This is a genomic window from Paenibacillus tabacirhizosphaerae, assembly GCF_040812395.1.
Lineage (GTDB): Bacteria > Bacillota > Bacilli > Paenibacillales > NBRC-103111 > Paenibacillus_E.
Genome location: NZ_JBFNXH010000006.1, coordinates 338,272 through 381,489 on the forward strand (window position 1 = coordinate 338,272; position 43,218 = coordinate 381,489).

33 protein-coding genes, 3 tRNA genes, 1 rRNA gene and 1 riboswitch (1 of these 38 only partly in view) are annotated in these 43,218 nt (G+C 49.2%); of the genes, 10 read left to right on the plus strand and 27 right to left on the minus strand.

The annotated features are described in order from the left end of the window. From ABRS97_RS14045 to nagZ, 7 genes are all read right to left on the minus strand, one after another. Nucleotides 1-923: the 5' portion of a CgeB family protein gene (locus ABRS97_RS14045; protein WP_367814820.1), read on the minus strand. Its footprint begins 220 nt before the window's first position; 923 of the gene's 1,143 nt are visible here — the first part of the coding sequence; it begins with the start codon at nt 921-923; the stop codon falls past the left edge of the window. 14 nt (nt 924-937) lie between these two features. Next, entirely contained in the window at nt 938-2,032 is a 1,095-nt protein-coding gene (locus ABRS97_RS14050; RefSeq protein ID WP_367814822.1) for a CgeB family protein, read from the minus strand. A gap of 1 nt (nt 2,033) precedes the next feature. After that, on the minus strand, nt 2,034-2,906 hold the full coding sequence (gene rfbD / locus ABRS97_RS14055; RefSeq protein WP_367814824.1) for a dTDP-4-dehydrorhamnose reductase: 873 nt from the start codon (nt 2,904-2,906) through the stop codon (nt 2,034-2,036). Then, on the minus strand, nt 2,903-3,907 hold the full coding sequence (gene rfbB, locus ABRS97_RS14060) for a dTDP-glucose 4,6-dehydratase (protein WP_367814826.1): 1,005 nt from the start codon (nt 3,905-3,907) through the stop codon (nt 2,903-2,905). Before rfbB ends, rfbD begins: the two co-directional genes overlap by 4 nt. Continuing rightward, nucleotides 3,907-4,626 (minus strand): sugar phosphate nucleotidyltransferase, encoded by a 720-nt coding sequence (locus ABRS97_RS14065; protein WP_367814895.1) that lies wholly within the window; start codon nt 4,624-4,626, stop codon nt 3,907-3,909. The genes rfbB and ABRS97_RS14065 overlap by 1 nt, the downstream gene beginning before the upstream one ends. 226 nt (nt 4,627-4,852) lie before the next feature. Next, nucleotides 4,853-10,240, minus strand: a complete 5,388-nt coding sequence (locus tag ABRS97_RS14070) for a WIAG-tail domain (protein ID WP_367814828.1) — start codon at nt 10,238-10,240, stop codon at nt 4,853-4,855. A gap of 148 nt (nt 10,241-10,388) precedes the next feature. Then, nucleotides 10,389-11,648: a beta-N-acetylhexosaminidase gene (gene nagZ, locus ABRS97_RS14075; RefSeq protein WP_367814830.1), complete on the minus strand. Its 1,260-nt coding sequence runs from the start codon at nt 11,646-11,648 to the stop codon at nt 10,389-10,391. A 130-nt stretch (nt 11,649-11,778) separates the two neighbouring features. Then, nucleotides 11,779-11,873: riboswitch (cyclic di-GMP riboswitch) on the plus strand. A gap of 501 nt (nt 11,874-12,374) precedes the next feature. On the opposite strand from nagZ, the gene asd reads away from it, so the two are divergent. From asd to ABRS97_RS14095, 4 genes are all read left to right on the plus strand, one after another. Continuing rightward, a complete protein-coding gene (gene asd, locus ABRS97_RS14080; protein WP_367814832.1) occupies nt 12,375-13,163 on the plus strand; it encodes an archaetidylserine decarboxylase in 789 nt (262 codons plus the stop codon). 30 nt (nt 13,164-13,193) lie between these two features. Then, a complete protein-coding gene (locus tag ABRS97_RS14085) occupies nt 13,194-14,456 on the plus strand; it encodes an MFS transporter (RefSeq protein WP_367814834.1) in 1,263 nt (420 codons plus the stop codon). 183 nt (nt 14,457-14,639) lie between these two features. Next, complete coding sequence (locus ABRS97_RS14090) at nt 14,640-14,861, plus strand: hypothetical protein (RefSeq protein ID WP_367814836.1); 222 nt, start codon at nt 14,640-14,642, stop codon at nt 14,859-14,861. A gap of 2 nt (nt 14,862-14,863) precedes the next feature. Continuing rightward, nucleotides 14,864-16,060 carry an MFS transporter gene (locus ABRS97_RS14095; RefSeq protein ID WP_367814838.1) on the plus strand — a complete coding sequence of 399 codons (1,197 nt, stop codon included), beginning with the start codon at nt 14,864-14,866 and terminating at the stop codon, nt 16,058-16,060. A 439-nt stretch (nt 16,061-16,499) separates the two neighbouring features. Here the strand turns inward: ABRS97_RS14095 and ABRS97_RS14100 are convergent, their stop codons facing one another. From ABRS97_RS14100 to pdxR, 4 genes are all read right to left on the minus strand, one after another. Next, nucleotides 16,500-17,297: a helix-turn-helix domain-containing protein gene (locus ABRS97_RS14100; protein WP_367814840.1), complete on the minus strand. Its 798-nt coding sequence runs from the start codon at nt 17,295-17,297 to the stop codon at nt 16,500-16,502. Nucleotides 17,298-17,445: 148 nt separating this feature from the next. Continuing rightward, entirely contained in the window at nt 17,446-18,885 is a 1,440-nt protein-coding gene (locus ABRS97_RS14105) for an NAD-dependent malic enzyme (RefSeq protein WP_367814842.1), read from the minus strand. A 588-nt stretch (nt 18,886-19,473) separates the two neighbouring features. Continuing rightward, nucleotides 19,474-21,072, minus strand: coding sequence for a hypothetical protein (locus ABRS97_RS14110; protein WP_367814844.1), 1,599 nt, complete (start codon nt 21,070-21,072; stop codon nt 19,474-19,476). A gap of 77 nt (nt 21,073-21,149) precedes the next feature. Then, entirely contained in the window at nt 21,150-22,835 is a 1,686-nt protein-coding gene (pdxR, locus tag ABRS97_RS14115) for a MocR-like pyridoxine biosynthesis transcription factor PdxR (RefSeq protein ID WP_367814846.1), read from the minus strand. 235 nt (nt 22,836-23,070) lie between these two features. Here pdxR and ABRS97_RS14120 point away from each other — a divergent pair, with 235 nt between their 5' ends. After that, nucleotides 23,071-23,664: a GNAT family N-acetyltransferase gene (locus ABRS97_RS14120; protein WP_367814848.1), complete on the plus strand. Its 594-nt coding sequence runs from the start codon at nt 23,071-23,073 to the stop codon at nt 23,662-23,664. A 103-nt stretch (nt 23,665-23,767) separates the two neighbouring features. Continuing rightward, the gene (locus tag ABRS97_RS14125) at nt 23,768-25,075 is read left to right on the plus strand and encodes an aminotransferase class I/II-fold pyridoxal phosphate-dependent enzyme (RefSeq protein ID WP_367814850.1); all 1,308 of its coding nucleotides are present in this window, start codon (nt 23,768-23,770) and stop codon (nt 25,073-25,075) included. A gap of 815 nt (nt 25,076-25,890) precedes the next feature. Here ABRS97_RS14125 and ABRS97_RS14130 read toward each other — a convergent pair. Genes ABRS97_RS14130 through ABRS97_RS14170 form a run of 9 tightly spaced genes read right to left on the minus strand, consistent with a single transcriptional unit; the run spans nt 25,891 to nt 33,592 of the window. Then, nucleotides 25,891-26,040 carry a hypothetical protein gene (locus tag ABRS97_RS14130; RefSeq protein ID WP_367814852.1) on the minus strand — a complete coding sequence of 50 codons (150 nt, stop codon included), beginning with the start codon at nt 26,038-26,040 and terminating at the stop codon, nt 25,891-25,893. A 45-nt stretch (nt 26,041-26,085) separates the two neighbouring features. Continuing rightward, nucleotides 26,086-26,763 carry an LbetaH domain-containing protein gene (locus tag ABRS97_RS14135; protein WP_367814854.1) on the minus strand — a complete coding sequence of 226 codons (678 nt, stop codon included), beginning with the start codon at nt 26,761-26,763 and terminating at the stop codon, nt 26,086-26,088. Next, nucleotides 26,753-27,607, minus strand: a complete 855-nt coding sequence (locus tag ABRS97_RS14140) for an NAD-dependent epimerase/dehydratase family protein (RefSeq protein ID WP_367814855.1) — start codon at nt 27,605-27,607, stop codon at nt 26,753-26,755. Before ABRS97_RS14140 ends, ABRS97_RS14135 begins: the two co-directional genes overlap by 11 nt. Next, a complete protein-coding gene (locus ABRS97_RS14145; RefSeq protein ID WP_367814896.1) occupies nt 27,604-28,086 on the minus strand; it encodes an acyltransferase in 483 nt (160 codons plus the stop codon). Before ABRS97_RS14145 ends, ABRS97_RS14140 begins: the two co-directional genes overlap by 4 nt. Before the next feature lie 11 nt (nt 28,087-28,097). Next, a complete protein-coding gene (gene rfbC / locus ABRS97_RS14150; protein WP_367814857.1) occupies nt 28,098-28,637 on the minus strand; it encodes a dTDP-4-dehydrorhamnose 3,5-epimerase in 540 nt (179 codons plus the stop codon). Then, nucleotides 28,637-29,887: a methyltransferase domain-containing protein gene (locus tag ABRS97_RS14155; RefSeq protein WP_367814859.1), complete on the minus strand. Its 1,251-nt coding sequence runs from the start codon at nt 29,885-29,887 to the stop codon at nt 28,637-28,639. The genes rfbC and ABRS97_RS14155 overlap by 1 nt, the downstream gene beginning before the upstream one ends. 53 nt (nt 29,888-29,940) lie before the next feature. Then, on the minus strand, nt 29,941-31,023 hold the full coding sequence (rfbG, locus tag ABRS97_RS14160) for a CDP-glucose 4,6-dehydratase (protein WP_367814898.1): 1,083 nt from the start codon (nt 31,021-31,023) through the stop codon (nt 29,941-29,943). After that, nucleotides 31,017-31,784 carry a glucose-1-phosphate cytidylyltransferase gene (gene rfbF, locus ABRS97_RS14165; RefSeq protein WP_367814861.1) on the minus strand — a complete coding sequence of 256 codons (768 nt, stop codon included), beginning with the start codon at nt 31,782-31,784 and terminating at the stop codon, nt 31,017-31,019. The genes rfbG and rfbF overlap by 7 nt, the downstream gene beginning before the upstream one ends. A gap of 38 nt (nt 31,785-31,822) precedes the next feature. Next, nucleotides 31,823-33,592 (minus strand): glycosyltransferase, encoded by a 1,770-nt coding sequence (locus tag ABRS97_RS14170; RefSeq protein WP_367814863.1) that lies wholly within the window; start codon nt 33,590-33,592, stop codon nt 31,823-31,825. A gap of 217 nt (nt 33,593-33,809) precedes the next feature. On the opposite strand from ABRS97_RS14170, the gene ABRS97_RS14175 reads away from it, so the two are divergent. The 4 genes from ABRS97_RS14175 to ABRS97_RS14190 all read left to right on the plus strand — a co-directional run bounded on the left by ABRS97_RS14175 (nt 33,810) and on the right by ABRS97_RS14190 (nt 40,162). Next, the gene (locus tag ABRS97_RS14175) at nt 33,810-34,799 is read left to right on the plus strand and encodes a DUF6385 domain-containing protein (protein WP_367814865.1); all 990 of its coding nucleotides are present in this window, start codon (nt 33,810-33,812) and stop codon (nt 34,797-34,799) included. 86 nt (nt 34,800-34,885) lie between these two features. After that, the gene (locus tag ABRS97_RS14180) at nt 34,886-36,436 is read left to right on the plus strand and encodes a tetratricopeptide repeat protein (RefSeq protein ID WP_367814867.1); all 1,551 of its coding nucleotides are present in this window, start codon (nt 34,886-34,888) and stop codon (nt 36,434-36,436) included. Further along, nucleotides 36,429-38,321 (plus strand): tetratricopeptide repeat-containing glycosyltransferase family 2 protein, encoded by a 1,893-nt coding sequence (locus ABRS97_RS14185; RefSeq protein WP_367814869.1) that lies wholly within the window; start codon nt 36,429-36,431, stop codon nt 38,319-38,321. The genes ABRS97_RS14180 and ABRS97_RS14185 overlap by 8 nt, the downstream gene beginning before the upstream one ends. A 2-nt stretch (nt 38,322-38,323) precedes the next feature. Then, a complete protein-coding gene (locus tag ABRS97_RS14190; protein ID WP_367814871.1) occupies nt 38,324-40,162 on the plus strand; it encodes a glycosyltransferase in 1,839 nt (612 codons plus the stop codon). Nucleotides 40,163-40,191: 29 nt separating this feature from the next. On the opposite strand, the gene ABRS97_RS14195 is transcribed toward ABRS97_RS14190, so the two are convergent. The 7 genes from ABRS97_RS14195 to ABRS97_RS14225 form a co-directional block, all read right to left on the minus strand. Continuing rightward, the gene (locus ABRS97_RS14195) at nt 40,192-40,719 is read right to left on the minus strand and encodes a DUF6385 domain-containing protein (RefSeq protein ID WP_367814873.1); all 528 of its coding nucleotides are present in this window, start codon (nt 40,717-40,719) and stop codon (nt 40,192-40,194) included. Between the two features lie 448 nt (nt 40,720-41,167). Next, the gene (locus tag ABRS97_RS14200) at nt 41,168-42,046 is read right to left on the minus strand and encodes an NAD(P)-dependent oxidoreductase (protein ID WP_367814875.1); all 879 of its coding nucleotides are present in this window, start codon (nt 42,044-42,046) and stop codon (nt 41,168-41,170) included. Then, the gene (locus ABRS97_RS14205) at nt 42,043-42,423 is read right to left on the minus strand and encodes a MerR family transcriptional regulator (RefSeq protein WP_367814877.1); all 381 of its coding nucleotides are present in this window, start codon (nt 42,421-42,423) and stop codon (nt 42,043-42,045) included. Before ABRS97_RS14205 ends, ABRS97_RS14200 begins: the two co-directional genes overlap by 4 nt. 288 nt (nt 42,424-42,711) lie before the next feature. After that, nucleotides 42,712-42,793: transfer RNA gene (locus tag ABRS97_RS14210), tRNA-Leu, on the minus strand. 16 nt (nt 42,794-42,809) lie between these two features. Then, nucleotides 42,810-42,881 (minus strand) — tRNA-Gln (locus ABRS97_RS14215). A gap of 16 nt (nt 42,882-42,897) precedes the next feature. Continuing rightward, nucleotides 42,898-42,970 (minus strand) — tRNA-His (locus ABRS97_RS14220). 139 nt (nt 42,971-43,109) lie between these two features. After that, nucleotides 43,110-43,218: ribosomal RNA gene (locus ABRS97_RS14225) — 23S ribosomal RNA — on the minus strand; the annotation flags it as partial.

Below are 43,218 nucleotides of genomic sequence, written 5' to 3' on the forward strand. Positions count from 1 at the left end.
TGAAGCGCACCGCAACCTGAAATCTCGAAAGTTCGCGGATTAGGCGAAGCTCCCAGTATTTTGCGGCTGTTATAATTATAAGCTTGGTCATCGTAAGCCCTGTGCATATTGATCACGATTTTGGCCCCATTATACGCGTTCGACGTATCTTCAGGTCCCAACCAGGTGTTCAATTGAATCTGCGGCGCCAGCAGGCTGTATTGCTTCAATCGCTCCCACCATATCCCCGAGATGAAAATATGTTTGTTTGCTAAATAGGGAGCAATTTGATCAAACATGGCTACACGATTCCAATACGCCGAGCCAATAAAGCAAATATCTCGTCTCTGCCCAATGGAGACAGCCTTCGGGCGGAACAAATCCGGTTGAAACGCTAGCGGTAAATAATGAACTTGCGGGCAGCCGATTTCCTGATACAACGATAGGCAGTTCTTTTCCAAAGTAAATATAAAATCGTAATGAGGGACCATTGTAATGGTAAAATCGGTGTAATACGGATCGTCCGTGAGCCAGATTGCCGTACGGACCCCCCTGCTTCGTATGCGATCTACGACTTCCACTTGCAGATTCATTCCATCCAGCACGAGCATCAGATCAGGCTGGTGGATGGCGGCGAGCTTTTCCAAGCTTGCCTCCGGCGCCCCGATACGGATGGGGTCGTTGTCACAGTTGCCGATGATCAATTCGCGTACTAATGGACGCAAACTGTTAATAATCGCGTGATCAAGCGGCTCGTAAGGAAAACCTTTCCCTGACGTTACATACATAATGCGTACATCCCAGAATCGCCTCGGGGCTCGATCCTTTATCGCTTTTTGCAAGACAGCCTCACATTGTCCCAGGCGTATCCCGCTGGAATAACCAGCCTCATAACCATCCGCATATCCACGCCGACGAGTTTTCTTCTTTTCCGTTACAGCCATGCTGTCTCTCCTTTCTAGGCGAGTGCAATATCCAACAGTTTCGACAGCCTAGTTGCGAATGTATGTTCCTTGATGGATCTGCGCAAGCCCTTCGTGACGATGCGCATCCTGTCCTCTTCATGCGTCAAATAATATTGCATTTTCTGAACAAGTTCATCCGGGGTATCAAAGGTTTCGATATCCTGACCGGGGGTGTAGTATTGATCGAGATCGTGGCGATGATCCGTAATTTGCAAAGTCCCGCATGCCGAGATTTCATACGTTCTCGGATTAATCGAGAAACCGGGAAGGTTCCTGCTATTTTTATTGTAGATTTCATCAAAGGTAAGACGGTGTATATTAATAACAATTTTGGCCCCATTGTAATACTTCACCGATTCTTCGATCGGAACCCAGTGCAGCTTGATCCCCGCCTGGAGAAGAGCGTACTGATTGAGTCGGTCCCAGAGCGCTCCGGCCAGCATCACCTTTTTGTCCGCTAGAAAGGGCGTGATACGGTCAAAGAGAGCAATCCGATTCGGAAACCCATTGCCGATAAAGCAAATATCGCTTTGGTAGGCAGGACCGACGTGCATCGGTTTAAACACATCCGTATTGACAGCAAGAGGCAAATAGTGAACCTGCCCGCAGCCAAGTTCCCGATAGAATGCAATGCAGCTCAATTCATGCGTGAACACATAATCATAATGAGGAGCAAGCGAGGCTGTATGGTCCGTAAAATACGGATCGTCCGCAAACCAAATAGCTGTCTTGATCCCCATATTCCTTACCTGGTCGATATGATTGGCGTGATCTTCCGGAAATACATGCAATCCGTTCATGACTAGCACAAGATGGGGGCGAAGCTCTCCGGCCAAGCGCAGCATCTCAGCCGCAGTGGCCGTGTGAGCCTCGAGCACCGTCTTCTGCAGCCCAGCCGTAATGCCCCCGTCAATCGCATCGAAGCCTTGGACGATGAATAAAACCTTTGCCTCCTTCAGCGGCACTGGAGCAGGTTTTACAATATCAAGAATCGCTTGACATCGTCCTACACGAAGTCCGTGCTCTCTGCCAGCTTGAAGCCCGCGCTCCCTGCCCTCCGCAGAAACAGCTGCAATTGCCTTGCTCATTTCACGCCCTTCTTTCTGTCGTAGACGGGTAGTTGTAATCAACGTGCAGGAAATAATGAAGCGCCTCTTTCCAATCCCGCATAGGTGTAAATCCGTTGCCGAGGATCGCTTTATGGGCAAATGCCGAATTCATCGGCCGCGGAGCCGGCAGTGGAAATAGATCCGATTGGACGGGCACTAAAGGAACATGATCCAAATGAGCGTACTTCAATATTTCCGCTGCAAATTCATACCGGGAGCACGATCCCTGGTTGGATGCATGATAAATGCCGAACCTGTCGGTCTCAATTAGTTCCTGGATGAACACAGCTAAATCCAGACAATACGTCGGTGAACCAAACTGATCGTCAACCATAGAGAGCGGACCGCCCGCCTGTGCCTTTTCCAACACTTTAGTCACAAAATTATTGCCTTTGGTGCCATACAACCACGAGGTCCGAACAATAAAATGCCGGGTACACGTCATACTCACGAATTTCTCGCCTAACAGCTTGGAACGGCCGTACACGTTATTCGGGTTCGTCGTATCTATTTCATCATAGGGGGAGCCTTTGGCCCCATCGAAAACATAGTCTGTGCTGACGTAGACGAGCTTGGCGCCAATCTGTTCGCACGCCTTCGCCATATGCAAAGACCCTATGGCATTGATTTGATAAGCAAGCTCCGTCTCTGACTCCGCCTTATCCACATTCGTATAGGCTGCCGCATGGATGACCACATCCGGTTTCTCAGCTGCAAGGAGCGCTGCCACCTGCTTGTCATCACTTACGTCCAACTGCTCTCTGGTCCATGCGGTTACTTCATGCAGAGGGGCTAACACGCGCGTAAGATCGTAGCCTAATTGTCCTCCAGCTCCGGTAATGGAAATTTTCATGGGGCGTCAACTCTCTTACTTCCGTGATAAGAACCATCGGCAATTCGTGCCAGCCATGCCTGCTCTCGTAAATACCAATCTATCGTTTTCTCTAATCCGGTTTCGAATGTGTGGGAAGGCGTCCATCCCAGTACCCGGTGAATCTTCGCCGTATCCATCGCATATCGACGATCATGTCCGAGTCGGTCCGGTACATATTGGATCAACTCCTCTGATTTGCCAAGCTTGCTTAAGATGCACCGCACAATGTCGATGTTCGTCCATTCGTTTCGGCCGCCGATATTATAGACTTCGCCGGGGACGCCATCTTCAATGACCCGTCCGATAGCTGCGCAGTGATCTTCTACATACAACCAATCCCGCACATGCAAGCCATCGCCGTATACGGGAATGGACTCATCGTGAAGCGCCCTTGCAATAATGAGCGGAATCAGCTTTTCCGGAAACTGTCTAGGGCCGTAGTTATTGGAACAACGGGTGATGACTGCTGGAAAGCCATACGTTTCAAAATAAGCTCTGACCAGCAGATCAGAACCAGCTTTGCTTGCCGAGTAAGGACTGTTTGGAGCCAGTGGCGTCGTTTCGGTAAAAGCCCCCTCCAGACCAAGTGTTCCATATACTTCATCCGTGGATATATGAATGAATTTCTTCACCTGATGCTGCCGCGCCGCCTCCAACAAGGTTTGCGTGCCAAGCACATTCGTAAGTACAAAAATACCAGGGTTATGAATGCTTCGATCCACATGCGACTCCGCCGCAAAGTGAACAACGACATCGACGCCTTTCCCCAAAAGCTCATTCAGAAGTGCCGTGTCACCGATATTTCCGTGCACAAATTCATAGCCAGGCTGCTCATCCAGCGCTGTAACGTTGTCCGGATTTCCTGCATACGTTAGCCAATCCAAGTTAATCAACCGATCTTGCGGATGGTGCTCTTTCCAATAATGAAGGAAGTTGCTGCCTATAAACCCCATGCCGCCAGTTACTAGAATCACCGACATTAGCTATCCTCCTTTCGTAGAAAAAGAGTGGCCTGGAAGAGCGATTCATGCGTACCTGCATCAATCCACCAGCCGGATAAGACCTGATGCTTAAGCAAGCCTACAGCGGCATAGGCATTATTCACATCCGTAATCTCCAGTTCTCCCCGATCCGAGGGAGCCAGTGTTTTAATGATGTCAAATACAGTGGAATCGAAAAAGTAAATACCTGTAACCGCAAACGATGATTTGGGATGCTTGGGCTTTTCCGCAATGCTTTTAATAATGCCCCCCTTAATCTCAGGAACGCCATATCGCCTGGGATCATCTACCTGCTTTAAAACGACCATTGCTCCCTCTTCCTGGGATGCATAGGCATTTATGAAAACCTCTAAAGAATCCTCGAATAAATTGTCGCCAAGAATAACGACAAACTTTTCGCCGGTGTGCACATACTCTTCAGCAAGTCCAAGCGCCTGCGCGATTCCTCCTGCTTTATCTTGAAGCTTGTAAGTAAGACGAACACCGAATTTCTCGCCACTTCCCAAATAATCCAAGTACAAACCTGCGGATTGCTTACCTGTGATCAGCAGTATATCTTGTATGCCAGCTTTGCTTAATTTCTCGACAGCATATTGGATCATCGGGAGATTACCGACCGGAAGCAAATGTTTATTGATGATGTTCGTCAGAGGACGCAAACGGCTGCCGGTTCCTCCTGCCAGTACAACACCCTTCACAAGGCATACCCCTTTCCAAGCAATATCATCGTACATGTGGACACATCCACTTCTTTAATCATATGCTCTCGTGATAGTTGGAAATTGGACGAATACCGCCGAATCGAAAATTGGTTGTTCAACTATGCGAAATAATGGCAAGCCCCCCTATTTATAACGCAAAATAACGGCAAGGCCGCAAAATCAGCGGGCACATGCCGTTTTCTATATCCAAGCGAAGCACTTTTTAATTTTTATGACCAATGGCAATCCAGTTTACAATGCCTTGCTGATCCTGCGAGTACTTCGCACGTACAACCGAGATCAACGCGGAATCGACTGATTTGTGTTTTATAGACACATAGCAGGCAGGATGATTCGTCATTGCCGTTAACACGTAACATTCATCCGCAAATTTCTCTTCGAAGATCAGCGTAACTTCGATGCTTTCATCCTGGATTTTCATTTCAAAAGGCGAAAGCCCGAACTGCTGCAGCGCATTCTTTTGCGACGAGGTGGTTTGAAGAACATTGCCGGCTAACTTCGTCAGCGTGAGCGCTCCGTCTACCACGTGCTCATTGCCCACGCTTCCTGAGCTCAGCTTCGTTCCGTGAATGCTGCCGGACACCAGCTTCGCTCCATCCACGGCCCCATCTGCGATATGATAGCTGCTGATGATGCCAGGCGCCAGCTTGCTCCCATCAATACTGGCAGCTGCCAGCTTCGAGCCAAACAGCGCACTGTCAGCCACATGGATGCTGGAGATTGAGCCCGGCGAAAGTTTGCTGCCATCGATACTGCTTGCTGCAAGCTTCGTACCATCCACAGCGCCTTCGGCCAAGTGACCGCTGCTCACAGCTCCCGCCGTCAGCTTGCTGCCGTCCACGCTGCCTTCGGCCAGCTTCGCTCCATCCACGGCCCCGTCGACCAAATGGCCGGTGTTCACCGCTCCCTCCATCAACCTGTTGCCGTCCACACTATTCGCCGCAAGATGATAGCTGCCAATAGCCCCAAACACCAGTTTACTGCCATCCACACTGCCTGGTGCGAGCTTCGTGCCGAACAGCGCACCTTCAGCTAGATGTTCACTGCTTACCGATCCTGGCGCCAATTTACGGCCGTCTACACTGCCTGCAGCCAGCTTGCTGCCGTCTACGCTGCCATCGGCCAGTTTGGCTCCTTCCACAGACCCATCGGCGAGGTGATCTCTGCTTACCGCTCCTTCCGCCAGCTTAGTTCCGTCCACACTGCCTTCGGCCAGCTTGGATCCCTCTACAGCGCTATCTGCGAGATGGCTGCTGCTTACTGATCCTCTTGCCAGTTTGCTGCCATCAACACTGCCTGGCGCCAACTTCACTCCTTCTACGGCCCCGTCGGCGAGATGCTTACTGGACACAGCCCCTGCACTCAGCTTACTTCCGTCTACACTGCCTACCGCCAGTTTCGCTCCGCCCACAGCTCCGTCGACAAGATGAGCTTTGTCTACAGCCCCGGGTGCCAGCCTGCTGCCATCCACGCTGTCTACGGCCAGTTTCGCTCCATTCACGGCACCGTCGACAAGATGAATGCTGCCCACAGACCCGACTGTCAGCTTGCTGCTATCCACACTGCCTGCGGCAAGCTTCGCACCGTCCACAGCACCGTCTGCCAAGTGAGCGCTGTTCACAGCTCCCGCGGTCAGCTTGGTGCCGTCCACGCTGCCTTCGGCCAGCTTCGAGCTATTCACTGCACCGTCAGTCAAATGGTCGGTACTCACGGCTCCGGCAGTCAATTTGCTGCCATTTACACTGCCAGCCGCCAGCTTCGGCCCAACCACTGCACTCTCAGCGAGATGATCACTAATCACAGCGCCAAATATCAACTTACTGCTATCCACACTGCCAGCCGACAAATGATAACTGCTTATAGCTCCCGACGCCAGCTTGGTGCCGTCAATGCTGCCTGCAGCCAGTTTTGCACCGAACAACGTGCCATCCGCGAGGTGATCGCCGCTCACCGCACCAGCTGTAAGCTTGCTGCCATCCACACTGCCTGCAGCAAGCTTCGCTCCATCTACCGCACCGTCTACGAGATGGCCGTTGCCTACCGAGCCATGTGTCAGCTTGGTGCCATCCACGCTGCCTGCTGCTAGTTTCGAGCTATCGACGACACTATCTGCGAGATGAAAGCTGCTAATCGCGCCAGCCACAAGTTTACTGCCATCTACGCTGCCGGATGCTAATTTCTCGCTAGTGACGGCACCCGCAGCCAGATGCTCACTGGTAACCGCACCTTCGACAAGTTTACTGCTATCTACACTGCCTGGTGCCAACTTCGCTCCATTGATGGCACCGATAGCAATATGATCGCTGTTTACAGAGCCCGTCACCAGCTTGCTGCTGTCAATGCTTCCCCTTGCCAGCTTCCCGCCGTTAACCGCACCGTCTATAATATGGTCACTCGTAACAGAACCATGTGCCAACTTGCTGCTATCCACGCTGCTCTCTGCAAGCTTATGACCGTCTACCGCTCCCGGGGCTAGATGTCCCCCGCTCACAGCGCCTTCAGCCAACTTCGTTCCGTCCACCGCACTGTCTGTCAAATGTTCACGGCTGACTGCGTTAACGGCAAGCTTGCTGCCATCTACACTGCCTGTGGATAACTTTGCTCCCGTTACCGCACTGTCAGTGAGATGCTCATTACTGACTGCGCCTGCAGTCAACTTCGTGCCATCCACACTGCCCGTCGCTAACTTCGCCCCATAGACGGAGCTATCGGCCAGATGATAATTGCTTACCGCACCAATTGAAAGCTTGCTGCCATCCACCGCATTCACAGCAAGCTTATCGTTGTCTACAGCTCCAGAAGCAAGGTGGTCGCTGCTCACAGCGCCCTGCGCCAGCTTATCGCCATTCACGCTGCCTACAGCTAGATGATCGCTCGTGATTATGCCCGCTTTCAGCTTTGTTCCATCTATGCTGTCCTTCGCTAATTTCTCACTATTCACGGCACCATCCGCAAGGTTCTCGCTGCTTACCGTACGTGCTGCCAGTTTCGAACCCGTGACAGCGCCATCGGCCAAGTGACGCGCACTGAACGCCCCTGCAACCAGCTTGCTGCCGTGAATACTTTCGTTAGCTAACTTTGCCGCTGTAATCGCTCCATCAGCGATATGTTCGCTGTTTACAGCTTTCCCTGATATTTTGCGGCTTGTAACACTGGCATCAGCCAATTTAGCCTCTGTGACGGCATCAGCATCTAATTTCCCTGTCGTGACCGAATGATTCTGAAGAATCCAGGCAGACACCGATCCAGCTTGCAGGTGATGCGTTCCGACAGCTCCGTTTGCCAGCTTCTCTTCCGTTACCGCTCCTTGGGCGATCGTCTCTGCTGTAATGGATCGTTCTACGAGTTTGCTGCCTTCCAAGCTGCGGTCGGCGAAAATGCCAAGTGTGATCGAGCCTTGAGCCAAGTGATCTGAAGTAATCACGCCCGGCTTTATATGAACGCTATCAATAATGCTCTCTTGAAGATGACGGCTTTCGACTGTCATCGAGGCAATTTTAGAGCTGGTCACAGCTTCTTCGGCGATTTTACTCGTCGTGATCGTCTGGTCCTGCATGTGTTTAGTCGTAATCGCTTCCTCAGCAATGTGTTCGCGATGAACCGCAGACCAATCAATCTGCTCCTCCCCGATAGCACGGTCTGCCACATGTTCAGAACGGATAACACCCGTTCCCAGTTTTTCTCCGGTAACAACACCATTTTGAAGATGTTCTGTTTGTATAGCCCCCAGAGAAATATGCGATCCTGAAACCGCTCCTTCCAATAAGTGGCTGCTTCCAACAATGCCTTCTTGCAAATGCGCCATTGTGATCGCATCAGGTGCGATTTTATCTGAAGTGACACTTTCTTCCTTCAGCTTCGGCGTGTCGACACTCCCGTCCGCTAAATTCAGATTCGTGACAGCCCCCGCTTCAAGCTTTGCGCTGGATATAGCGCCGTCGGAAAGATGCGCATTTTGGATCGCTTCCTGCTCAATATGCCGCGTCTTAATGGCGCTTTCAGCCAATTTAGTCGAAGTTATGGATTCATCCTGAAGCTTCGAGGTCGAGATGATATTGTCTGCAAGATGCCAATTCTGAATGGCTCCTTGACGAATATGTCTTTCCTCGATAATGCTTTCACTTAATTTAGTTGTCGTTATGGATTCATCTAGAAGCTTTGAAGTAGAGATGATGTTGTCAGCAAGGTGCGCGTTCTCAATTGCTCCGAGGCGAATGTGTTTTTCCTCGATGATATTTTCAGCTAATTTGACCGAAGTAATCAATCCGTCCTGGAGCTTGGCACTTGAAATGATCCCATCTGCAAGATGCGGAGTCTGGATCGCATGCTTGTTAATATGCTTACTTTCTACAATGTTTCCTGCTAATTTAGCAGAAGTAATCGATTCGTCTTGAAGAAGAGCCGTATAAATAGCGCCATCTACAATATGTTCGGAGTTAATCGTATGCGCAGCAATGTGTTGACTGGTAATTGCGCCATTCGCGATATGTTCATTTTGAATAGAAGCTTGCTGCAGGTGTCTCGGCGCAATGGATAGCGAAGCAATTTTCTGACTTGTTACCGCTTGATTGGCCAACTGATCCTCATGTACAGCTTGCGGTGCCAACTTGGCCGTCGTTATCGCCTCGTCCTGCACATGAAAACTCTCCACTGTGCTGCCAGCTAGGTGTGCCGCTACTATTTGGTTTGGCGCAATGTTTCGGCTTTGCACACTTCCATCTGCCAAATGTTCATTGCCTACACTTTCCGCTTGGATATGCACCGAGGCAATACTGGCATTGGCGATTTTTCCTTCCGTCACAGCCTGATCCTTAATTTTATCCGAGGTGACGGATGCATCCGTTAATTTAGCGGTATCGATACTATAATTGGATAGATGCTTCGCTTGCACCGCGCCGCTATGGATTTTATCGGAAGTAATCGCCTGATTGTCGATAAGCTCGCTGGTGATCACCATTTCAGATAAATGCTGCGAGAGAATGGAGCCGTCAGCTAATTTAGAAGAATCGATCGTCTGATCAGCTAGCTTCTCAGAGGTTATGCTGTTAATGAGCAGCTTGCTTCCCGTGATAGAGTGATCTTGTATTTTGTCACCAGAAATGCTCTGCGACGCAATATGCTCGTCATGTATGGCATTGATCGCGATCTTGTCTCCAGTTACACTGGCCGGAGCCAGCTTGGATTGTTCGATGGCGTAGTCCTTAATCGCCCTGGAACCGATACTCATCGGTTTAATTTTACTTTCATCCACCGAACGATTGGCAATCTTTTCCGAGGTGACCGCTTCTTCTACAATATCGTCGGTATATACAACAGGGTTGACGAATTTACCGGTTTTACGCTCCGATAACAGCAGAAGCGGCGGAGCGGGTGTCGCTGTATTTAAAACATTAATGCGCTGAACGGGTTTACCTGACTGAATCGTCTCTGATGGAAGGGAATTGCTTGTTCCTTTCGGCTGCGAGAATGTCTCCGTTTTTTCCTGATTAGCTGAGGCAGGTGTAGGATCACTCTCATCGAGCCATCTCAGCTCATTCGTTTTGGTGCTCACCTTTTGCATATAAGACCTACTGCTCTTACGCTTAGTCATAGGCTCCTCTCCTATTCTCCACGAATTAGTCATTTGCAATATATTCACGCTTGGAGGGAGATGTACGTTAGCCCTTGAAAATGTGCGCTCACCTAGATAAAATGGTCGATTTCCTATCCTGACTAACTGACTCGTGGTACTTGCTCGTTTATTTATGAAGATATGTATGGACGAGCCGCCGCACGGCATCATTCAACAATTCGCTATCAGGTGCGGGGACAGCATCATCCTTTAATTGGTATTTCATCTTCAGCTGCATAATACGTTCCACGCTTTGGTCAATTGTATCCATCGGTATCCGCTTGTCTTGGACAGCTTTCCGAAGCGCCCCAATGACGGTTACGGCTTTGTCATAATCATGACCGACCAGCACGACGTCCGCTCCGGCAAGCACGGCTGTAACCGACGCTTCACCAAGCTCGTTATGCGTGGTGATAGCTCCCATCGTCATGTCGTCGGTGATGATCAATCCCTGAAACCCCATCTCCTGCCGCAGCAAATCCGTCATGATCTTCTTCGACATCGAGGACGGATGCTGGGCATCTACTGTCGGCAGCAAAATATGAGCCACCATCACGGCTTCCGCCTGATTCTTGATCGCTTCCGCGAAAGGAACCAGTTCCAGCTTGCGCAGCCGGGTTACATCATGCTGCACAATCGGAAGCCCGACATGCGAATCAACCGATGTATCGCCATGACCGGGGAAATGCTTCACAACCGGCATCACATGCTGGTCTCGCAGCCCTTTCATCGTCTGAATTCCCATCCTGCTCACGATCGAAGCGTTCGCACCATAAGAACGCTCCCCAATGACGGGGTTTTTCGGATTGCTGTTAATATCCAGCACGGGGGCGAAATCAACGTTTAGTCCGTAGGCGCTCAACTCTTTCCCCAGCATAGAACCTACACCGTAAGCAAATTCCGTGCTGCCCATCCTACCGATCTCTTTGTTCGACGGTGTTTTCTCGATATCATCAGGAAGACGCGTTACTTTGCCCCCTTCTTCATCGACGCCTAGCCATAGTGGAAGTTTGTTCCCTATATTCGTATGTTTCAACCCATCTGCCAGCGAGGCGAGCTGAATCGTGTTTTTCACATTGCTTTTGTACAAAATAATGCCGCCAACATGATAGGTTTCAATCAGCTCACGTGTATGCAGGTTCATGTCTGTCCCGTCAATGCCTGCGAAGATGAGCTGACCGATCTTCTCTTCAGCAGACATTGCCTGAAGTTTAGCTTGGATGGCATCCGCTGCAGGAGCAGAAGCAGCAATTGGCGAGGTTGGCCGCTCCGATGCCTGAAGTGAAGATCGGCTGCTGGCTGCTCCGCCAAAACATCCCGTTAACAGCAACATACTAACGCTGCTCCATAAACTCCACTTGGTCAATATGTGCGCAAATCGGCGCATGGCTTTCACCTTCCTCATTCCATTCGATAAGATAAGCATTGACGGTTTGTGGATGGAAAATACGACATCCTCCTAATGACAGCTCAGGGATAGATATGATATGATAGTTTGCAAGAATAAAGCGTTTTCATTTGGAAAAAAGCAACCCCGTTCGAAAGTCGGGTACGCAAAACCGCGGGTCTACGGCGCTGTTGACGAACGCGCTAGGATAGCCGGGTTACCCTAATCAGTTGCGAATAGTCGCCTGCTTAGGGCGGCTTTTTTGCTTGGTTCGGCCCACATTCATGAACAGGAAAAGAGGTCCGTCTATGAGAAAACCTATGTCCAGGCTATTCACAGATGTACGGCCGCGTCAGAATGAAAGCTTGATCTCCGTTCTGAACCATTCACTGCCCTTGATCGCCGCTCTTGAGCAAATCGCTCGCTGTAAGCACTGTACGAGTATTTCCGAGCCAGCTTCGAGAACACCTGTTCAATGTACCAAGTTCGCCGGGTCCCAAGTTCCGATCTCCGTCAACCTCGCCGCCTGCCATAGATGCGGGGAATATAAGTCTAATTAGAAAATTTTCTCCTAAACAGCCGCTAGGCTGTTTTTTTCTTTCGTTCGCGTCCATCCCCTGCCCCAATCGACAATTGATTCTTTTATCTTTCTGTGGCAAGATTAGCGAAGTAGATCAAAGTCTTTCATAAAAAACCCATGAGTGTATGAACAGGAGTTACTTACCTATGTCCAAACCGTTTTTTCGATTGCTAACCGAACTGTCTTCACGGAAGTGGGTATCGCAGTTGACGGGCGCTTTTGCGAAATCCAGAGCAAGCCGTCTTTTTATTTCCCGTTTTGCTAAATCCTACGGCATACGCATCGAGGATGCGGAGAAACATATCAAGGATTACGCGTCCTTGAACGACTTTTTTACCCGCCGGCTTAAGCCGGGCTTACGTCCGATTCATGAGGATATCAGCCGCGTCGTTAGCCCTGTTGACGCAGCCATTACTGGCATCGGCGATATTAAAGACGGATTGATTTTAAATGTCAAAGGACAGGACTATACGATCGACGAATTGCTCAACCGTTCGCCTCGCACCGTTAATTATAAGAATGGATTCTATTTCGTCTTGTATTTAAGTCCTACCGACTATCACCGCATACATTCACCGATCACAGGCGATGTCTTGGAAAAAGAACACGTTCCTGGGAAAGTGTACCCCGTGAACGAATTCGGGCTTCGTCATATGCGCAGAGTGCTTAGCCGCAACGAACGGTTAATTACGTTCATGCAGCATGAAGCCGGTGAAGTTGCCGTTGTCAAAGTCGGAGCGCTGAATGTAAGCAGCATCCAGTACGTTACCCCATTACCGAACCATCTGGAACGCGGGCAAGAGCTGGCTTACTTTGAATTTGGCTCGACCGTTGTCCTGCTTTTTGAGGATGAGATGTTTATGCCGCGCTCAGACTTGCAGCTAGGCTCCAAAGTGAAAATGGGAGAAGAACTCGGCAGTTTTACAGAAAAATAAGAGAGACCGAGCTCCCGGAGGGAGAGTTCCATGGCTACGACATCTACCACATCTCCGAAACCTAGCTCACACGGTTTGCAAGGAACCGGAGATATCAAGCCGACCGTTTACCGTATTCTTTTTGCCATTAGCCTTGTCCATTTGCTCAATGATTCGATCCAATCGGTCATTCCCGCTATTTTTCCTATTCTGAAAAGTGAAATGGGGCTCAGCTACACGCAAGTCGGCTGGGTGCAGTTCGCCATTAACTTTACGGCATCCATTATGCAGCCTGTGGTTGGTTTATATACGGACCGCAAACCGTCGCCGTACATACTGCCAATCGGAATGTTCTCCACCTTAATCGGGATGCTGCTGCTTGCCTTCGCCCCAACGTACTGGGTCGTTCTGCTGTCCGTATGCTTCGTGGGCCTCGGGTCTGCCGCCTTCCATCCTGAAGGGTCGCGCGTCTCGCATATGGCGGCGGGCGGACGCAAAGGGCTTGCGCAATCGATTTTCCAAGTCGGCGGCAACGCCGGCCAATCGCTCGCCCCGATTATGACCAAATGGATCTTCATCCCGCTTGGGCTCTTTGGCTCCATTTGGTTCACAGGCGTTGCCGCGTTAGCCATCTTGGTCCAATTGTATATCGCGAAATGGTACAAAGGCGTCCTGCAAACAACGCCTGTGAGAGCCAAGGCAAGCATACAGCGCGCAATCAACCCGCAGCGCCGCAAACAATTGCTGTTCGCGATTTCTATGCTCATTTTCCTGGTCTTCGTCAGATCTTGGTACGGAGCCGCGATGAGCGGATATTTCGCCTTCTTTTTACAGGACAAATACGGCTTATCGATCGACAGCGCACAGGATTTCATCTTCCTCTTTCTGGCTGCCGGCGCGGTTGGCACCTTTTTCGGCGGTCCGCTAGCTGACCGCTTCGGCCGCAGAAACGTGATCTTTTTTTCGATGCTGGGATCAGCGCCTTTCGCACTGCTGCTGCCGCATGTGAATTTCACCTGGGCTTACATCCTTCTCGTCATCATTGGAGTCGTTCTCTTATCCAGCTTCTCCGTCACTGTCGTTTACGCTCAGATGCTGTTCCCGGGCAAAGTAGGCACGGTATCCGGCCTCATAACCGGGCTCGCCTTCGGGTTGGGCGGTATCGGCAGCGTCGTGCTTGGGAATCTATGCGATGTCATCGGCACGACCCGTGTGATGGAATTGTGCGCATTCCTTCCTTTGCTGGGTCTGCTCACCTTCTTGCTCCCTTCGGATCGTAAGCTGAAGAAGTGGGCGGAAGAAAGCAATGCGTAGATCTGCTCGTTAATGAACGATTCTGATACAGACCTTTACACGCAAAAGAACCGTCAGGGAAACATTCTGACGGTTCTTTTGCGTGTAAAAAAAAGGTACGCTGATTTCGGAATCTTGCTATTACATTCGCAAATGCGTACAAATTGCCATCGGCAGGGTTATACTGTGGCGGGAGGTGATCAAATGGAGCCAATTGGAAATCGGTTGAATACGTTCAACGAACGAGAATGGCCAAAGCGATGGAATATTGGACTCGCCTTAAATCAAAGAGGGCTGGATTATACGGGGGGCGAGTTTCTGCTGGTGGAGCAGCAGCATGGCGTCAGTACGATCCATTCGGGAACACGAGGTATAGTCTGGGCATTATTTGCCATGACGCAACATAAGGCGAAAAGAGGTAATTAGAGATGAATAATTATGTTTGGAAAATTTATTTGCTTGCATTTGGAGGCTTTTTGGCCGGGACATCGGAGTTCGTCATTGCCGGCATTCTGGAAGTCATCGCGAACGATTTGAAAATCACATTGTCCGCCGCAGGACAACTGGTTACCGTTTTCTCACTTGTATTTGCATTCGGTACCCCCTTATTGGTTGCAGCCACTTCGCGAATCGAACGGAAAACATTGTTAATGATTACGCTTTTGGTCTTTGCTGTCGGTAACTTTTTGCCCGCCTTGGACCATAGGGTCGGAGTCCTGCTGGTGTCACGCGTTATCTTAGCTGTTTGTTCGGGCGTCTTTACGGTGGCCGCCTTAACTCTCGCATCTCACCTAGCGCCACCGGAAAAAAGAGGTAGTGCCATTGCATCCATCATTATGGGGTTCAGTTCGTCGCTAGTTATCGGCGTCCCACTCGGAAGGGTGATAGCGAATTTTTTCGACTGGCACGATTTGTTTATCGGCATCGGTATAGGCGGCATTATGATTATGCTCGGGATCTCCAAGTGGATTCCTAGGCTGGACGGGCAAAAAGCCACTCCGTTAAGCATACAGTTGTCTGTACTTAAAGATCGGAGAGTTAGCAGCGCACTGCTGGTCACCTTTTTCTGGATTATGGGGTATTCGATCGTTTATACGTATATATCCCCCTACCTGCTTACACATGCTCACATGGACCCAGCATGGGTTAGCGCCGGGTTATTCGCATTTGGGATCTTCAGTTTGATAGGCTCTCGAATAGGGGGGTACGGCGCTGATAAATGGGGAGCACCAACTACGCTGATCACGAGTCTTTTGCTTCATGTTCTCGTTTTGGTACTATTTGCTTTTGTGCAACCACCGCTTGCCTTAGTTCTGACGATCATGATGCTGTGGTCCGCCTCCGCTTGGGCGACGGCTCCCGTGCAGCAATTTCGTTTGATTACCTTGGCACCTGGGGCTTCAGAAATTGTACTTAGCCTTAATACTTCCATTCTGCAGGCCGGCATGGCTGCCGGAGCTGCCGTCGGAGGGGCGATTGTGAATAGTTTATCAGTGATATATGTTGGCTGGGCCGGTGCGATAAGTGTACTTGTTGCCTGCTTAACTGCACTTTATTCACTGCGAATAGGGACCAAGTCCAATCCACAGTTGGTCTACGATGCTACGGAAGAACGCGTAATTTGAATTTATTAGAGACGAACGAGCTGTCGAAAATGATTAGCGGTTTTCTCCTTTTTTAACATTCCTGCCAGCGGAGCGAGGCTGCCGATCTTTCCCGCGGCAGCCTTTTGTGATTGTACTATCGTGCCCGTTATTCTACGACGGTATCTTCAAAATCATTTCTATTCAGAATCCAATACTCGCCTTGTTTAGATGTGTAACATAGATTATTTTCTTAAATATTCTTTTCTTCTTAACATAAGCCTAAACCCATTTAATTCCATTACGCCTAAAATATTCATAAGTTTTACCAATTACCATTTTACCATTGGACTTGAACGGAATCACAGACATGTGAATAAACCCCCATATTTGTTTTTCAGCGTTATCGGCGCTCCTCAAGGGAGCGGCGCGAGTTATCGCTGCTTTTCTGTCTCAAGCAGATCACAAAAACCCTTCGCCGTTACTTGAACGTCGAAGGATTTTTACCTGTGTATTGTTTAAACTGGCGGCTGAAGAAGAACACATCCCGATACCCGAGCGCATCCGCGACCTCCGTTACGCTCATCCCCGCGTACTGCAGCAAATGCTCAGCGCGTTCAATCCGCGCGCGAATGATATAAGACTGCACCGATTGTCCAATGAATTCCTTGAACTTCAGCGAGAAATAGCGCGGAGACAAGTTCGCGCGACCTGCCAGCTCCTCCATCGTATGGGGTTTGGCGGCATGCTGGCGCACGTAATTCGCAATCTCGCGAATCGTCTCCGAAAGCCGGTGACCGCCATCTTGGCGAACTTCACGTTCTTCCTCCCGCTCCTCCCGCAGAAGATGAATCATCAACTGCTTGAGCAGCAGCCTGGCTTCCTCGGCCGCACCGAAAAGGCCGGATAACCGCAGCCGTACATAACTCACCAGCAGCGCTTCAAAAGAAAGCTTGTCCCCGACCACCCGGTAAGGAACCGGCAGCAAACCCGGATGCGCTTCATCGGAAAGCGCAAAATGAATATACGTGAGCACAAGTGGCTTCTGCGGATTATGGGTAGCACTTGTATGATGGCCTGGACGAAACAAGAAACAGCTTCCGCTCTGTACGTCGTAAGGCGTATCATCCAGCCACACTTCCCCTTCGCCGCTCCATACATAAAACAAATCATAATTGCTCATCGGATGATCCCGCTTCGCCCATTTCCAGCCAGGCTCACACGTAATCTTGGCAAAGGCTGGCAGCAAACCGAACCGTTCCGGAGATAAGTTCAACATCGCGCTCACCTCATCTATGTCATCTCTTTATTATTACAGGAATGAGCAAACAAGTTCAATATATCCGAGTAAAAAAGAAGCAAGCAACCCGGCTCTCCATCCCATGGATGCGACTGAGTTGCTTGATGTTTAAGATTCATTTCTTATCTTAATCCTGCTGTGTATCCTGAAGCTCGCGTGGGCTTCTGCGTCTTGCAACGCCTGTTTCATAAGCGGCTTCCATAACAGCCTCGCGAACCTTCTCGACGACGGAGTGATTGAAGACACTCGGAATGATGTAGTATTCATTGAGTTCATCGCTACTAACGACAGAGGCAATCGCTTTGGCAGCAGCCAGCTTCATTTCTTGCGTAATGCGAGAAGCACGGCAATCCAGGACGCCTCGAAATATGCCCGGGAAGCACAAAACATTATTAATCTGATTCGGATAATCCGAACGCCCCGTTGCCATCACCCGGACATAAGGCTCCGCTTCCTCCGGCGTGATCTCCGGAGTCGGATTCGCCATCGCAAATACGATCGGATCGGCGGCCATGCTCTTTACATCATCCACTTTTAAGACACCTGGCCCGGAAAGTCCGATAAAAATGTCCGCGCCAACGATGACATCACCCAGCTTGCCCTTTTGCAGAAATGGATTCGTATTGGCCGCATACCATTCCCATGCCGGGTTCGTGTAGCTTTCTCCTTGGACAATCGCGCCTTGCCGGTCAACACCGATTACATTCGTCACCCCGGCAGCGAGGAGCATTTTCGTGCATGCAATGCCTGCTGCCCCGATGCCTGTAATTACCACTTTGCACGATTCCAGCGATTTGCCTACGAGTTTAACCGCGTTAAGCAGCCCCGCGAGGATAACGACCGCAGTCCCATGCTGATCATCATGAAACACAGGAATATCGAGCTCTGCAATCAACCGTTCCTCAATTTCAAAACATCGCGGCGACGAAATATCCTCAAGGTTAATCCCGCCGAATGCAGGCGCAATCGCCTTCACAGTGCGGATAATTTCTTCCGTGTCCTGCGTGTTCAGACAAATAGGGAATGCATCCACGCCTGCCATCTGTTTGAACAACATCGCTTTTCCTTCCATGACCGGCATCGCGGCTTCCGGCCCGATATTGCCTAGTCCAAGCACCGCGGTACCGTCGGACACGACAGCAACTGTATTCCGCTTGATCGTAAGCGAATGCGCCTTGAGTGGATCTTCATGAATGGCCATACAAACCCGGGCGACTCCAGGTGTATATACACGGGACAAATCATCCCGATTTTTAATCGGCATCTTTGGCGTTACTTCAATTTTTCCGCCCAAATGCATCAAAAACGTTTGGTCCGAAACATTGATTAGCCGCACGCCGGGAATCCCGTTTAACGCCGAAACAATCGCTTCCGTATGCTCAGGATCACTGACCTTGACAGTAATATCCCGTGTTGTTGTCGTTTTGCTCGCACGCGTCACGTCAATCGCGACAATATCACCACCGGCATCTCCAATCGCTGTAGCGATTTTACCGAATGTTACTTGCTCTTTATGCATTTCCAAACGCACAATGACACTGGTGCCTCCACCGTTCAACCCTGCCATATCAAGGATCACTCCTAAAGGAAAAATTAATTGACCACATGTTGATAATAGCATAGAAAGGGAATGCTGCCAAAATGAGCATGCGAATGGGGATAAGAAAACGTGTGACATCCGCCATGCGGCGGCGACACAATGCGCGCCCGAGGAGGTGCCGCCGGACCGCCAATTCCCCATGCCCATCGATATCTACGGAACTACGATGCCTTATTCCACGGTGACGCACCTTTTTTCCCCCTGAAGAGGAACTAGGGTGCGTTAAATGTGCCTGAAACCCTCCTAAAGCCCAGCATTTCCTGCTCATAACGCACGGTAGTTCCGCGAAATGTCCCTACAACCGAAAATGCTGCCTCTTAACGCACCTACGTTCCGCTCACCCGTGCAAAAAGACGATCTATCGCAGGACGATCTATCGCAGATCGAGGCGGTATGGGGTGATCCAAGCAGCTGTGACGCTTCCGGATCTTCTACGTCCATCCTCTAATGCTCGTGCCACACGATGCGTGCGGAATCTCTCCGTTCTGCGAGCTCGTTATAATCTATAAGAAAGAGACTGCTCGACAATCGAACAGTCCCTCATGTACTTTATACCTATAGAATTGGCACTGGGATAACAGCAGCCTGATGCGGCTCAATGAGCTTGAGCAAATTTTTAACTTGATTTTTCGTCAAGGACTTGCCTTGTCTTTCATATTGCAATAATGCGGTTAAAATATCGTTAATCGAAGTATAGGTGCCGCTTTTTACGATTGCGGGGAAATCAGCTGGGATTGCATCGGGATTCGGATTTTCTGCATCAGGATCTGTGATCTGATAGGGGTCGTCCTCAGTCCCCGAGCCTCCGCTAATGGCTAATCCACTTTTTAAATGAACAACGGGCCGCACATCAATTGACATCGGAAAAAAGAAAATACGTTTCGTTCTATCAAAAATCGCTGCTATATAAGCATAGTCGTAATTTCCCACATGTACATGCGTAGGGTTCATTAAATACCAGGGAATCAAACTCTCCGAATAGTTAAAAGGAATGTCATGTTGCTTCAATTCATTATACCGTTCATAGGTCAGGAGTCCGACTTTGGTTGAGACATAAGAGTGGCTATTATTTTCGTATGCAGGGTCATATTTCGCATAACCATAGGACTCCGCACCTTCATCCTCGTCTTCATCCTCAAACTCATACGTTAAAGGCGTGTTGTCAAAACTTCCTGTTGTGATCCATTCTTTATGATCCAGACCATTATAAAAGTCATGATTTAAATAATAGGCCAAACTCCCGGAAACATCTTGCTTATAAGTTAATAGCTCTCCGACACTATTCCATTGATACACAGCATCTCCAACATTATTTTTTTCCCATGGCCTTACCCCTAATCCCTCATTTAAAAGCAATTCGCTGCTTTCCGAATCCGTCAAAGTCCAGTCGTGACCGGCAAATCTTACAATAGACCCCCGCTCTGCCTGGTTTAGATACTCTGGGGCAGGTTCTGGTTCTGGAGCTGTATCCGAGAGGATATAGCCGCCGTCGTGATCGGAGAGAGCATACATGGCCGGGTCGACATAAATGACAGGTCGTACGGATCTTTCCACACTCCATGAAATCTGCGGATCAAAGCCGATGGTACCATTCGTGTTTACGTAGTAAACATTTTCGGTAACAGAGTTCGAGGACATTAAGTACCAGCTGTTGGAATACGGAATATACTCATTATTGAATATATGTGCTCTGTTCTCTGCATTCATATATTCCGCTAACGTCAGGAGCCCAACTCGTCCCGTATAAATTTTAGTAGAGTTCTCCGTATCAATCTCCCAGTCTTTCTCTTCAATCCAGCCCGTATTGCCGCCATTTTGAGCAAGGCGTTCAAGAAATTCGTGGTTCAAATAATAGCCTATGGAGCTAGCGTGATCCGCCCCCTGCGTATATGCTAAAGAATCGCCCCAAGCATGCGTTAACGAGGAGTTGACACCGTAATACAGCAATTTGCCATTTGCCGCATCAAGAACTTTCCAGTTTTTCCCGGCATAAGCAATTCTGGCTCCGATGGAGAGTTCAGATACCCTCTTTGCAGGTTCCTCTTCATCCCCCCACGAATTCGCAGCTGATGAATGAAGCGGTCGGATAGTTAAAATCAGCGCCAGTATACTTAGATATAAGACTGCTCTAAACAGATTCCTTTTAAAAATCATCGCAAACTCTCCTATTCTAGTTAATAAGCTATTAACTAGAATTATACACGAAAAACGACAACTTTTGACAACTTGCGCTAAATTTTCATCTGATTTTCTTTCCATACTTGCCACATACGCGCAACCCCGTCGCGCATCTCCTCATCAGTCAGATGCGCAAACCCAAAGCATGCGCCCTCCTGCCCAGCAGGAAGGCCATAACTCCCGGCCTTGCTCCACACAACGCCGGCTTTGCGGCATGCTGCTGCATAGCCGGCGTAGGTGCGGGAGTCCCCCCGCCACCAGCCGAACACATGCAGCCCTGCGTCACTCTCCACCCACTCGAAGAGGGTGGAGAGGCGCTCCTGCAGCAGCGCCTGCAGGAGCAAGAACTTGCTCGCGTACACCCGCCGCATGCGGCGCAGGTGTCGCTCATAGCCGCCGCTCTGCATGAAAGCGGCTAGCGATCTTTGTTCGAGCAGCCCCGAAGGGTGCGGCTCGAACAGCCGCTTCGCGGCCACAAAAGCGGCGTGCAGCGCATCCGGCAGCACGACATAGCCGATGCGCAGGTCCTGCAGCATCGTTTTTGAAAAAGTGCCGATGTAGACCACTCGGCCCTCCTGGTCCAGCACCTTGAGCGGCTCAATCGGCCGCCCGCGGTGCCTGAACTCGCTGTCATAATCGTCTTCGACGATGACAGCGCCTTGCTCTGCCGCCCAGCGCAACAGCTGGCGGCGGCGCTCCAAGCCCAGTACCGCCCCCGTGGGAAACTGGCGGCTGGGCGTCACGAACAGCAGCCGCGCGTTCCACGGCTGCGGTACAAGACCTTGCCCGTCCACGATTCCCGGGACGGGGACTCCGCCAGCCGCCAGCACAGCGCGGCTGATACCGCCATAGCCCGGGCGCTCCATAATAACCGGGTCGCCCTCGTTCACAAGCACTTGGGTCAGCAGCGCGATCGCCTGCATCGACCCATTGACGATGACGATGCGCTCGGGGCGCGCCTCGATTCCGCGCATCCGCCTCAGGTGCTTTGCGATCGCTTCGCGAAGCGCATAATGCCCCTCGGCGACATGGGCTTCCTCTAGCGGCGACTCTGTCATTCGCCGCACCTGCTCATACATGCAGCGGTTCCACAGCTCCCTCGGGAAATCATCCATCTGCGGGTGACCAATCGTAAAGGACACCATTTTTCCTTGACGCTCTTGCTCTTGCTCTTGCACTTGCTCCTGCTCCTGATCTTGCCCTTTCTCCTGCTCCTGCTCTCGCTCTCGCTCTCGCTCTCGCACCCGCCCTTGCTCTCGCTCCTGCTCCTGATCTTGCCCTCGCTCTCGCCCTTGCCCTTGCTCTTGCTCTTGCTCTCGCTCTCGCCCTTGCCCTTGCCCTTGCTCTCGCTCCTGCCCTAGCTCCACCCCCTGCTCATCCCCACCTCCAGCAAGCCCCCGCTCCAATCCACTCTGCTCACAAACCCGCGTCCCCCAAATAGAGAGCGTAATCTCTCTGCCAACGATCTCCTCACGGTTCTCTTGGCCTCCGGCATAAGCGACGAACGTTCCTTTTCCAACATCTGCCTGCAAATATCCCTCTGCGATCAGCATCTCGTATACTTGATTGACCGTTCCCCGCGATAAGCCATACATCCCAGCCAACTCCCGACTGGAAGGCAGCTTTGTATGGAGTTTCAGCTTATTTTGCAAAATCCCATCATGCAGTGCATGATAAAGCGCCGCATATTTCGTTGTATATTTCGCCTTAAATGTTGAGTAAGGAATATGAAAGTCCATTTCTGATCCCCCCGCCACCCTCATATTTTCCTATCCTGTTTGCTCTGTCATTGTTCAAAGCAGAACAACGATTCGCCATTATAGCAACATTTCGCAACAGGCAGCACGAACGTCTTCACACAACTCCAAATTGGTCTATATATTTAAAATAAAATTGGATCTTTTTATAATACCATCAATCCGTTATGCTAGCTAAAATAACACAAAACCATCTGGCCGATAAGGAGCAAATTTGATGATGAACATACAACCTCTCACATTGGAAGGCACCCAGGTAACCCTGATGCCCCTGCAGGAATCGCACATATCCGAATTGACAAAAGCCGCCAATGATCCGCTTATTTGGGCCTATATGACTCCGCTTCCCCAGAAGCAGGATGTCCAACGTTTTGTCCGCCAGGCACTGGAAGAACAGCAGTCGGGGCTCGGTCTCCCGTTTAGCGTTTATGACAAGGGGTCGGAACGTATTGTCGGCAGCACGCGGCTATTCGAAATATCAACAGCTCACCGGCAGTTGGAAATCGGACACACCTGGTACCATCCTACCGTATGGCGTACGCGCATCAACACAGAGTGTAAGTACTTGCTGCTGCGCCATTGCTTTGAAACTTTGGGAACCGTCCGGGTTCAACTCAAAACCGATCTTCGAAATGTGCGCTCCCAAACAGCGATTGCACGACTCGGCGCCGTACAGGAGGGAATCTTACGTCAACATCGCATTCTGCAAGATGGCTACATCCGGGACACGGTGATGTTCAGTATAATCGCCTCCGAATGGCCTGAAGTGAAGCAACGGCTGGAAGGCTTTTTGAGTCAAGTATATGTCTGATCACCATCTCGAAAAAATTTGTTCAACGCCGTGACGTACACCCATGATAATGGTATAATAACTCCTAAAAATGAATAGCTCATTGGAAGGAATGACCGAAATTATGAATCCTCTGGCACGACAGTTAAACGAGACCTTGGAACGTGAAAACCCTCACGTGTATGCAATGCTTTCCGCATTAGGCAAATCGATTTACTTCCCTAAGGAGGGCATTCTCAGTCAATCTGCTGAAGCGAAGGCGAAAGCCAAGAAGTTCAATGCCACGATCGGAATTGCTATCGAGAATGGTCAGCCCATGCACCTGAAGGTGATCCAAGACACTCTTTCCACCTACGCGCCAAAAGATATATACGAATACGCACCACCTGCCGGAAAACCAGAATTACGGACCGCATGGCGCAAAAAAATGCTTGAAGAGAACCCGAATATCGGCGATAAGCTGATCGGTAATCCGATTGTAACGAATGCCTTAACGCACGGTCTCAGCATCGCTGCCGACCTGTTTGCTGATGCTTCCGATGCCGTCATTATCCCTGATAAAAATTGGGAAAACTACGAGCTTACTTTCGAAATCCGCCGCGGCGCGCAAATTGTCAACTATCCGCTCTATAACGAACAGATGAGGTTTAATGCTGCGGGACTTCGCGAAGCGCTTCTGGCACAGAAATCCAAAGGCAAAGCGATCGTCGTCCTGAACTTCCCGAATAACCCGACAGGATATACACCGGACGCTCAAGAAGGCCGTGAAATCGCGGCAGCAATCCTGGAAGCCGCGGAAGCAGGCATCAATGTGGTTGTGCTGACCGATGACGCTTACTTTGGTCTTTTCTTTGAAGGCTCCATTCATGAGTCGCTGTTTGGACAGCTGGCAGGCCTGCACCCGCGCGTGCTCGCTGTTAAAGTTGACGGCGCTACGAAGGAAGAATACGTTTGGGGCTTCCGCGTTGGCTTCGTCACATATGCTGGCAACAGCGATGCTTTGCTCAGTGCACTGGAACAAAAAACGATGGGGATTATCCGCGCTACGATCTCCAGCGGCCCGCATCCATCCCAAACCTTTGTCCTGCGTGCTCTGAATTCTCCTGAGTTCAATCAGCAAAAACAGGAAAAATACGAAATCATGAAAGGTCGCGCGAACCGCACCAAATCGGTTCTCGATAGCGGCAAATTCAATGATGCTTGGGACTACTATCCTTTCAATTCGGGTTACTTTATGTGCCTGAAGCTGAAAACCGTCGACGCCGAAACACTTCGTGTTCATCTGCTCGACAAATGCGGTATAGGCACCATCGCCCTTGGTGAAACGGACCTGCGTGTTGCGTTCTCCTGTATTGAAGAAGCCAACATTGAAGAGCTGTTTAACCTTATTTATCAAAGCGTGAAAGAGATAGAAACCGTAACCTCCAAATAATTTAACCTAAGAAGAGCCTGAGGCTGTGCCTCAGGCTCTTCTCTACACCCATACGTTTGAGAATAGGGAGGAAATTGGGTATGGGGTTCCAACCGCTATTGCTTTTCCACCCCATATCCATTCTCTTTTCTTTTCTTTTCTCTTTTCTTCTCTTTTCTTCTCTTTTCTTCTCTTTTCTTCTCTTCTACTTTGTTTTGCCTTCTACTTCTCTGTTTCCTACCCTGTCTTCCATCGGGTATTCCTATCCATGGACACCCCTGTAAGAGTAAGATTCCGGGTACATTTCGCCGATTTCGCCTCCGCAAACTTCGCTAGAAAACCGAGGAGGTGCTGCCGGACCGCCAATCCCCCATGCGCAGCGATATCGACGGAACTACGATGCCTTATGCCACGGTAACGCCCCTTTTCTCCCCTTGAAGCGGAACTAGGGTGCGTTAAATGAGCAAAAGTGTGCCGAAAACCCAGCATTTCCTGCTCATAACGAACGGTAGTTCCGCGAAATGTGGCTACAACCGAAAATACCGCCTCTTAACGCACCCACGTTCCGCTCGCCCGTGCAAAAAGACGATCTATCGCAGATTGAGGCCGTATTTCAATACGCCAAACCGCTGTAACACTTCCGGATCTTCTACGTCCATCCTGTCAATTGCTCGCACCACACAATACGTGCGGAATCTCTCCGCTCTGCGAGCTCGTCACACACATACCTGACGACATATACTTTCTGGCGTGTTAGAAAGGTTATCCCTAACGCTCTAATTCTGTAGAGGATTTAAACATTTGTTATTAACATAAACAGCCCGTACTAAATTCGGTCAGCTTTTATAAGTAGAATCTTCTATTTCTCCATTGAGCTGATTGGCGTAATGGCGCATCAAATCGGTATCGGAATAATTCTCCGCTTCCATGCTTGCTTCTGTGTCAGTTGTTTCGCTTTTCTGTAATTCCCTATTTTCAATATCCATCCCGCTCCTCCTTTCTGAAAATAGGATTTCCTTCAGCCAGCTTTTCTATGAAGTCATAAACACCTTTTCCGCCCATGGCGCTGAGGAAGATTTGATATTCGTTTGACCCTGCGCATCCTTATATACAACCGAATCATCAAGAATATCTTGACGGTAAATCGTAGCCCCAATTCCTACAGAAACACGGTCGCCAATACGGCATTCGCCGATGATCGAGGAACCTGGCATCATCGCCACCCGCTCCCCGATCAAGGGATAGCGATCTTGATGAGCGCCTACCGTACAGCCATGGGCAGCCACAAAATAGTTCGAGTACGAGGCTTTGCCCAGGACAGTGCCTGTTGTATGCAGCAGCAGGAAAATATCAGGCAGCTTTGTGTCATACATGCAGTTAAACCCATGCAGCGTTTTATTTGTGTAAAATATTTTATTCGAAGCCGCTTCATGCTGCGTTTGCGTCCATACAGCATTCGACAGAAACCACAAAAATACGGCGTATTGATCCGAGTGGAGATGATTCAGAGCAGGCTCATTTTCCAGCGTATACCCGGGCAGAGAGACATGCCGGAAGCAGTACGCGGTTCGTTCGACCGCTTGCTCAAAGGATGGACGTAAATCAGTAAACTTGAGAGAACGCCGGTCTGGGAACAGCCGATTCATTTGCCGGAATGTGTACGATGCAAAATCATTGTAAGGCAGCGATAATCTCACGTTAATCCACATTCCTTTCTTTCATTTGCCCAGCATGTTTCATATATTTTTCAGCTAATTTCTGGATCAGCGCCCCACTGTCTGAGGCTTTAAAGTCAAATTCATTGCGAATCAAGTTAATGGCTATCTCCGGAAATATAATCGTTCTGGCCGAATCTGCCACTGTTACTTCGCATCCTGTAAGTTCTATAATCCACTCCACGATTTCCCTGTTGGATGTGTTAACGCCACTTGCCACATTGTAAATCCGTGATTTACCCGCTTCTGATATTTGGATCAACAGCTTCGCTACATCTTCGACACCGATGTAATCTTTGGATGAATTCAGTGTTGTATGAAGCTCGATACGCCCGCTCTCTAGCGCATCGCGAAGAAGCGCATACAGAAAGTTGCCGGAATTGTAATCATCCCCGCATACATTAGACACTCTGGCGATTTTGACATTCGGCCTGCCAGCATGCAAGCAAAGCGTTTCTCCTGCTAGCTTGGAGAGATGGAACAAATGATCCGGATCCTGCGGATTGACCGCCAGAGTCGCCCTTTCATCTGCATGTGAACACCCCAAGTAAATACGGGTTGAGGATACGTAGACGAAAGAGTTGAATGTTGCCTTCTCCAGCAATTCACTAAGAAAGCTGACATGAGACCGCATCGTGTCAAACGGCCGCTGCCGAAAGTCAGACGTTACTCCCGCGCAATAAATTACTCGGCCTAACGGTTCCCGAAACAAAGCCGAATCCCCTTTTTCCGGAGCAAAGCACGCCAATTGAAAGCTCTCCAAAGCTTTGACGATGTGCTGCCCGATGAAGCCCTGAGCACCGATGACGGTCGTTCTGGCAGATAGATTATCATTCATTCGCGGCACCCTATTCTTCTAGTCGGGACGCCAACGTTGATGGAATACGGCTCCAGCTCGCCTTTAACAAGCGACCCCGCGCCAACGACACACCCTTGGCGCAAGTAAGCGCCGTCGAGTATAACGGTCCCTGCCCCGATCCATACATCGTCCTCGATCACAATGCCCCCCTTGCTCGGCATAAATCGCTGCTGAACAATCGGCAGACGGCTTGACCGGTATTCGTGATTGACTGGAGCTAACGTGCAATTGGCGGCGATCAGCACACCACGGCCGATTTGAATTCCGTTCCCGCTGTAGATGACCGTACCCGAATTGACGTAGGAGCCACGGCCGATTTGCACGTCGCCATCGCCACCAGCAGGTTTAATTTTAACAAAGGAATCGATCACAACCCCGTCCTCGATCCATATACGTGAGCCTCTAACCGAGTCTTCAATGTCGGCAAGTGCCGATATGCGCGCTTTCTCCGAAATCATCAGCACCAATTTTACTCCTCCTCCCACAGCGCAAACTGCCGATCCCGCTCACTGATAATGACGGTTTCCATGGGTATCCACTGGATACCAAAGGCAGGGTCATTCCAACGAACTCCTTTGGCGCTTGCTGCATGATATCGTTGCGACATCAAGTACGTTACTTCCGTATCATCCTCTAACGTCTGAAACCCATGGGCTACGCCCTCAGGAACATACAGCATGCGATGGTTCTCAGAAGTAAGTTCAATCCCATACCACATCTTATAAGTGTCCGAATGGGGCCTAATATCAACGATGACGTCATAAACGGCTCCATTTGAGCAGCGGACTGTTTTGGCTTCTTCGAAAGGAGCTTCCTGATAATGCAATCCTCGCAGCGTGCCTCTTTGTTTATTGTAAGAGATGCCGCTCTGCGCCACATGCGCATTTAACCCATGTATGGTGTATTCCTCCTTGCACCAGGAGCGAGCGAAGAAGCCTCTCTCGTCACAAGAAGGTTCGATGTCGATTAGATAAGCGCCACAGATGCCTGTCTTGGTAACTATCATCATCACCACATCTCAATCTTTGGGAGCCATACGGCGGATTTGCCGCCCCAGCCGCGAATAGCTGCCAGCTGCCCTGCTATTTCATCTTTGAGATTCCACGGCATAATCACGACGATGTCCGGTTTTGTTTCACTCAGATGCTCCGGCGGATAAATTGGAATCAACGTTCCCGGTAAGAGGAGCCCTTGCTTATAAGGGTTACGATCCACGACATAATCGATCATTTCCTTGCCGATGCCGCAATAGTTAAGGAGCGTGTTGCCTTTTGCCGGAGCGCCGTAAGCAGCGATAGTCTGACCTTTGTTTTTTTGACTCACCAAAAAATCCCATATATTTCTTTTAATCTGAGCGATCCTGCTCGTAAATGATGTGTAGGTTACAATCTGTAGAAGACCAGCTTCTTCTTCCAGTTGCAACAACCAGCGAACGCGCTGATCCATTTCTTTCGTTGCATCGTCCGTATGTTTAGCATAAATGCGCAGCGATCCGCCATGTGTGGGCAACTGCTCTACATCGAAAATCGTTAAGCCATGTTCAGCCATCAACCGTTGGACGGTATGCAAAGATAAATAAGAAAAGTGCTCATGATAAATCGTGTCGAACTGATGGTATTTAATCAGCTGCAGCAAATGCGGGAACTCCATTGTCAGTGTGCCGTTATCCTTAAGCAGTATGTTCAAGCCGCCTACAAAATCGTGGAGATCCGGAACGTGAGCCAGCACATTGTTGCCGATTAACAAATCAGCTTGCTTATCTTCCATGCATAATCGCTGTGCGAGCTCTCTCCCGAAAAACTCGGTTATGACTGGAATGCCTTTGCCTGAAGCAGCTTCAGCAACATTACGGGCTGGTTCAATACCAAGCGTATCTATGTCAGACTCTCGAAAATATTGCAATAAGTAGCCGTCGTTACAGGCAATTTCCACCACAAGCGGGTGGGTCTCGGTCATTCGTGACACATCGTGGAACCCAAGCTTTGTCATCATCATCTCCGCATACAACTTCGCATGCTCCAGCCAGCTGTCGGAATACGAGCTGAAATAGGCGTATTCGCCGAAGATCTTTTCCGGCAGCTCGACTTGTTCAAGTTGGACGAGGAAGCATGTGCCGCAAACATAAGTGTGCAGCGGATAAAACGAGAGGGGACGCCCCGTTTCCTCCGGTTTCACGAAATGATTGGAGAGCGGTGACAAGCCGAGATCAATGAATGTTACGGTCAAAAGCTCTCCACAACAACGGCACAGTTTAGTCATTGGACCGAAACAGCTCCTTTAATAATCATGCGAGCCAACTCGCTACATGGTATTCAAACCTCTAAACGCTCGTAGGCTTCTATCTGCCTTAAAGTCATTTCTCTAACATCTGCACCACCTGCATACGTCTGATACCAATCCACGGTCCATTGAATTGCCTCTTTCGTGTCTAAATGCGGCTTCCAGCCAAGCCTTGACTTCGCTTTCGAACAGTCCAACGCCAAATAGTGCGCTTCATGCGGCTCCTTCCGATTGCTGGACTTAGCAGGCTGTGCCTCTTGCAGAAGGGAAAAACGATCCCCCCAGCATGTCAGCAGCTCGCTTGCCACTTCCCCAACGCTCATTGGCCGAACGGTATCCGGCCCGAAGTTCCAGGCTTCAGCCAATCGGCCTCCTTCGGCATACATTTTCTCAGCGAGCAGCAGATAACCGTGCAGAGGGTCAAGTACGTGCTGCCAGGGCCGAACGGCTTCCGGATCACGCACCGCTCGGGGTTTCCCATCCAGAAGGCCTTTGATAAGGTCTGGCACAAGCCGATCCTGCGCCCAGTCGCCACCTCCAATCACATTGCCGGAACGAACAGTGGAAAGTGCAATGAGCGAGTCGCTGAAAAAGGATTTGCGGTACGCATCCGATACGATTTCCGCACACGCTTTACTCGCACTGTACGGATCGTAACCCCCTAATCGATCTTCCTCGCGGTACGGCCATAGCCTTTCGCGGTTTTCATAGCATTTGTCGCTTGTCACGTTAATGACAACCTTTACCGTATCGTTAGAACGTGCTGACTCCAGCACGTTGGCCGTTCCGATAACGTTCACAGCAAACGTCTCCACCGGTGCCTGGTACGAGACCCGGACTAAGGGCTGCGCCGCAAGGTGAAAAATAATGTCAGGCTGACAACGCTTCACAGCATCGTTCAACCGAAATAAATCGCGTACATCTCCTTCAATGGATGTAATCCCATCCTCCACGCTTGCCTGCATGAATAAACTTCGGCCCTCCGCAGGCAGCAAAGCATAGCCGGTAACACTGGCCCCAAGCCGCTGTAACCAAAGCGATAGCCAGCTCCCTTTAAACCCCGTATGCCCAGTAATCAATACCCTTTTCCCCAACCAGAACGACACAGCTACCACACCTTCCAGGGCGCCTTCGAGGAACTCCACCATTCCTCCAGCAGCAGCTTATCCCGCATTGTATCCATAGGTTGCCAAAACCCGCGATGTCGGTAACCAGCCAATTGACCGCGATTGGCCAGACGTTCAAGCGGTTCCAGCTCCCAAATCGTCGCATCCTCTTCGATGAGTTCAAACACTTCCGGCTCCAACACGAAAAAACCGCCATTAATCCAGCTGTCCTCTCCCTGCGGCTTTTCCTTGAAGCGAATGACTCTGTCATCATGGAGATCAAGCGCGCCGAACCGTCCAGGCGGATCAACGGCAGTCAACGTGGCTAGCTTGCCCTGTTTCCGATGAAAAGAAATCAGATCCTGGATATTCACATCGCTAACGCCATCGCCGTAGGTGAAGCAGAAGGTTTCGTTGCCGATGAACGATTGAATGCGTGCAAGCCTGCCTCCTGTCATCGTTCCCTCACCCGTATCGACAAGCGTTACCTTCCATGGTTCGCTGTAATTATTATGAAGCTCTATTTTATTCGCTGCGATGTCAATCGTGACATCAGATCTATGGAGAAAATAATTCGCAAAATATTCTTTGATTGCGTACCCTTTGTAACCCAAACAAATCACGAATTCATGAATGCCGTAATGCGAATACATTTTCATAATATGCCATAAAATCGGATTCCCACCGATCTCCACCATCGGCTTTGGCCGTGCCGCCGTTTCTTCGCTTAGTCTAGTGCCGGTTCCCCCAGCCAAAATGACCGCTTTCATCCGGGTATCCTCTCCTTCGCTCCAGCACCCTTGAAAGTTTACACAGCGCCCGTTACAATAATAATTTCTGAAACGGAGAGCCGTGCGTCCATGAGAATCTCGCTGCTTTGTGACCATCGTTCCATGATTTGATACAGATCGGCTAATTGTGGATGTATGGGATTTTGAACAAATACTATTTTTTGAATAGCCAACTGTTTGCTTTCAAGCATGGCGAGGAGTGGATGCAGATGAAAAAACGTACTGGATACACGTGGCGCCGAATAAGGCGATCTATCATTCAATGAGCGGGTAATTTCCAGAAAATGAGCGCCATTTTGCATTTTAAAAAGGAATGAACCTCCACGGAGCAGCAGCGAATGAATGTCCTCAATCAGATGATCGATGGGGACGTAGGATTCCAGACCGCCTTCAAACAAAATGATGTCGTATGGATCTGCAGCGTGAGTGCTTTTCAACTCGGAAATCGGTCCATGCGTCGCATTATCGGATACCGTAAGTAAATCCTCCATGTAGGCAAGCTGATCCGTATAATTGGTGATTGTCACTTCACCATAACCGGCCTCTCGCAGCTTGTTGCGCAGTTGCAGCGGCGTCGCTCCACATTTCGTATTGATGCCAAGAATGCGCACCTCGCTCAGCTTTTTTCCAGTCGGCTGAAGCTCTATGCTTTCGAGCGCGGCATTTATCAGATGGAAATCAAAAGCTGTATCGTCCCATGCATCAATGGCGTATTTGCTGTGGAAAATTTCACGGCTGACTTCCAGCGAACGATGGTTGCGCTGATCCTCCCCACCCGTGACAGAGCCAAAATGGTGTGTGAATGTATCCTTGGCGAAAATGAGTTTATATCCCGCTCTGCGAATCCGAAAGGAGATGTCATCATCGGCGAATTCGCCATACTTGAATCGAGGATCGAAATATCCAATTTGTCGGAGCAGCTCTGTCCGTACCATCAGAACGCAAGGCAAGAGCCGGACCCTTTCTTCCCACAGAGCCGGGTTTGAAATGTTATAGCTCTCGGCAAACCGCTGTATGCCCTCGAGATCCGTATCGGGACATTCGATTCGTTGGTTGTTCGACACAGAGCTAGCTCCAGGAGAGACATAACCAATCGTTTCATCCGACTCGATACATGTAAGCAAATTGTCCAGCCAGCCTGATGTGACAACGAAATCGTTGGAGATGCTCGCCGTGTAGGTGCCATCCGCAACGATCAATCCTGCATTAAAGCCATTCACAGGACCGACATTTGCTGTAAGTGTAATTTTTTTGAAATTCGGCAATTGAGCGAAATAATTCCCGGTCTCATCACTGGAACCATTGTTCACCGTTATTAACTCGAAATCAATATGAGAGGTATATTGATAGATGCTTTCGATACACTGCTGGGTATATTCCACGTGGTTAAAAGCGAGCACAACAATGCTGACTAGGGGGCGATTTACTAATTTTGACGATTCGCTGATTTCATTGATCGTCTTAGCAATTGTTGCTTTTTCCGACTCCTCTTCCGTCATGGCCATCGCACGCTTGTACAAGCCTGCAGCCAATGTCGGTTCCTTCTTCAGTCGATATACTTCCGCTAATTTATAATAAAGATCGAAGCGCTGATGATCATAACCAATGCCTTCAATGAGCACTCGCTGCGCTTCATCGAGCTTGTTCTCCAATAAATGGATCTCCGCTTTCCATACATTCATATCCGCATCATGCGGAAAAAGCCCTTCAAATTCGCGAATCAACAGCTTGGCAATATCACTGTGGCCATTATCGAGCATTTCTTTAATTTTCTTCTTTACTTCCAAATGATGTCACCCCATCCGTCTTCCCTATGTCCTGATAAGGCCGCTGCATTTTCGCTATAATCATTGCAATATATGCAGTTAAGTAGCAATGTGTCTTGATATAGCCTTGGAACTTGAGAAACGGGCAACTGGAAACAGTTGCTAGGATGGTTTCTATCCATATCGTGCTCATCTTAATAAACGTATGATGATAGAAAAGAAAGGAGGAGAAAAACAGATGCCAAACTTTTCCGTGTATAATCTGGATCCAAATGAGCTGCAAACTCTCATATTCGGGAGCGACGGAACGAATTCACTTCCGCTCAATACAGACAGTACAGGCCGACTCAATGTAGGCGATGTCAACACGGTAACTGCTATCATGGGAGCGACCATTACAGGAGGAACCGTATCGGCTACCATTACTGCCGGTACGCTGAATGCAGTCGAAGCCGTTACCATTGTTGGCGGTACTGTTTCCGCCACCATTACTGCCGGCACGCTGAATGCTGTGCAAGCCGCTACCATCGTTGGCGGCACGCTGAGCGCTGTGCAAGCCGCTACCATTGTTGGCGGTACGCTGAACGCCGTGCAAGCCGCTACCATCGTTGGCGGCACGCTGAACGCTGTGCAAGCCGCTACCATCGTTGGCGGCACGCTGAACGCCGTGCAAGCCGCTACCATCGTCGGCGGCACGCTGAACGCTGTGCAGGCCGCTACCATCGTCGGCGGCACGCTGAACGCTGTGCAGGCCGCTACCATCGTCGGCGGTACATTAAGCGCGCTACTTGCTGGAACGGTCTCTGCTACCATCCTCGGGGGAACTGTTTCCGCTACGATATTGGGTGGAACCGTCTCTGCTACCATCCTAGGAGGTACGATTACATCAATTTCCCAGAACAACTTTAATCAGTTCAACACCCTTGGAATAACCGTCAGTGGGACTTCCTATACGCCAATAGCAGCAGCTTCACTTACGCAAAGCACATATCCGTACAAGGTTTACTCCTATGTTATTTATAATAATTCCGGTGCGGCTACTGTAAATGCACGTGTGGAGCTTAGCTCGGACGGTGCTCGTTGGATTATCGATCAAACAGTCACCGGGTTGCTGACAGGCGGACTCATTTTGACACCAAATCGATTTACTAAATACACACGGATTTCATTAGCAATGGCTCTACTCGGAACGGCTACTGTGGACGTTTTTCTCGATGCACAAGTTTAAAAGATCATCATAAGATGGAGGATAACGCCCGTTATCCTCTTTTTTTTGGATGGAATGCTTTTAGCCCGGAAAAGGAGTTGCTGCGTATGCCCGATCTTGCTGTTGTCTTGCTCATAGTTGATAATGAGATGCCGGTTTCCATTCAGCAAACCTCATTTCCAGTCATTCTATGTGATTCAGACAAAAGCGCTGCTTGGCAGGAAGTGAAACATCAAATTGTCCAGTCAGGCGCCCCGAAAGTATTCCTGCAATTTTCCAATGAAACAATTGACATTCCCCAACATGCCTGGAATCATATCGATTGGCAGTATCGCCGTTATCGCCGCTTATACGATGCTACGGACATTATCTCATCCGTTTCCCCGCTGGCATGCATCGATCTGGCACCGCCATTGCCTCTGCCTGGTCTTATCCTCGAGGCTAGTGAAATAAGAAGCGATCATCGCGAACGAAGATCCATTGCTGCTAAATTGTTATATTTCTTCGATACTCTTAATTGGGGAAACGTGCACAACATACTTAATGAATCTTCCTTGAAGCCCAATGATCTATTTGCGCTATCATGTTTATATGAAAAAACGAACCGCTTTGAAGAAGCCTATGCCACTAGTCTCAAGGCGCTGTCGCTGGAGAAAGCGGGTCTTAACGAACACGATCTTTCAACGGAACAGGGTCCTGCTCTTTGTGACCAGGCAAGGCTATGGCTCGCGCACGGTGTTCAAGCAGCAAGATGCGAACGATATGAGGAAGCTGCTGCTGCCTTTCAAATGTCCTTTACAGAACGGCAGCATATGGATCCGTTATATTACTGGGCAGATGAGCTTATGCAACAAGGATTCGACGGAGAAGAAGTTCTCGTGTCTATAGAAAAGTGGTTAGTGAAAGATCCGATTAAAGAAGAACGGCTGATTCGTCTTTTGCACCGAATTGGCATGTACAATAAGGCACTGGAACGGATCGAACGTGAGGAAACGGGCATGCAGCATTTGACCCGCATTCGTTTTGACTGCTTAATTCGGATCGGAAGGATCGCCGAAGCTGTGCTGCTGTTCCTTGATCAAGGAGATCCTTATTCGAAGAATCACCCGACGGATGATCTCCTTTGTAGCATATTGTTAGCGGATGATGCAGAACAAGGTATCGTATCATCTCTTTCATCCTACAAGCAGGAGGCACTTCTAGAGCGGGCTATAGCTTTGCACCTGTTTCCGCTGGCAGAGAGGCTGCAAACCTTTAGCCTTTCACCGCTGTCGCTTGCTTGCAGCTTATTTCGGCAAGGTCACGTCATGCGGTCTGCCGCTCTTTTTCTGCGCGCCCTGAAAGACAATACGCTCGATCAGACAGGCTACCGATATTTGGGGGAAATCTTATATTACCGAAAAGCTTACGAGCAAGCATCCGGAATGTTTGAATATTTACTAGCACAATTGCCTAATGATGCATCACTTCGCACTGCCCTTGCACTTGCCTGCTTACGGCAAAGTGAGGCTCTTTTAAACGAATCCATGTATATCTTTCCTTCTTCCGTTTTCTTGCGGGAAGAAGCGAAAAAAGTTGCCTTAGGTATTAAACGCATGGAACAAAGCGATGCTATTACTCGCTGGAAATGGTCAGAGAGGAAAAACTTCCATGAATAAACCTCTCATCTCTCTCTGCATGATCGTTAAAAACGAACAAGATGTTATAGCTCGCTGCTTGCAAAGTGTTAAAGAGGCTGCCGATGAATGGATCGTTATCGATACGGGTTCGACAGACCGAACAATAGACATCGCGCGGAGCGAAGGTGCGTCCATCCATATTCGACCATGGCGTCATGATTTTGCTGCTGCACGCAACGAATCAATTGATCTTGCCACAGGCGAGTGGATCCTTGTACTCGATGCTGACGAATCATTAGAAGAAGGGCAAGGGAAGCAGCTGCGCCAGATTGTGGAAAATGCGCCGGATACGGAAGGTTTTTTTGTGCGAATTGTCAATTACATCGGTTCGGAAACCAACAATTCAGGAGCATCCTCCATCTCTTCCTCCCTGCGACTATTTCGCAACAAGCCAGCCTACCGATATGTGGGTAGAATCCATGAACAGATCGTTCAACCCATCTTATCGGCGAACCCATCTGCACAACTGCTCTATTCCAATATCCAATTGAATCACGGTGGGTATTTACCCGAAATTGTACAGAAAAAAAATAAAATAAAGCGGAATATGGAGCTATTGCAGCAAGAATTGGCCTACACAGACAATGAAAGCTTTCATCGCTACAATCTCGGTGTAGAATATATGCGAGTAGGGGATTATGCGAAAGCACTGGAACAATTTCGCTTGTCCCGAACCGTGGTAGATTGGCGGATGACCAGCTTTGGACATGTTGTTATACTTCGCGAAACGAATTGTTTGCAGGCGCTAGGCCTGTGGGAAGACGCGATCGAATTGTGCAGCGAAGCTTCGGATGCTTTACTCGATTTTCCTGATTTATTCCTCACCATAGGCAGAATTCATTATCATCAGCGACAATGGGAACAAGCGGAGACGGCATTTCGCAGAGCGATCGATATAGGGGAAGCTCCTCCTCAGTATACGTCAGCTAGTGGCGCGGGGACTTATAGTCCCAGCTTTCACCTCGGCAAAACCCGTGAACAGTTAGAGGATTACGAAGGTGCGATTAATTGGTACGCAAATGCGTTAAAGTTTAATTCGAACCTGCTTTCACCATTTCTTCGCTTAATCAGTCTCCTGGCTCGTCTTTATGATGCCAAAGGCATTACAGAAAAAATAGAGACACTGTTTCATCTGGAATCACCGAGAACCTGGTGGAGTATCGCACTTTCCTATTATCAGCTCGGCCTGTACGAACAAGCTGCAGACATTCTGGAGAACAAGCAGTTGCCTCTGGAAAAACAGGATGATCGTTTGCTGTTGCTCATGCGCTGTGGGTTCCTAGGACCTAGCATCCTCATGGCAAAAGAATCAAGAATTGCAGCCCCTCGAAGTCAAACGAACAGGAAAGCGTTCTATACGGCACTTTCCCGTAACGACGACCAAACAGCGATAAGATGCCTGAGAAGGATGGAAAAGGAATTGAAACGAAAGCAGAGACAGAAGAGCCTGCAGCAGTCTCCTCTTGAAGCCGCTCAAGAGTCCGAAGCGTCGAGAGAGCTTATCCTGCATCTGCACGCGCATTTATTAAATGAAAAGAAGCTCGACATCCCGCTGCACTTGCCTGCTTCTGCCTATTCCGCCTTATGGAGCGAGTTATATTTCTTGTATATGCTCGCCTCAAAAGAGCATTTATTTGCTTTACAAGCTCAGCTTCAAGCCTTTTGGCGCCAGATTCTGAACCTGCTTCCTGATCCTGTTCAGCGTTTGAAGGGCCATTACGAGCTGATCAAAACTGTTCATGTGCGAATATATCAATTATTTCAAAAAGAGGACGATAATTTCGCATACACCGCATTATGGAACGATGTCAGACCAAGGCTCATGACGCTAATCGATGACCTGTTCATGGAAGAGGTGATCTGACCATGTCAACCGTGACGTTATGCATGATTGTTTGCGACGAAGAAGAGCATATCGGGACATGTTTGAGCACTGCGAAGCCCTATGTTGACGAGATCATCGTCGTCGACACCGGCTCAAGGGACCAGACGGCAGCAATCGCCGAGCAGATGGGCGCACAAGTATATCGGCAGAAATGGAATGACCATTTTGCCGAAGCACGCAACTATGCCTTGAAACGAGCACATGGCGACTGGATTCTCGTGCTCGATGCCGATGAACGGCTGGAACCCATCGATCCCGAATATTTCGAAAACCTGCTCGCCAATCATGCGGCTGCAGGTTTTTATGTCACAGTAAGGCATTATGATTCCGCCCGGACTGATGATTACGAAACAGACACCATATGCCGTTTATTCCGCAATCTTCCCGGTATTTCTTATCACGGCCGCATACATGAAGATATCGGGATGTCAATTTCCATTCATTTCCCGAAAATGACGATCAACAACTCCACTCTAGTTGTTTCCCACTTGGGTTATCTACGACAACTGATACAATCGAAAAATAAAGTAGCACGCAACCGCAAACTTCTGGAACAGGCCGTTCTTGAGGAAAGCGATACCTTGTATTACCGTTATGCAATAGGCGTAGAATCCTTCCTGCAGGAGCATTATCGAGAAGCTGCTGAGCTGCTATCACCGCTTCTGCCACAGGTTCCTCCGTCTGCCGGATACGCTTCGGACCTTGCTTATAAGCTGTGTTTTGCCTATTGGCGCTCAGGGCAGTACGCAGAAGCTCTTAAAGCAGCCGAAACGGGTCTCCTACGCGTACCGACCCATGCCGATCTGCAAGAATTGCATGGTGTTTTGCTATTGGAAGAAAGACGAATTGAGGAAGCTTTCCATCGTTTCAAAAGCATTGCCAAATCAACTGCTTATTCCGATGCGCGGCAGCACGAGCGTTTGGACTATTGGCTAGGTCTTGTTAACCAGCGCCTTGGCAACTGGAATGAGGCTTTAAGGCATCTTGAACGCAGTCTTCACACTGAATCCTATCACCAACAGGCACTTCCGCGGTGGCTTAATCTCGCCCTGCTCGTCCTGCCGATTGAAAAGGTAGTCTCCGATCTGCAAGCAGCGATACCAGGTTCCCATAGAACCTCGATCCTTAAGCTTATATGTCCGCTTGTCATGAAATGGGGGATGAGCGACAGGCTTCTGCCTTTTCTTGATACAACGGTTGAAACGGAAAACAATCTCGATCGGGAATTAGCTTTTTACCGGGCTATTATGACGGCCCAAGCTGGAAATCCGGACATCGCCTTCGAAATAATGCAGCAGCTTGTCCGAGAAACTCCCGAGAGGCACATTATTTTATATGTATGGGCGTTGCAAAACTTTCATGAAACCCGGCCCGAGCTTACTGCGCTCGCTGATAAGCTGCTTCGCAGTGAAAAGATGAACGAAGATCACAAAGCACTCCTGGAACAAGCCGCATTTGCGATGCTGATGGTGAGGTCTTGGGAAGGCTTTTTATTCATATGGCAGCATTGGTGCCAACTTCTCTTGAACGATGAGCCTTCCGTTCCCGTAGCATGGCGTTCCGCAATCTACCGCTCTCCTGATCATGTTCGGAAAATCATTTGGCAGAAGCTGTTTTCCGAAACTGGAAAAGGCCGGATCGGCGACCGAATATTTACCGCCCAATTGGCGCACGTCATAGGAAACAAAGAAGAAAGCCTTCTTTTGTTTAACAAAGTAAAGGAGGATTATCCTCAGCTGCTTGAGCCGCGAATCGGCCTCTATGGCGTTCTTCATAACTCGGATGAATACGCTTGTCTCCTATTTTTAGCCGAGTCATAAGGAGGCGGCAGTTAGGCGCAATCCCCCGATTAGCCGGCAGTTTGCGCCTGAAAATAAATGTCCAGCCGTGTCGGTTGATCCGCCTTCTGGGATTTCACACTGAAACGCGTGTACTTCAAATATCGGATAGGAACGATGACTTGTGTTGCACCAGGAGCTACAACTAACTGCGAATCCCGCATAAAATCAGATCCATTAGGACTAATCTCCACCTTGATCTCACTCGGGTATTGTCCACGATTAACGACAGAATACGAATATAAGCTCAATAAAGAGGAATTGACTTGAAGCGAGGGCTTCCAATCGTCCCCTGTAAGTACATTCAGCCGCTCATCCTCAATGAACTTCTTTGACTCAAATCGTACTCGAAGTTTTTTAATAATCGGGTAAATATTGCAACATCGTTTCTTCCAAGAAGGCTTCGGCTTCATGCGCTTTTTGTGAGGGAATGCGGATCTTTTTCGGCAAACACAGCAACCCAACTTCTTCTTCAACTTACTACGGTGGCTGCATGGGAAAGATCGCTGTACACCTTTTAAACATTTCCGTACACGCATCCAAAGCCCCTCCGTTTTCGTTAATAATTTCCACTATATTCGAATCAAGCATATAGCGAAACGGCGCAATGCAAAAAAGCTCAAGGTCAATGCTTCAACCTTCGTGACTTTGTAAGCTCATGAGAATCGCCATGGCCGAGTAATAATTTCCTAATTGCTTGATAGCAAAAAAACCACTTCCTACCAGAATTTTTACTTCTGATAGAAAGTGATTTAAATTTATAATAGTTTGCAACTAGGATGCAGTCGGAGGGATTTGAACCCTCACGCCTGTGTGAGCGCCACCCCCTTAATGTCAGGATGTACGATGGCGCCCACCAGTTTTTGTCCTTTTAAAATCCCGCCTTCTGGTGTCTTTTCTATCTATTACCCAGCTCGGTCGGTAGTTTGCTTCATCAGTTCAATAAATTTCATGCTCTTTTCCATTGAACAGAGAGGAATGCTTGAGCTACTTCAAGGCAGCCAATTCTTTCAATTCAAGGAATACAGCTGTCATGTCTAGATCGCCCTTCCCCTTTGCTTTAGCAGCTATAATCAGCGACTGAGCGGCAGCTACTCCAGGCAATGGCGTCTCGAGGATACGCGCCGTCTCCATGATTAGGCCCACATCTTTTTCCATTAAATTCAGCGAGAAGGAGGGAGGAAATTCCTCGTTGACGAATAAGCTTTGTTTGAATTGCAATAGCTTCGTAGCGAGCGGTGAGTCAAGGAACAACTCCAAAATTTGCTCGCGGTCTAGTCCCATCTTTTCGGCTAGAACCAGCGTCTCCGATATGGCATGAACGTTTAGTGCAAGCAACGTGTTAATGGCTAGTTTCGCATTGTTGCCCATACCGTGTTCACCAAAGTAGAATAATTTGCGTCCAAGTACAGACAATATTGGCTCGCATGCATCGAAAATATCCTTCGGTCCGCCAACAAGAATAAGCAAACTTGCTTCTCTGGCCTGCATGATCGAACCTGCTACCGGCGCTTCCAGAAAGTTTGCACCTTTCGCATGAACTTCTTTCGCAATCCGCTGCGAATAGATAGGACCGACCGTACTCATGTCAATCCATATATGGCCCTTGGTCAGGCCGGCCAGTAAACCTTGCTCTGTTCCCATGATCTCGTCCATGGCCGCTGCACCCGTTACCATCGTCAGCACGACCTCGCTGCTTTCTGCGACCTTTCGTGGCGAGTCTGCCCACTTAGCGCCTCGAGCAAGCAGATCTTCTGCCTTCTTCCGGGTACGATTATAAATCGTAACTTCAAATCCAGCTTTTAGCAAATTGTCAACCATCGGTTCCCCCATCGCACCGATGCCGATCCATCCGATTCGTTTCATCTGATAACCTCCATTTGTTTCATAATCGTTTCGTATAATTTCAGTTTTTCATTTACCATACCAAGCGTCTCCGCCAACGATTCGATCTGCGCCTCGATTGCCCTGCTTCGCTCTTCCAGCATTGCATGTCTTTCACTTGCCGTCGTATCACCTTGAAGTGCTAATTGCAAAAAGTGGCTCATTTGCTGAATCGGCATTCCCGTTGATTTTAAACGGATAAGAAATAAAATACGCTTCATGTCTTCAGTATTGTAGTAGCGATGACCGTTCTGCTCCCGCTGAGCACGTGGAAGTAATCCGATCTTTTCATAATAACGTAAAGTATCTTCCGACAAGCCCGTCTGCTCTGCAGCTTGCTTGATTGTTATTTTCGACATGCTGGACCTCCTTCCTGAATGCAACCCTAAAGTCAGCATACAACTTGGAGTGCACTCCAAGTCAAGTACTAAAATTCACTTACTCTGCGATCGCAGGGTTTGAACGATGGAATCATCATTGCACTCGTTAAAATAATCTTCAAAACAAAAAGGCAGCAAGCTAAGACGCCTGAACAACGGCTTCTAAGATTGCTGCCTTTTTGCTACCACAGATATGGCTACTGTTTGAAATCTCCACACAGGACGGTAAAAGAAAAAAAGCCTTATAGATCAAGGCTTTTCTTGGGATGCGGTCGGAGGGATTTGAACCCTCACGCCTTGTGAGCGCCACCCCCTCAAGATGGTGTGTCTGCCGTTCCACCACGACCGCGTATGAAATTTAAAAACTGGGGATCTAGGATTCGAACCTAGGCATGACGGAGTCAAAGTCCGTTGCCTTACCGCTTGGCTAATCCCCATTATTAAAGGGAAAAGGGCGACCGATGGGACTTGAACCCACGAATGCTGGATCCACAAACCAGTGCGTTAACCCCTTCGCCACGATCGCCACAGTAGGGATTTATTCCCTGAAGACTAGATACGAAACTTGCGTAAAGTAGGTATTTGTTAACCAGTTGTTTTCTGGACCCCAATCAAGTATTCGGCAATCGCTTCGTCAGCTTCTGCTTCACTTGCTTGGGATTGTTTTGGTTAAGCCCTCGACCGATTAGTATTCGTCAGCTGCATGCATTGCTGCACTTCCACCTCGAACCTATCAACCTCGTCGTCTACAAGGGGTCTTACATACTGGGAAAT

What these genes read in the sequence shown, in the direction of transcription:
- ABRS97_RS14050 (WP_367814822.1), bottom strand. Translation starts at nt 2,032, where the DNA reads ATGAGCAAGGCAATTGCAGCTGTTTCTGCGGAGGGCAGGGAGCGCGGG.
- rfbD (WP_367814824.1), bottom strand. Translation starts at nt 2,906, where the DNA reads ATGAAAATTTCCATTACCGGAGCTGGAGGACAATTAGGCTACGATCTT.
- rfbB (WP_367814826.1), bottom strand. Translation starts at nt 3,907, where the DNA reads ATGTCGGTGATTCTAGTAACTGGCGGCATGGGGTTTATAGGCAGCAAC.
- ABRS97_RS14070 (WP_367814828.1), bottom strand. Translation starts at nt 10,240, where the DNA reads ATGACTAAGCGTAAGAGCAGTAGGTCTTATATGCAAAAGGTGAGCACC.
- nagZ (WP_367814830.1), bottom strand. Translation starts at nt 11,648, where the DNA reads ATGCGCCGATTTGCGCACATATTGACCAAGTGGAGTTTATGGAGCAGC.
- asd (WP_367814832.1), top strand. Translation starts at nt 12,375, where the DNA reads ATGTCCAAACCGTTTTTTCGATTGCTAACCGAACTGTCTTCACGGAAG.
- ABRS97_RS14085 (WP_367814834.1), top strand. Translation starts at nt 13,194, where the DNA reads ATGGCTACGACATCTACCACATCTCCGAAACCTAGCTCACACGGTTTG.
- ABRS97_RS14090 (WP_367814836.1), top strand. Translation starts at nt 14,640, where the DNA reads ATGGAGCCAATTGGAAATCGGTTGAATACGTTCAACGAACGAGAATGG.
- ABRS97_RS14095 (WP_367814838.1), top strand. Translation starts at nt 14,864, where the DNA reads ATGAATAATTATGTTTGGAAAATTTATTTGCTTGCATTTGGAGGCTTT.
- ABRS97_RS14100 (WP_367814840.1), bottom strand. Translation starts at nt 17,297, where the DNA reads ATGTTGAACTTATCTCCGGAACGGTTCGGTTTGCTGCCAGCCTTTGCC.
- ABRS97_RS14105 (WP_367814842.1), bottom strand. Translation starts at nt 18,885, where the DNA reads ATGGCAGGGTTGAACGGTGGAGGCACCAGTGTCATTGTGCGTTTGGAA.
- ABRS97_RS14110 (WP_367814844.1), bottom strand. Translation starts at nt 21,072, where the DNA reads ATGATTTTTAAAAGGAATCTGTTTAGAGCAGTCTTATATCTAAGTATA.
- pdxR (WP_367814846.1), bottom strand. Translation starts at nt 22,835, where the DNA reads ATGGACTTTCATATTCCTTACTCAACATTTAAGGCGAAATATACAACG.
- ABRS97_RS14120 (WP_367814848.1), top strand. Translation starts at nt 23,071, where the DNA reads ATGATGAACATACAACCTCTCACATTGGAAGGCACCCAGGTAACCCTG.
- ABRS97_RS14125 (WP_367814850.1), top strand. Translation starts at nt 23,768, where the DNA reads ATGAATCCTCTGGCACGACAGTTAAACGAGACCTTGGAACGTGAAAAC.
- ABRS97_RS14130 (WP_367814852.1), bottom strand. Translation starts at nt 26,040, where the DNA reads ATGGATATTGAAAATAGGGAATTACAGAAAAGCGAAACAACTGACACA.
- ABRS97_RS14135 (WP_367814854.1), bottom strand. Translation starts at nt 26,763, where the DNA reads ATGTGGATTAACGTGAGATTATCGCTGCCTTACAATGATTTTGCATCG.
- ABRS97_RS14140 (WP_367814855.1), bottom strand. Translation starts at nt 27,607, where the DNA reads ATGAATGATAATCTATCTGCCAGAACGACCGTCATCGGTGCTCAGGGC.
- ABRS97_RS14145 (WP_367814896.1), bottom strand. Translation starts at nt 28,086, where the DNA reads ATGATTTCGGAGAAAGCGCGCATATCGGCACTTGCCGACATTGAAGAC.
- rfbC (WP_367814857.1), bottom strand. Translation starts at nt 28,637, where the DNA reads ATGATGATAGTTACCAAGACAGGCATCTGTGGCGCTTATCTAATCGAC.
- ABRS97_RS14155 (WP_367814859.1), bottom strand. Translation starts at nt 29,887, where the DNA reads ATGACTAAACTGTGCCGTTGTTGTGGAGAGCTTTTGACCGTAACATTC.
- rfbF (WP_367814861.1), bottom strand. Translation starts at nt 31,784, where the DNA reads ATGAAAGCGGTCATTTTGGCTGGGGGAACCGGCACTAGACTAAGCGAA.
- ABRS97_RS14175 (WP_367814865.1), top strand. Translation starts at nt 33,810, where the DNA reads ATGCCAAACTTTTCCGTGTATAATCTGGATCCAAATGAGCTGCAAACT.
- ABRS97_RS14180 (WP_367814867.1), top strand. Translation starts at nt 34,886, where the DNA reads ATGCCCGATCTTGCTGTTGTCTTGCTCATAGTTGATAATGAGATGCCG.
- ABRS97_RS14185 (WP_367814869.1), top strand. Translation starts at nt 36,429, where the DNA reads ATGAATAAACCTCTCATCTCTCTCTGCATGATCGTTAAAAACGAACAA.
- ABRS97_RS14190 (WP_367814871.1), top strand. Translation starts at nt 38,324, where the DNA reads ATGTCAACCGTGACGTTATGCATGATTGTTTGCGACGAAGAAGAGCAT.
- ABRS97_RS14195 (WP_367814873.1), bottom strand. Translation starts at nt 40,719, where the DNA reads ATGCGTGTACGGAAATGTTTAAAAGGTGTACAGCGATCTTTCCCATGC.
- ABRS97_RS14200 (WP_367814875.1), bottom strand. Translation starts at nt 42,046, where the DNA reads ATGAAACGAATCGGATGGATCGGCATCGGTGCGATGGGGGAACCGATG.
- ABRS97_RS14205 (WP_367814877.1), bottom strand. Translation starts at nt 42,423, where the DNA reads ATGTCGAAAATAACAATCAAGCAAGCTGCAGAGCAGACGGGCTTGTCG.